The following is a 57,671-nucleotide window of genomic DNA, read 5'->3' as shown; positions in this document are numbered from 1 at the left end:
TAAATTTTCTGAGCCGCAGCTTGCATATCTTCCAGCGTATGAATTTCCATCTCAGCCAGAATCTGCGCCTCATAGCGATTAGGCGTTGCGATCGCAGCAATGGGAATCAACAGATCGCTCATGGTTTTCACGGCATCATTATCAATTAACTGCGCCCCAGTCCGCGAAACCATTACAGGATCGACCACCACATTCCCAAAACCAAAAGCAACTAGCTTTTTTGTCACGGTTTTAATAATCTCTTGATTGAGCAACATTCCCGTTTTGATCGCCCCAATCCGCATATCGATCATCACTGCTTCAAATTGTGCTGCCACAGACTCGGTTGACATCGCATCCACCCTTGTTACGCCCTGCGTATTTTGGGCAGTAATGCAAGTAAGGACATTTGTGCCATGCACCTGATGAAAAGCAAAAGTACGTAAATCAGCTTGTATCCCCGCACCACCTCCACTATCAGAACCAGCGATTGTCATCGCGATCGGTATTTGCGAACTATCAAAACTAGTCATATTCGAGATCAAGCAATAAGTAATAGATATTACAACGCTTTGTGCTCAAATCCGAACCCCAAAAAATTTTGAAAGTGTTGCAAAACAACACTTTCAAAATTTTTTAGATGGTTCGTTTGATCGAAAATTGCTGTAAGTATAAAACCCAGAGATTAGAGTCGGTGCAAAGCACCGACTCTAATCTCTGGGTTTTAAATTGCTATATGATTTATTCAACCTGTAGACTGACTTGTTATGCAAAAAAATCATACGGCTTATACGCAAGAACAGATTTCAGCTTGGTTTCGAGGACTCATGAGCATTGCTCTCGCAGACAATGAGTACAGTGAGCAAGAGCGCATCCTCTTCGATCAAATTAGCCATAGTGAAGAATGGGGCGAAGAAGTAACTATCTCTAACTTTGAACCGATTAGCGCTCAAGACTTGGCTGATGCATTAGGTAGCGATCGCAAGGTAGGCGAAAACTTTTTACGGATGGCTGTGATGATGGCACTTGCCGATGGTAAATATACAGACACAGAAGATTGTATTATCCAAGAATTTTGCAAAGCGCTAAATCAAGAAATTAAGCCAATTAATGATTTGCGGCAAAAACTAGAATCATCATCGCACCATGAAGAACATCACCCAAATCTGTTAGAGCCTGTCAAAGAATGGCTCGATCACATGGATATTCATGATTCCCGCCTTGCTAATTTAATTTGTAAAGTCGTTCCTGCTCAATGTCCCTTTGAGCGCGATGTAGTTTTATTTGGACGCAAAATCATGCATATTCCCGCTATGTGCGAGATTAATCCTCTATACGATCAACTGGTAGGTTTGCGGTTTCGATCGCTAAGTTACCTTGCCGACAAAGGCGAAGATGTATCAAAATATTGTTAATTTGTTACAGAAATTTCCGATCAAACCCAAAACAAGAAATTTTTTGAAAGTGTTGCAAAGCAACACTTTCAAAAAATTTCTTGTGGTTCGGTTAATCGAAAATTTCTGTAGTTAAAGTGGCGCTAAGCGCCACTTTGATTTTCTGGATTTTATGAAAGCGTAAAACGCTATAGTATTTACTGGTTTTACTAGCAGCCCCACTAAAAAAATGCCCAGAGAACTAAAAAACGTCAAAAACGAAGAAGACAACGGTGACGTTTCGCCCAACGTATTGCGGGTTGTTTTAGCATTTCGGCGCTGGGGCTGGACAGCCTTTTGGACGCAAGTAGTTTTGTGCGTAGTTTCATCGGTGGTGCTATTACAACTTTTTTTGTTTCCTAGGGCTGGTCAAATTAGCCCCACAGGATTAGATACTAGCCCTGCCTCACTACCAGGACTTAGCTTTGCTTGGGTTGGCGTAGCGGTGCTAGGCGCAAGCATTTTCTGGAATTTTCGTTATACGCAAATGGCGAAAAAGCTGCGATCGCCCGATCGTCCCACCAAAAGCCAAACCGTATTTCAAATCAAAATCGGATTGATTATTAATCTGATTGGGATGTTTGTTACTTTACTGGGAGCCTTTGCGATTATTGGCGCGTTAACGCTTAGAGCAGGACAAGGACAAGCAATATTACCTGGTGCAGGCAGCTTTAACTCAGTAATTCAGCCCCTCGATTTTCAAATTATTCAAGCTAGTTTCAATATTATTTTTGCCCATTTTGTTGGCTTAGTCTGCTCACTCTTGCTACTCAACCGTGCTACTGACAAACCAAATCGTGAATAAAAAGAAGCCCGCCGAAGGCGGGCTTCTTTTTATTTGAGTACTTATAATGAATATAAAGAAATGTAAATAGTGGCAAAACTGATGGAGTGGAAGCAGATCGAAGAAAATTGGGTGCTGACACCGCCCAAACCCAAAGGCGTAATTCACTTTTTGGGTGGTGCATTTTTTGCGGCTGCTCCTCATGTAGCCTATGGGCGCGTACTAGAACAGCTTGCTAAAAATAATTATGCGATTGTCGCTACCCCTTTTCTGAATAATACTTTCGATCATCGCCAAATCGCTCGTGAAGTCAACACCTCATTTCGGAAAGTACGCAGCAAATTGTTTCTTGATTATTTTCCAGTATTTGGTATGGGGCATAGCATGGGCTGTAAAATCCACCTATTGATCAATAGCCTCTATAAACCCACTCGCGCTGGCAATATTTACATCGCCTATAACAACTACAGCGCCGATCGCTCGATTCCATTTTTTAAGGAGCTAGCAGGCACGATTCCCGAAATGTCATCAATGGAGTTTACGCCCACACCAAAGGAAACTGAGCAACTAGTCACCGCCAATTATCAGACCGCAAATAACTTATTAGTCAAATTTGTAGACGATAGCATTGATGAAATTTCGACCCTTTCCCAGCTACTCACCCAAAAATTCCCTAAAACCGTTAGCTTGCAGACCCTCGAAGGCACTCACCTCACCTCTATGGGTATCGATATGAAATGGCAAGCTGGTTCTAGTTTCTCGGCGATCGATGCGATCGCGCAATGGGTTAAGCAAGAAATGCACAAAAACAACCAGAGCTTAGAACTAGTCTTACTAGCATGGCTGGCTAAGCAGATATCCTAAAAAAAAGTTTAGCCAAAGCTCCACCTCTTTTTTAGGATATGCAGCGCAAAGCGCTGCATTTGTTTTTTATAGCTGTAGCAATGAGTAAAAATACTCTAATGAAATCAACATTGAACGTAACAACAAAGTCCTATCAAATCGATTGATTCTGTATTTATATACAAGTCATTAGAATTTCTAATATTGTTTTAATCCTATTAAGATTACTGACTATTAATATTAGTTTTTGTATCAGTATGCATCGGGCGATCGCAAAATCATATTGATAAATTGCTATTTTTCTTAACATAAACTGCCTCTCTGACTTGCGAACTGATCCTTGTATTTAGAGGGTTTGCGCATATCAGTTTAGAAATATCTCGCAAAAACAAGTACTAGAGGATATATCTAGCTTATTAGAGTCATATCAATCTTTTATATGAATTTGTCGCCAAAAACAGAGGGTTTCAAAAATTTTTTTTCAAAAAAAGTAAATGCAGATACGCACTTTATGTTTAAATTAGAGACATCGCTCAAGGACTTCTCACGAAGAATTCCTGATAGGATTAACTTATATAAAGCAAAAAAGTATTCCACCAAAGAAGCAGATATCAAAAGGCTAATTAGATTTTTAATAGATTTTCAATCTTTCTTTAATTCTCGATTTGACTACTGACTCTGACTCTTTAGTTCTTTTTGCAGCGCAATTTGCAGATTCCCGTTTGCAATCTATTAATTTTCATTCAACCATAGTAAGGAGATATTAATGTCTTACTCAAAAACACAGTCTAAAGCCAAGGCTGGGTACGACGCAGGTGTTCAGGACTATAAACTAAAGTACTATACCCCCGATTACACACCCAGAGATACTGACCTTCTCGCTGCTTTCCGCTTCGTGCCTCAACCAGGCGTACCTCCAGAAGAAGCTGCTGCTGCTGTAGCTGCTGAATCTTCGACAGGTACATGGACAACTGTATGGACAGATTTGTTGACCGACCTCGATCGCTACAAAGGTCGTTGCTATGATGTCGAACCAGTACCCAACGAAGACAATCAATATATTGCATACATTGCATATCCTCTTGACTTGTTTGAAGAAGGTTCTGTAACCAACTTGCTAACCTCATTGGTTGGTAACGTATTCGGTTTCAAAGCTCTTCGCGCACTTCGTCTAGAAGACATTCGTGTGCCTATTGCTTACCTAAAGACATTCCAAGGTCCTCCTCACGGTATTCAAGTTGAGCGCGACAAACTGAACAAGTACGGTCGTCCTCTATTGGGTTGTACCATCAAGCCTAAATTAGGCTTGTCTGCCAAGAACTACGGTCGTGCAGTATATGAATGTTTGCGCGGCGGTTTGGACTTCACCAAAGACGACGAAAACATCAACTCTCAGCCTTTCATGCGTTGGCGCGATCGCTTCCTGTTTGTACAAGAAGCAATCGAAAAAGCTCAAGCTGAAACTGGCGAAATCAAGGGTCACTACTTGAACGTCACCGCTCCAACCTGTGAGCAAATGATGCAGCGTGCAGAATTCGCAAAGGAAATCGGCACACCGATCATCATGCATGACTTCTTGACTGGTGGCTTCACAGCTAACACCACTCTTGCTAAGTATTGCCGCGACAATGGCTTGCTATTGCACATTCACCGCGCAATGCACGCAGTTATTGACCGTCAAAAAACCCACGGTATTCACTTCCGCGTTTTGGCTAAGTGTCTGCGTATGTCTGGTGGCGATCACCTCCACTCTGGAACCGTTGTCGGTAAGCTCGAAGGCGAAAAGGGAATCACCATGGGCTTTGTTGACCTAATGCGTGAAGACCACATCGAACTCGATCGCGAACGTGGTATCTACTTCACTCAAGATTGGGCTTCTATGCCTGGTGTTATGCCCGTTGCTTCGGGTGGTATCCACGTATGGCACATGCCTGCGCTCGTCGAAATCTTCGGCGATGATTCTTGCCTCCAGTTCGGTGGTGGTACTTTGGGACATCCTTGGGGTGCTGCACCTGGTGCAACCGCTAACCGCGTTGCGCTCGAAGCTTGCGTTCAAGCTCGTAACGAAGGTCGCGACATGATGCGTGAAGGTGGCGACATCCTCCGTGAAGCTGGTCGTTGGTCTCCTGAATTGAACGTTGCTCTTGAACTCTGGAAAGAAATCAAGTTTGAATTTGAAGCAATGGATACCGTCTAATCGATTTGCTATTGTGAGAATGGGCTACGCCCATTCTCACAAAAAAATTCTTGGTTAAGTTCAGCCTATGGATATTAAGCGCAGTACTAAGTCCACAGCCAATATGTTGATCAATTTTTTGACCTTCGAGGCTGTCAAGACTATTGGTGAGCAGTTGCAAGAAACCGATAAGTTAAAAGCTCTTTGGTTTAATCAATTCTCGACGCGCGAAAGACTCCAAAACGGCGAGCTTTATATCAAAGACCTATTCGCGGTCAACCAAGAGATGGCTTTTCGGGTAATGACAGTGCGAGAACATCTGGCAAATGAAATTTTAGAATTTTTGCCAGAGATGACTCGAACTGGAATCCAGCAATCAAATATGCAACTTCGCCGTCAACATTTTGAACACATCATGAGTGTTCAGGTTTCTGAAGGATATGCAGAATGCGAGAATCTAGACGCTGTGGTTGATCAGAAAAGCAATCCAGAATCTAGTTTAGAAGTTAGTCTCGATCATCCTTTAGAAGAGCTTTTAGAAGCAGTTGTGGATTCAGATGTTGATAGCGATCGCGCTACCACTCAACAAAATCAATAGAAACATAATTATAATCGCGAGAAAATAATGCAAACTTTGCCAAAAGAGCGTCATTACGAAACTCTTTCCTATCTTCCACCTTTGAGCGATGCTCAAATCACTCGTCAAATCGAGTACACCCTTCAACAAGGTTTCTACCCTGCGATCGAATTTAACGAAGATTCCGATCCCGCAATCCACTACTGGACTCTTTGGAAGTTGCCCTTGTTCAACGCCAGAACTCCTCAAGAAGTTTTGACCGAAGTTCAAGCTTGCCGCTCTAGCTATCCTGGTAGTTTCATCCGCGTTGTTGCATTCGACAACATCAAACAGTGCCAAGTCCAAAGCTTTATCGTACACAAGCCTAACGCTGCTCGTTACTAAGCTTTAACAGACAAAAGAAAGCCCCGCAATGCGGGGCTTTCTTTTGTCTGTTTGATTGTTAACTTAGTACTGAGCATTTATACTAATTACAGAAAAATCTCTTAAACTATGTAAAGATTCCTTAAGTAGAGGTGCTGAGATTTATGAATCTTTTTTTACTGTTTTTGCTAGCTTTAAGCAGTGCGGGGATTATTTACACGCTGGGCGAACTGAATCGATCGCGGAAGGCTTTACGTCAATATGACAGCCTGTCATCTCAGGAAAATTTTATAGAGCAATTGAATTTAGATATTCATAATAGACAAAGAGAACTACTGAACCTCGACCAACAATGTTCTAGTTTAAAGAAGCAGGTTAGTCAACTTAGACAGCAGATTCCTGACTTTGAAGAGGAGTTATACGTCCAATCCTTTGGATTTTATCAAGCAAAGTATAACTTTATTAATTCTGGGGATTATGAAGTTCAGCTTAAGCGAATTAAAGCACAACAAAGGGAGATGATTAAGAATAATGGTGCTGCAATCTGTAATATTTCACTATCTTTAAACGATAGTGAGAAAGAAGGTCAAAAGCTTTCTCAAAATTTTCTAAAATTGATTTTAACAATCTTTAATAGTGAATGTGACACAGTTATCAATAAAGTTAAGACAAGTAACATAGATAAGTCACAAGAAAAAATCGAAAGAAATTTTAATGATTTAAACAAGAAATCCAAGATAATCAACTGTGAGATTACTGAAGCATACTTAAAATTGAAAATATGGGAATTACATTTAAAATATGAATTAGAGTGTAAAAAACAAGAAGAAAAAGAGCAGGAGCAAGAAATACTTATCCAAATGAGGCAAGAAGAGAAAGATCGCCGAAAATTAGAAGAGGAAACTAAAAAAATTAGAGAGGCAGAAGAAAATGAGAGTCAATATCGACAGCAATTGGAAATTGCATTGCGTCAGCAAGAATCTGTTGCAAAACAAGAGCAAAGGCAACTGGAAGTTCAAATTGAGCAATTGAGACAAAATTTGGCTAAAGCTATTAGTGACAAAGAAGCAGCGATATCCCGCTCAGCAATGGTTAAGGCTGGCTACATCTACATCATCTCAAACATTGGTTCTTTGGGACGCGATGTTTATAGGATATGCATGACCAAGAGAAGTACAAATGAAGATGGATACATTAAGGATATGTCTCCTGAAGTTCCATTTCCATTTGACGTTCATTTCAAGTTCATCTCAGAGGATGCATCAGACACGTTACGTAGATTGCATGAGCGTTTTAAAGATCGACGAGTGAATGCAATCAATCTTAGAAGAGAATTTTTTGAAATTTCTATCGATGAAATTGCTCAAGCCGTTGAAGACATAAAAAAAGAAACTGGAGCATTGAAAAACATTCAATATGAGAAAGCACCACAAGCCCTTGAGTACCGAAGAACTATCGCGATTAAGCGAAAGGACGATCATACTGCTGTAAATACACAAAGCGCTTAAATCAGAGAATCTACTCAAAGTTCACGAATTACTCTGAAACTAATATTGTTTGATTTACTATCTGCCTGATCGAAGAATCGGGAGCTAGATCGACATAACTTTGGTTCGTTACGCCACGAACCGCCACGTATAACTCGATCACGACTCTCAGGTTTTTTGAAACAAGCTCGTCCATCTGTTGGAGTTTCATAGTAAGTTTCGTGCCAGTGATCTAAACACCATTCCCACACGTTACCATGCATGTCGAATAACCCAAAAGCATTTGCAAATGGGAAACTGCCAACGTCAATAGCTTTTTTTCGATTTTCTCCTTTCGGTTCTGAGCGATAGGGGAAAGTTCCGTCATAGTTGGCGAGATTTGGGGTAATTGTTTCACCGAAATGAAATGGGGTGGTTGTTCCTGCTCGACAGGCAAATTCCCATTCAGCTTCAGAGGGCAACCGATAAACGTGACCTGTCTTTCGTGATAAGCGATCGCAAAACTCAACTGCTTCATCCCAAGAGATTTCTACGATTGGATGCTTTGCTCCGCCAGATCGAGATGGTTGCAGTTTTAGGGGAATCTTAACTTGTTCTAGTTTTGCAACAGCTTTCCATTGAGATTTTGTAATTGGGTACTTGCTCGTCAGGAAAGGTTTGATCGTCACTGAGTGCAAGGGTAATTCATTAGAAGATGGTCTACGTTCTGAAGATCCCATCACGAAAGTGCCACTAGGAATAACCACCATTTGTAGCGAAGATGTGCCTAATTCTTCTAAGAGATAAATAGACTCCCCATGATGTTGCTTAAGTTTTTGACCATATACATCTACTACTATCACTTCAAATTCAAAAGCCTGTTTACCTTCAATAGCAGGGATTATAAATTGGTGGGATGATTCTCGCAGAGTTATATTTGTCTCTGATTGCAACTCTACACTTCTAATATCGCGATCGCTTTTAGCGGGTGAACGGATATTCTCTTGAAATTGATTTAGTTGCCTTGATTGAGTAACTATCAATGGCAAATCGTACTTAAGCGTCGATTCAACTCCGATTAGAGGGTGTTGCGGAGGCTTACCATTTTCTTGGTTAATTTGCGATACCCTTCGCATCAGATACCTTTCCAGTTCTGCTGTCGTTACGCAAAACTTTAATCCTTCTAGGAATGCATATGTAAATGAGCCTTGTTGAATTGAGGGGATTTCGTAAGATCTTTCTCCACGATTACAGGAGAAGACAACAGTAATTCCTTGCTGCCTTGCTTGGTTTAAAGTTTCCATACTAACTCTCTCATCACCTTTGCTCCAGTCTGGCTGTCTACTCCTACACATATCTAGGACAAGCACGGTGTTTCTAGCTTGACACTCTATCAAACATTGAATCACAAAACTCAAAGGAAGAGCCGTATTCTCTATGTCGCTAGGGGAATGATCAGAAGTCAGTAAATACTCATGTAAATCCTTCCCTAAAGCTCCATGTCCACTGAAAAAAAACAAAAAGTTATCTGCTCTTCTAGCTTGACCAATTAAATTTTTCAGTAAATACCATAAGTTATTCCGAGATGGTCTTGTTTGGGTTTGCCCTAATGTTTTTGAAGTGTCCGTATAGAGTAATACCTCGAATCCTAATTGGGTACTCAAAAAATGACTGACTTTTTCAGCATCATTTACTGCATACTCAAGATGGTCAGAAATATAATCATATTGATTTACACCAATTGAGATCGCCCAGTTACTCTCTGCCATATCACTTTGATTCAGTTCGCTTAAACTTTAGAGTGATTGCACCTTTACCACTTCCTTCGGTGGTACATGCTCCTAGCAAATTAACTTGTCCACGACCGTTGATTTCAACCGCAAGTGTTACTTCATCTAACTGCATCCCAAACTCGCCGCCTGCTTCCCTCTCTGCCTGATGAATTAGTTGTCCCACAAAGCGCATTGTTCGATTCCACTCATGTTGTAGCTTTACAGGATCTATAGGCTTAAGATGCAGGATTGAAGAAGCTTTTTGAGTCCAGTTTTCTTTCCAGCCTTTTCCTCCTCCACTATCTTCGCTATCAGCATCATCGCGTGTCATAATCCAAATTGGTTCATCTGACATAACTTTTTCCTAATTGTATCAATTTAAATTGTATCGCTTTTGCTCGATAGATTAGATTTTGGGCTACAGTTAGTTGGGTTAGCTTTATTAAAAAGATTGAAGTGCGATCATCTTTCTTGCAATGTGCTGAAATGTATCGCGCACTCTATATGAATGTGTAATTGATAAATTAGTGCGTTACATTGATGTTTTTGGATGCGATCATATTTGATGAAGTGCGATCGCTTTTTTGTGGGAAGACGAATTTGCGATCACAGGTTTGATATTTGGTTAGGGGCGATCGCTTTGTGGGGAAATATGAATAGGTGATCGCAGGTTAAAATACTCAGCACATTATTCAAAATTGATTTCTATACCAATGAGCGAATCTGAAATACAAAAACAAGCAAGAAATATTTTAGATGCGATCGCTTTCACTCCCTTTGAAGAATGTCAATCCTTAAATCGCGATTTTAGCAATATTCCCGATCTCCCTGGCATTTATGCAATTAGACACAAATATGAAGATTTGCTTTACATTGGTAAAACTAAAAGTTTAAGAAGTCGTTTTAAGGGTGGTCATAAAGCCTTCCTGTGGGCATGGCTTGATCAATACAAAGATGAAGATGTGCGTATTGCTATACAAATAATCCCATATTCAAGGAATCCTGCGTTACTATTGGAGCTAGAGGCAATAATTCTTCGTGCTACTGAGCCTCCATACAATGTCCAAATCCCAATGGAGTAGTAAATTTATGCAAGTAGAAGTTTTAGAGCGAATCTCGTCCAAAGATGCAGATGTTATTTTAAAGTTTCTGCCTGAGAGAATTCGAGCAGCAATCATAGCTCGTTCCAAAGAAATTGACTATCCAATTGAAGCAACACTTGAAATGGCGATCGCTAGTTTTTTGGATATAGAAGCAATAAGTTTTGCAGACTGTAAACCAAATCGCGGATATTAATCAAGGTAGTAGGTGATCGCAGTTTGTTTGTATTTGATTGGGTGCGATCGCTTTGTTGTGGGGAGATGAATTTGCGATCGCTGTTTGTTGATATTTGGTTGGTGCGATCGCTTTGTTTTATGAGAGGGAATTTGCGATCGCTGTTTTTGATATTTGGTTGGTGGCGATCCATTATAATTCTAAGAATAATGTTAAAAAATTAACCCATGCTATTTGATTGGGACGAAACCAAAGCCAAAAGTAATCTATCTAAACATGGAGTATCCTTTGATGAAGCAACCTCTGTCTTTGACGATCCTTTGTTTTTAACTTTTGCCGATCCGACACATTCCATCCAAGAACAACGTTTTATTATCATAGGAGAATCGGCTAGAGGTAGACTACTAGTCGTATCTTATACAGAAAGACAAAATACAAAACGTCTAATTAGCGTCCGTCCAGCTACTCGTAAAGAACGTAAAGCATATGAATCAGAACTTTGAGATTAACATGGAAGATGATTTACTTCCTGAATATGATTTTACTCAAATGACCGTTGTTGCTCGTGGTCAGGGAAGAAAGAAAAGCACTGTCACCGTCAGTCTAGATCCTGATGTTGCTAAGTTATTCCCAAATTCGGGATCAGTCAATGAAGGACTAAGATTGCTAATGCGATTAATTAACCAAAATTCATCACAATTAGACGACCAGTTGTTAGTGAAATCTGAAAATCCGTAACTCTAGATTATCTAATCAAATACTAATGGCGATCGCTATTTGTTGATTTCTGATTGGTGCGATCGCATGTTGTTGATATTTGATTGGTGCAATCGCTGTTTTTGATATTTGGTTGGGGGGCGATCGCAAGTTAGAATACCTAGCAAAATATTGAAAATTTACTTTCCATGACACCAAACGCATCTGAAATACAACAACAAGCAAGAAATATTTTAGATGCGATCGCCTATGAAACATTTTGAGGAAGTAGGATTTATAGCCTTATTGAGATGAGCCTAATAAGTTTATCTATGCTGATTCAAGCGAATTAGAAAATGCGATCGACGATTATTTGGGTCACAATAGATCTAAGGAAGTTTGGGAGCAAACTCGTATGCGATATTTTCTGTTATGGTTTCTTTCCTTAATGTTTGCGATGATGTCGCTAAGTTTCTCCAAACCTGCGCGATCGCAATCTAATTCCCCATCGCAATTTCCTGATTCCCAGCGATATCCTGATTCCCCTTCAAGAAACCCTTCTAGTGGTGGCTTTAATCCGTTAATAATTTTAAACCTGATCAATTCCTTAAGTCGTTCTGGCAATAACGATCAACAGCAAGTTGATTTGTCCCCTGATATCGCCGAAATTCGTGGACAAATTGGGCGATTGTATTTTCTCTTAGCGCGGCAATATGCTGCTCAGAACCAATTACCTCAGGCTTGTAATGCGCTTGAAAAAGGCTATGGTGCTGAGTTGGAAGCTTATTTACACAAACGAATGAGATCGCTGAACCCTGATAGTGATGACTGCTATGCCTCAGAAGTGCAGCGCATCTCACAACTGACAGGAAGCCCGACTGCCCTGATTTATGTCACTACTTCTAAAGGAGGTTTAGAACTAATTGGCGTACCGCCATCTAGCCCAAATAAACCTGCGGGAATATTTTCACGCACTCGAATTGGCGCAAAGTCTTTACAAGAAAAATTTGGACTACCGATCTCTCAAACCAATCAAAGCAACGGCACTCCGTTTCGGAAGGTTGCCTACAATGTCACCACTGAAGAAGTCGATCGCGTGATCATTGACTTTCGCAATAATTTACGTGATACCAGTTCCAATGACTTTTTACCCCAGTCACAGCAGCTTTATGATTGGGTGGTGCGCCCGATGGAACCTGAGCTAGAAAAGGCACAGGTGAAAACGTTGGTATTCGTGATGAATGGTAATTTGCGCGTAGTACCGCCAGCAGCCTTTCATGATGGCAAGCGTTATCTCGTCGAGAAATATGCCGTTGTGACGATTCCATCATGGCAGTTAACGGAACCCAACCGTCCAGATCGTGCGCTGATTCCGCAAATCTTAGCCATGGGACTGTCTGAGTCTGTCGAAGGCTGGTCGCCATTGCCGGCCACGAAAGTAGAGGTTGAGACGATATCCTCGCAAGTTCTAGTTGGTAAAACTTTTATGAATAGTGCCTTTACCAAGGATAATCTGCGATCGCAAATCAGCAGTCAGAATTTTGGAATAATCCATCTAGCGACCCATGCCAAATTTGTCAAAAATTCACCACAGGAATCTTTCATTCAATTTTGGGGCGATCGCTTACAAATGAATCAAATCTCCAAAATGAATCTTGTAACCGATCTGTTAACTCTCAGTGCTTGCGAAACTGCCGTTGGTCAAAATCTGGGCTTAGCAGGTTTGGCGGTAGATTCGGGTGCTAAGAGTGTTTTGGCTTCTCTATGGACAGTCAGTGATGCAGGCACGGCTCCCTTGATGATTCGTTTTTATCGTGGCTTACCCACAGCACCGAGTAAAGCGATCGCCCTGCAAGAGGCTCAGTTGGCATTTTTGCGCGGGGAAGTAACCATTAAGAATAATCAGATTATTGGTGTGAAAGGATTCCCGAATATTCCCTTTCTCATTGATACAAGAGGCGTTGATCTGAAGCATCCTTTCTTTTGGTCTTCGTTTACTTTAGTTGGCAACTGGCTATAAAACCGAAAAGACAGCACTTTGCGCTGTCTTTTCGGTTTTATAGCAGGATTGTAAATCTACACGAAGCAAATTTTGATGAAAACGAAGGGGATGGCATACTAGCGATCGCTAGTTTATAGAGAAAACCATGCAAAAATCAGATTACGATGAGGGCTTCACTTGGACAGCAGAAGCAAAAATCAAGTACAAAAATATTCCCTACTTTGTGCGATCGCAGGCTCGCCTGAAAATCGAGCAACTAGCTCAAGCCGCAGGTAGTGATACGATCACCGCAGAAATTGTCGAAAAAGCAAGGATTGAGTTCGGCCAGTGAAAAGTGCAGTGAAAAATCATGATCGCGGTTATTTGTTGACCGAGCAAGCGAATCCCCATAGCCAAAATTTAGATCGGTTAAGTGCTTTAGAAATTGTCGAACTGTTTAACCAAGAGGATGCCAAGGCTGTTGCCGCAGTTGGACAAGAAAAAGAAGCGATCGCCGCCGCGATTAACACTATTGCTGAAGCAATAAAACATGGTGGCAGATTGTTTTATGTTGGCGCTGGCACAAGTGGGCGACTTGGTGTCCTTGATGCTGCTGAATGTCCACCCACTTTTTGCAGCGACCCTGAGTTGATTCAAGGGATTTTGGCGGGAGGGATGAATGCGATGGTACGCAGCTCTGAAGCCCTCGAAGATCGCGAAGATGATGGGGCAAATGCGATCGCGGAAAGAAATATTAGCGATCGCGATGTTGTTTTTGGCATTACCGCAGGGGGAACCACACCCTATGTCCATGGAGCGCTCAAGGAAGCTAAGCATCGGGGTGCAAAAACGATCTTTTTTTGCTGTGTACCGCCTGACCAATTTCCGATTCAGTACGATATTGAGATTCGTCCGCTAGTTGGGGCAGAGATCTTGGCGGGATCTACCAGACTTAAAGCAGGGACAGCTACAAAATTAGTTTTAAATACGGTTTCGACAGGGGTAATGGTGCAGCTAGGCAAGGTTTATGGCAATCGGATGATTGATGTCTCTGTCACCAATAGCAAACTCGAAGACCGCGCCATTCGGATTATTAGCGATCTCACATCGCTCAGTCGTGAGGAGTCCGCAAAATTGCTAGAGCGATCGGGCAAACGAGTCAAATTAGCTTTATTAATGCAGTGGAAGAGCGTAGATGTCGCCACCGCCGAGCAATTGTTGCAAAATACTCAAGGTCATCTAGGAAAAGCCATGGTGTAGATGAGGGCGCTAAGCGCCCTCATCTACACCATTAGCCAGTGAAACATGGCACAAATCGCCGTTAAAGTAAGATATGTTAAGCAAAAAATGTAGAAACTATGACAGGCGCAGAACTTCGTCAGGCGATCGCCAATAAATGGGACTACTCTTATGACGTACAATTACGCAAAACCCAAGGCAAAATTTTCTTGCAGGTAATGTGGCGCTATCAAGAGCAACAGTCTTTTTCGATGAGTGAGGCAGAATTTATTCAGCATCTTGATGTGATTGCCTCATATCTGAGCGATTGGGCTGTAGTTGAGCAAGTTCAAAAATTTATCGAAACCACCAAGGAGCGCCCCCGTCTTGGCAAAGCTGTGAGCATTCCCCTCCAAATTGGTGAGCGATCGCTAGAGTGGCTCATAGGAAATTAATACACCAAGAATTGGTGGTGCGGTGGAAAGTACCACCAATTCTTGGTTAAAAAGGGAGTAAATGCTATAAAAGTTAACACAAGCAATAAAAGTATGGTGTGTTGCTGACTTTCTAAGCTAAAGATTGTACGATTGTGTTGTAATACTTTTTATAACCTTGATTTTCATAAAATTTCATTTTATTAAGTTACATCGCTCTAGCTATACCTAAGTCTAAATACCTCAGGTCAAAAATATGAGTCAAGCAGGAGCTAACCCATGGGATCGCCAATTTGTTAACCTTGGGCGAATCATGCAGTTCTTGCGTGATGAAGATAGTATTGACAACCTATTGACGGCAACTCTCGATTATCTTCGAGACAATTTTGATTACAAACTGCTTTGGATTGGGCTTTATGACGCAGAAAACCACCGACTTACAGGTAAAGGTGGTACAACACCTCAGGGTGAAATTAAATTTTTAAAAGAGCGATTTAATCTCAATGCGGGCGATTTGCTCGATCAGGTGATTTTGCAACGCAAGCCTGTGCCGATCGCCGATCTACGTCAAGAGAAACGTAGTGGCGAATGGCAAAAATTAGCCCAAAAATTTGATATCCAAGGCACATTGCTTTGGCCGATCTATCATCGCGATCGCAGTTTTGGTGTAGTCCTCTTAGGCTCCAATCTGTGGAATGTCACCCCGCGCAATGAAGAAAGAGCCAGACTCTCTGTAGTACTTGGTGGTCTTGGGTCTACCCTGAGCCGTCTTGATGACGAGTGGCATCATCACAACACCAAGCGTCCTGATGAACCATTACTGCAAATCCTCTCGAAAATTCGGAATGTACCAGCACTCACTGAACGCCTTGAAGAGATTGTTCAGGAAACCCATAGCTTTGTTATGCCCGATCACACCAATATTTACTGGTTTGAACGCGAGCATCAATATTTTTGGCGACGGATTGCCAATCGTCAGCCTGGCCCAAAAATTAAGCAAGCAGCTGACAATACGGCTGGAGTAACTGTCCAAAATGCCCCTAGTTTGTATCAGGCGCTATCCAAAGATCAGGTGGTGGTGGTAGTTGATGCTAAGTCCATGACCAAAGGCGAAGTTAGTAATCGCGTTATGGAACAATTTGGGGCAGTTTCTATAATTATTGCTCCCATATTTTTCCAATCAGAACTATTAGGCTTTTTGTCAGTAGAAGGTGATGAACCTCGACTCTGGACTGATGACGAGCGCAATTTTGTCCGTGGTGCAGCTCAGCTTGCGGCAATTACCTCGCCTCTAGAAGAGATGGAAGTTACCCTCGATCGCATTGCTTCCGATCAAATTCTCACCGCAGGAATTGCCAGAGCTATATATTCTGATAACGATTGGCAAAAAGCCCTCGATCAAGCGGCGGAACAGCTATGTCAGCGACTAGGGCTAGAACGATTCTGGGTGGCAACCTATGATAAAGACAATGACATGTTTCGGATCGATTTTCAGTATCACCCCAAAAATCGCCGCCCCATTCCATCTGTTTTACCAGGATTAGCTCCCGTTGATGTGCAGATGATGGAGCAATCTAACGATGCTGCAACTGTCGAGAATCTCGACAGCGATTTTAAATTTCTGTCATGGCGAAATTCATTAATCGATCTTGATGTGCGATCGATGATTGTCAGTAGCACTTCGATTGGGAAGTCTCTCGAGGGTATTCTCGCGGTTGCCCATGAAGCCCCACGTACATGGTCTCGCCCAGAAAGAGAAATGGTGCAAGCTGTTGCTCAACAGATTGGGCTAATCGTTCACCAAAATGAGTTGCAGCGCTTATCTGATGAACGCCAAAAGTCTCATCAAGCTGTTCAATTTGGTTTAGTAGCACTCCAACAATGCAATGCTCTTGAGAAGCTACATCACACGGCGACGCAATTGATGGCTCAGGTTACGCAATCTCCTCTGGCTGTATTAGTAGTATGGCTACCAGGTCGGCAAGGTGGACAAATAGCTTCAGTGTTTGCTAGCCGTGATGAGTATCAGCTTACGATCAGCGAAACTCTACTTGCGATCGAAGAAGATCCGCTTGCACAGTGGGCGATCCAAAGTGAGGGAATTTTGCCGCTGAGTATTCATGACTTACCAGAACAGACTAAGGCTTGGCTAAATGCTCCTGCTCTTGGACATTTATTGGTGACTGCATTACGCACAACTCCTGATCACCAGCCAACAGGAATGATTTTGGTTGCCGATCGCGTAGGGCGGCGTTGGGTTGATCGCCAATTACAGGCGTTTAATATGTTGGCAAATCAACTATCTTGGTCTCGTCGCCACCTATTGCTCGTCGATCATCTCAAACATAATCGTCAAGAACTGGAACGCCTTAATTGGTACAAGCATCGTCGTTTGGAAGACATCTATCGTACAGTTAGTTCGGGAGTCCAGCGTTTATTGGATGCTGATGCTCGTGCTAATGGAACTGGAGGTATCAACAATATTACCTTGCAAAGTTCTCTTAAGCAATTACAGGGGTCTCTATCTCCACTCCCACAGATTATCCGCAAAGAGCAATGGCGCTTACGTCCCAACTATGAGACTGCTCCACTAGCGGGTATGCTCAAACGGGCTTTAGAAAGAGTGGATTCGCTTATAAAACAGCGCCAAATCTGGTCGCAGGTGCATAACCAAGCCAATGTAGTCGTTGGTGGTGACATCGCTAAGATGGAGATGATTTTAAATGAGTTGTTGTTATTTGCCTGTGGGCGATCGGATGTTGGTGGCAGAATTGATATTTGGTGTCGTCAGATTGATGAAAAGCTTCTAGAGTTATCAATTACCGATTATGGCGTAGTTGATGCGTCCTTATTGCAGGAGTTACACCAAGGCAGAGCGATCGATCCTCTATCTCCTTCGCTATTAGATCAGCCCCCTGGCTTGCATCTTGCAATCTGTCAGACCCTGATGGTGGAGGCAGGTGGAGAGCTATCTCTCTATCAACTAGAAGATAATCGCATCCTCAGCCGTCTAATTTTGCCCCTTTCTAGCTCATAGTTGTTTGGTGTGCGATCGCTCACTCATTCTATAAATCGCGATCGCACATCCAAAAAATCAATCAAACTGCGATCGCTTAGTCAAGTTCTAGAACATTCTAGCTTTGACGGTTAATTTCTTGTAATAGCCACTCGTCAACGGGTTGACCATCTTTGCGAATGAGTTCTATCTCTATCATTACAGAAGAATTTGCACCAACTGGAGCCATTTTTTGATGGAATCGAATCACATAATCTTTAGGATTATGATTGCGCTCTTTTAGCCAGTCTTGGACTTTGAGTTCCGCAAAGAGTGATTGACCTTGCTCAAACATCCTTGATACTTGCATTCTGATCGTAAAAGGATTTACTTGTGGCATAATTTTTTCCTTACATTGCTTTTTTCTGAAATCCAAACCAATATTTTTATTAAAAGTGTTGCTTTGCAACACTTTTAATAAAAATATTGTGTTTATTTTTTTAATACAAGATAATACAACTCGCCTTCGCCTTTGATTAGCCCAGCCCGTTGCTTAGCCCGATCGCCTGTTCCCATAAAAATATCCACTCGTCCCGCACCACGAATCGCGCCGCCAGTATCTTGATCGAGCGCAAAGCGTTGCACTTGCCGCAATTCGAGCTTACCTGTGGTGGGATTCTCAAACGGAATTTCAGTGCGGATTAGGGCAATGCCGCCAGAGGGAAAGATTTTTTTATCAGTAGCAATCGATCGCTCTGCACTGACTGGCGCACCGAGACTACCCGTCGCAGGTTTACCATTGGTTTCGCGAAAAAAGACAAAACTGGGGTTGCGATTGAGATACTTAATTAAATCTTGGGGATTTTTTTGAAAATATTTGATGAGCGTTTGCAAAGTCACATCTTCAAGACGCATTTTGCCATCTCTGACTAGCTCAGCACCCACCGAACGATAGGGTTGATCGGTTTTACCTGCATAACCAACAGTCAATAAATTGCCATCGGGTAACTCAAACCTTGCTGAGCCTTGGACATGCACTAAGAAAGCTTGGAAGCGATCGCTTAACCATGCAACTTCTAAACCTGCCATTTGCTTACTACCTTCAAGCATGGCGCGGGTAGGATGGGGTGATTGCCATTGAGCAAAGTCTGGTGGCAAGTTATAAAGCGGGTATTTAAATTCGTCAGTACGAGTACGACTGGCTTTGTACAATGCCTCGTAATAGCCCGTAAATTGAACGCCGCCATTACCATCACGCCCTACTGACTGATAAAGATCAAATTCACGATTCACAGCTTGCTGGAGATCTTTGGCAGTTCGGGACACTTGTACGAGCCGACGAAATCGCACCAAACTACGCTCCATCAGATCTTGACTAATTCCAGCGACAGGATAGCGCTTAGCGGCGGATGGGGTGCGGATGTACTGAATACTATGATCGATCGCTTGAAGGAGATTTTGGCGATCGCTCTCTAATAGATCATCCGTGAGGTCAAGGGCGAGAGGATTAACCGCACGCGGTGATATTGGGACAATAGATTGAGCAAGTTTAAGTTCCGCAGCTTCGGCTGGTCTTTGAAAATCGGTTTGCATATAGCAAGGTGGCACAGCGCAGATCAAGCCGACCCAAGTTGCAAATAAGATATCCCCACCACGATATAAGGTCGAAGTCCAAGATTTCTGCTCTAGAAACCCCTTTTTCTTACCGAATAGATCGTATTTACTTTTACCGAACTTATGGGAACCAATCACCCTTAAAAACTCCTCACTAAATAATCTAGCCGGAAGATGAGATTGTGGGCGCAGTCCACAATCTCATCTTCAATCACCATACTTGACGTTAATACTAGCTTTTTGTTCGTACAAATGATTAAGCGATCGAGGGTCAATGTTGAAGTGATAGCAAATTTTTAACAACTGATTGAGCATAGCATGTCGATATATTCCTCTCTGATGAAACCGCCTTGCGGAGGTAACAACCTTGCCTTGAACCAGCAATGGCTTCGAGAATTGGCATAGGCGATCGCTTAACACCGTATCTTCAAAAATATCGAGATCGGGGACATTCCCAATTTCAGCTAATACTTGGCGAACAATAAACGGACAGTGATCTAAATAAACAATCCCTTTTTGCTTTACGCGAATATTGTCAGAGTACCAAGACGTAAAATGCAACAACCAATGTGTAAAGTCAAAGCTATGGGAAAATGCACCCCAATGATTTCCTGAGACTAAAGTCTGCTCAATTAGCTGTAGGGCTATGCCTTCTGGTAAAAGCGTTGCTGGATGATGTAACAAAATTATGTCGCCCGTGCTGGCGGCAATACCATCATTTAGCCTCTGGGCGCGATTTTTGGCGAGCGATCGGATAACTTGAATTTCAGGAGATCGCGCTGCATATTCATCCAAAACTAGATCTGTCCCATCATCACTGGCACTGACTACGGCAATAATTTCTTTTTCACAATTTTGAGGAACTGATTGAGCAATTAGATTCGTGAGAATTCGGTCTAAATACCCATGTCGAATTTCATTAAAACAGGGCAGAATTATAGATAAGCGCATATAGCTATTCCCCAGTGAATAATTAATGGTGCGCAGCTTTGCCACGCACCATTAATTATTCACTGGAAAGGGAGTTCTTACACAAACTATTTTCTTGATCTATGTGAGTAGGGGCAATTCATGAATTGCCCCTACTCACAACTCATTTAGGATTGCTATGACGATGTTATAATAACAACAATAAAAAGATACTTACTATGACTATTCAAAATCTAAATCAACCTGAACAAACTGAAATATCTGAAGATTATCAACACTCTAAAAATGCTTCTATCCTTATAGTTGATGACACCATTTACAATGTTCAACTTTTATCATTACTGTTAATTAAACAAGGCTATGAAGTGCAAAAAGCTACTAGTGGATTAGAAGCATTAGATAAAGTTAATCAACAATTACCTGACATAATTTTACTAGATATTCGGATGCCTGACATTAATGGCTATGAAGTATGTACAAGACTAAAGGCTAATCCAGTGACTAAAGATGTGCCAATTATTTTTATTAGTTCGATAGAAGAGTCATCTGATAAAGTAGAAGCATTTTCTGTGGGCGGAGTAGATTATATTAGCAAACCGTTTCAGTTGATTGAAGTATTAGCTAGAATCGAAACACACTTGCGGTTATGTTCATTACAAAAAAAGCTTCAAGAACAAAATGAACAGTTACAACTATCGGCTGAGGTATTATCGCGATCGCTTAATCAAGAACGCGAACTTAGTCAGATGAAAACAGACTTTATATCAGTCGTATCCCATGAATTTCGTACACCTCTAACGACGATTCAAAGTGCATCAGAACTGCTCGAACATTACGAATGGTCAAAGGAAGAAAAGGTCGAACAATTGCATCAAATCCAATCAGAAGTTAAGCATATGACGGCTCTGATGGAAGATGTATTATTTCTGAGTCGAAGTAATACAAGTAAAGCTAAACTAAATCTTACTAAATTCGATCTTTTAAGCTTTTGTAAACAACTCTTACGGCAAGCGCAAAGAACTTTTGCATCTGACTATACTCTAAATTCATCTATATATATAGATTTAACTAGTACATCCATTGAGAACCCTCATCTTCAAAATGATCTCCCAGCCTTAATCGTAAAAATGGATGAGAAATTATTGCGTCAAATCTTGACCAATCTGCTCACAAATGCAATTAAGTATTCTCCACAAAATAAAACAGTTGATTTTCAAATTACTGTGGATCAAGAACAGGTGAGTTTTGTTATTAGCGATCAGGGTATTGGCATTCCAGAAGAAGATTTAGAAAATCTATTCGGTGCATTCTATCGTGGTAAAAATGTAGGGATATTGCCTGGTACTGGATTGGGACTATCAATTGTCAAAAACTGTATCGATATTCACAATGGCTCGATATCTGTTGAGAGTAAGTTAGAGATCGGCACTAAATTTACTGTGGTTTTGCCAATTTCCGATGAACCACTTCTAGAATCAAACCCCTCTAGCTAGAGGCTCTTGTGATGATGGCTTATAAATGGCGATCATTTTTGCGATCGCAATATTTTCTGTGTATTATGTCTTAGATTTACTAACAATCTCTGTCAGTATAATGTTGCATAAAGATACTCATCAGCTAGCATGAAAAAAATTCTCCTCATCGAAGATAATCCAAACGTCCTGCTAAATACCACCAGAATGCTGCAAGCCGAAGGGTATATGGTGATCGGTGCTGATAATGGACGTGTTGGTTTAGAGATGGCGCAGCAGCATATTCCTAGCTTGATCATCTGCGATATTATGATGCCTGAAATCGATGGCTATGGAGTTATTACAGCTCTTCGGAATAACCCTTCGACAACGACAATCCCTTTTATATTTCTTAGTGCCAAGTCTGACAAAAATGACTTTCGACAAGGTATGGAATTGGGATCAGATGATTATTTAACTAAACCTTTTACTAGAGATGAGCTATTGGGAGCAATCAATGCTCAGTTTAAGAAACAAGAAGTAATTAATAGTTATTACAAGCAAGAGTTAGCTAACTTGCGTGGCAATATATCTAAGTCACTGCCTCACCAGTTGCTATTTCCTGCGATCGAAGTCATGGGTTTGGCGGATATTTTGGTCAAAAATTATCATGCGATGCAAGCGCATGAAGTACCAGATATTGGCAAGCGCATTCGCAAAGCGGGGCGAGATATGCATGAAATGGTGAAAAAATTTCTACTATATGCTGAGTTAGAGTCAACAGAGAGCAATACAGAATGGATTAACCAAATCCGTACTAGTAGGGCAACTTTTGTTGATATTGAGATTGCAAGTTGCGCCAAAAAAATCGCTGAAAACTATAATCGAGTTTCTGATTTGCATGTTGATATTAATGATGCCAGTATTCAAATCTCAGACTCATACTTAAATGTAATTGTTAAGGAACTTGTTGATAATGGGTTCAAATTCTCTTCAGAAGGAACTGAGGTAGATGTTGTCGGTAGTTGTGATGAGAATTACTATTGTCTGAGTATTACTGATCGTGGTCAGGGGATTGAACCAGAGCAGATTGCTAATTTTGGTGCATATATGAAGTTTGAGAAAAAGCTTTATATTCAGCAGGGTACTGGGTTGGGGTTGGCGATCGCCAAGCGATTGCTCGAACTGCATGGCGGTAGGTTAGAAATCGAGAGCATTCCCTATGAGTTAACTGCGATCAGAGCTTTTTTACCATTGAGTAGTCGTAAGTAATTGTTATCCGATTTATAGCGCTTTGCGCTCAAACCCGAACCAATAAATTTTTAAAAAGTGTTGCTTTGCAACACTTTTTAAAAATTTATTGTCCCAAAGCGTTAGTAAAAACTATGCACTTTTAGTGCAAGGCTTTAGCTGACAACCTCTAAAGTAGTTGCTATGATTTCTTTGCAGAACTTTAGCATGAGTAAAATCTGTATTATCATCACAGTTACATTACCAAAACAGGAAAACTAAATAGAGTTTGGACGAAACTACAGATTTAGGACTTTCAGTCCTAGTCGAACCTATGCACTTCCAGTGCATAGTGGTTCAGTGTGGTTCGTTTGCTCGGAAATTGCTGTAATAAAGAACCAGTTTTTTGTGGCGCGGCTTCGCCGCGCCACAAAAAACTGGTTCGGGTTTGAGCGCTTTGCGCTGTAAGTTTGTGATTTCAATCACGCCCATAAAGTTCTGTGGTCACGCTTGAGTATCTGACCTATCACAGTAAGCTCAGCTAGTCATCACAGACTTCTCAAGCTAATTAGTCAAACATAGGAGATGTGAAGAGCGTCATATGTTAGCTAGTTATGATTATTTTATCTTTGTCTGAAATTCAAACGACTAATTTCTCAACTCCATGGGGAAGCGAGAAAGGAATTTGTTATTTAGGAAAGACCTTTTTACCGATCAATATTCATGCAAATCAACAAGAAGCGATCGCAGCTTGTCGGCAAGACTTAGAGTTGGGAATGCTCTCGATCATTGTCGATGAGGGCGATCGCCTTTCTCAGTGGTGGTATTTTTCGGAGTCATTTAATTAAATAAATTGATCTTGCCCCGCAAGAAGGTCATAGCTTCACCTTTCAGTAAAACCCTAGCTCCGCGATCGCTAACTATAAGTTCGCCAGTCCGCGATGATAACTGTTTGGCTCTGAGATTGCTCTTACCGAGACGCTTTGCCCAATAGGGAGTCAAACTACAATGGGCTGAGCCAGTCACAGGATCTTCAAGAATTCCTGCTTTTGGTGCGAAAAATCGCGACACAAAATCATAGGGTTGATCGGGATCTGCGATCGCGGTGATGATAAAGCCAAAACCATCTAGTTCGGCAATGCGCTCATGTTGCGGTTGAAAATTTTGGACGGCGGACTCAGACTCTAATAAAACTGTTAAATAATCTTCAGCCTGACCCAGAATTTCATAAGGGCGATCGCCAAACATCTCTGCTAATAATTGCTGCGATCGCTCTGAGCAAGTTCGATAAAAAGTAGCAGGAAAATCCATCACGATTAGCTGCTCTTCAAAGCTAATGGTTAAATCTCCACTCAACGTAGAGAAAACGAGTGGCAATTTGGTATCAATTACGTCTAGTTGGCGCAAATAATGTGCGATCGCGAGGGTGGCATGACCGCAGAGAGGCACTTCCTGCTTCAGCGTAAACCATCGCAATTGGAAATGGTTCTGAGAGGAATTTTTATCTAAAGGTTTAACAAAGGCAGTTTCTGAAAGATTCATCTCAGCAGCAATTTGCTGCATTTTCGCCTCTTCGGGAAATTGGTCAACTAATATCGTTGCCGCAGGATTACCACGAAATGTTTGATTGGTGAATGCATCAATAATGGCGATCGCAAGTTGCATATATAGCAATCCTAAATGGTTTGTGAGTAGGGGGAATTCATGAATTCCCCCTACTCACAAACCATTTAATCTTATATAGCGTTTCTCAGTCTAGTGAAGCACAGGTTTGTTTCCCCGCCGCAGGCGGGGAAACAAACCTGTGTACGTCGCTTGCTTGAAAAGCGCTATATGAGTGGCGCGGCTTTGCCGCGCTACCAAAAAATTAGATCGAAAGATTAAGGAATAGCCAAATCGGCATTTACAACTTGGTTGTTAGATATTTTAAAGAAGTAATCTTTTAGTTCTGCAAACTTTGGTTCGAGCGCTCCATAAGTTAAAATCATAAACTTGTTATTACGACGCTGTAATTTGCTATTGGCTTGAAATTTAGTTTTCTTGTTTCCCACAGCCACAGTTGATGTCCATTCAATCACAATATTTCCTGTTGCCTCAGTTACAGGAGCCTTCATCTCAAAATCTGTTTGGTTGCTGTACATCTCTTTAACAATTACTGCGAAAACACCACTTAATCGATTGTCAGGAATTTCGCTTGGAGGTACAAAAATATTTACGGAAATAGTCGCTCTTCCTGCCTGTTCATTCCAAGTCAACAGTAATTCGCCCGTTTGACTCTTATCAATTAATTTCCAGCCCTTCGGTACATCTATTTCCAGAAGCCCCGAACGATGTTTGTAAGGTTCAAGCGCTTTTATTTCTAGTTCAGGCAAATTAATGGGAGAGATTGTGGGTTTCGGGCTAGGCGAACTAGTTGGTGAGGGGCTTGGAGTTGCAGTCGGCGTGGGGATTGGTGTAGGAGAAACCTTTGTAGTATCGTTTGCGGGCATAGAAAAATTATTATTACCAGCACCAGAACTACCACAGGCTGTAAATAAGCCTGTCGCGATCGCTGTTAGGAATAAAATCGATAGCCTTCGAGAGAGAAACATAATGTTGAGTGATGTTACGTTCTAATCAAACCCAGATAATTTAAAAGCCTTGCTTTGCAAGGCTTTTAAATTTGCTCATTCATGATTATCCATTGTGTCGCGAATCTAGCCAAACTGCAATGCTTGACCGCGCACATCAGGATTGACCTTACCATTGGCATACACGACTTGACCACCGACAATCGTTGTCTCCGCCCAGCCCGTGAGTTCCCATCCAGCAAAGGAACTCCAGCCACATTTAGTCAACAAATCTTCGTTTTTTACAGGTTTATAGTTATGGAGATCGACTAATACTAAGTCAGCATTCCAACCAATCCGAATTTCGCCTTTATTGGCGATTTTATACCCAATAGCAACATTTTTGCTCATCCATTCACTGACCTGATGCACAGTACAACGTCCTTTCATTGCTTCCGTCAGCATTAACGGCAACGAGGTTTCCACCCCTGGCATTCCCGATGGCACGTTGGCTGGTTCCAGCAATACGGTATCTTTGGAAGATTTTTCGGATTGGTTAGGTTGCATATCTTCACTGGCGGCTAGTCCTTTCTCCGCTAAGGTATGCGGCGCATGATCCGTCGCAATAAAGTCAATCACGCCATCTAATAGAGCCTGCCACAATATTTCTTGATCGCGAGGCGATCGCAAAGGTGGATTCATTTGCGCTAAAGAGCCAATTTTCTCGTAAGCTCCAATATTCATCAGCAAATGCTGCGGGGTCACCTCAGCTGTAACCCATGCAGGTTTTTCTTGGCGCAAAAATTCTGCCTCTTCACCCGTGGACATATGCAATATATGCAATCGTCTCTGATATTTCTTAGAAAGCTTAACCGCGAGTTTAGTCGCATTGAGCGCTGCTTGATTGTCCTGAATTAGTGAATGCTTAGCAGGATCTTTGCTATCAGCAAATTCGATGCGGCGTTGGGCAATTCTTGCTTGATCCTCAGCATGAACTGCAATTAGGCGATCGCCTTCCGAAAAAATCCGATCCAAAACTTCCTCTTGATCGACCAGCAAGGCTCCATGCATCGATCCCATAAATATCTTGATGCCACAGGTGGGATTAGCAGTGAGCAAGTCTGGCAAAACTTCGCCAGTTGCCCCAATAAAGAAACCGTAATTAACGACACATTTGCTAGCCGCCCGACTAAGTTTGTCATCCAGCGCCGCTTGCGTAATTGTAAGTGGGCGAGTATTTGGCATTTCTAAAAAGCTAGTCACCCCGCCCTTGGCGCAAGCATGACTAGCCGATCGCAAATCCTCTTTATGCTCTAGCCCCGGCTCCCGAAAATGTACTTGAGGATCAATCACTCCCGCCATTAATGTCAAACCTTTGGCTTCGATAATTTCTAAAGGTTGATCGTCAGCGCTTAGATCATTGGAATCAAGGGTCGGTGCGATCGCGGCAATTTTGCCATCCCTCAGATAAACATCACCTAGTAACGTTTGGCGATCGGGCAAAATAATCGTGCTTTGTCTAATTAATATACTCAAAATAAAATTCCTTTAAATGTAGGATGAGTTAGTGCAACGTAACGTATCAATATAGTCAGTAATGATGGGTTACGCGATCGCTAACCCATCCTACGTTCAATTCCAACAACTTACTTAGTTGAACTTGTAATTATGCCTACCTACTTAGTTAAAAATTAAGATATTCCTTAATAATCTCAATCTGCTTTTCTTCTATCAGCTTTTGATTTGGATATTTAGGTAGTTTTGTGTTTTTCATGGCTGATTCAAGCGCGATCTCAAGATTGCTTACCTCAGCAATTAGGGTCTCATATGGGATTTCTCCATTGCGGATTTGGCGGATGAATTGGGCATCACCAGTTATTTCCCGATTAGGAATAACACCATCACCATTCAAAATCTCAATACCAGATTTAAGTAAGCGATAGCAATGACCAGAATGCTTGCTGTCATATCCCACCTTCTCCTCGATTTCGGCGCGTTTTGAATTGCGATTTTTGCGCCATGATTGAAAAGCATCATATTCTTGCAATGCTTGCCGATAGGTTTGAGTGTTGTGCAGCAAGGTCACAAATTCATTGGTTGACCTCGTATAGTATTGCACTGCGGGTAGAATATCTTCAGCTAAGGGATATTGCTTGAGTAGCCCTTTGAAATCAACATGAGATAACAATTCGGTAGCTACTTCGCTATATTGGCTGGCATCTTTAATTAAAATATAGAGAAATTCAAGAAAAGCATTTAACTGTTCTTTCCGTAATGGATTTTCCTCTAGTCCATAGTCCTTGGGGTTTGGCGGCAAAGAGAAAAAATCTGGATCTTCCTTATATCGCAACAACCATTTTCTATGCGTCTGCACCTTTTTGATTTGAGCATGAGCATATCCAGAATAGCTATAAAAAACTTTTTGACTTAAAAAAGCATCGCGAATTTCAATCAAAGATTCGCCAAAACGGGTTAGCACAAGATATTCACTTCTATCTATCCATAGCAGTTCCAAAATGTTTGGATTGTTGAGTGTTGCCAAATGACAAAACTTTTTGATGTTGTAGATATTACTATCGGTATCAGTCAAAGATGGATACAGACAGTTTGGGTCAGAAAAACTATCTAGTTGCTCAAAATTTTGGGAGCCAATAAAATAAGGTAGCGTGGGAATGCAGATTCCTTTGTAGTCATAGTCGCTATTCTCATTGTGGACTCTATATAGTCTAGATCCCGTTAAAGCCAGCAAAATTGTTCTCGTTTCAACTTCCAGTCTTTTCATAGTTTATTTAAGGAATAAGTACGCTCAAACTCTATAAGAACTGCCTCTTTCATTAGCTCTTTGCAAAGGCTTATTCTTAGCACTGCTTTCAATTACTTCCCAATCAGCATTTTCTAGCACAGCATCCAACACATCCGATAGATTGCAACGCTGCTCATAAGCAATGCGTCTTAGAATATCGTGATGTTCTGGCAAAATATATACAGGCTTCCTCTGTGTTTGCGCCATCTTTAACTTAGCAATTAATTAATCTCACTAATATACCATAGCTAAGTATATAATTTGACAATTGGCTAATTAGCTTGTTTAATATACGTATGAAAAAGACATTTATAGATTTGTTCTCTGGTGCAGGTGGAATGTCTTGTGGGTTGGAAATGGCTGGCTGGGCTTGCTTGCTAGGAATTGACCACGATCGCGCCGCCATTGAAACTTTTCAGCATAATCATCCACAAGTGCCTGCGATCGCTGGCGATATTCGGGAGATATCTAACCAACAAATTCAAGCAATAATCGAGCATCAAAAAGTTGACTTGATCTGCGGTGGACCGCCTTGTCAAGGCTTTTCGACAATTGGACAAAACGATCACCAAGACGAACGGAACTTTCTATTTCTTGAATTTCTAAGAATTGTGGAAGCATTAGCGCCTGATTACATCATTGTCGAAAATGTAACAGGACTTTTATCAAAAAAAAATGAAAATGTCTTAAAAGCAATAATCAAAAGTTTTACCGATTTAGGCTACACGATAGATGTCAAGGTACTATCAGCTCAACATTATGGAGTTCCAGAGAAGAGAAGACGCACAATATTTTTAGGCAATCGCTTTGGCGTAAAAAATATTTATCCAGATAAAATGTTCAAGGATTCTGAGAAAGATCATCAAGATTTACCTTTGCCGAGAAATGTAGAATGGGCTTTTGATAACTTATTAGAATCAGATGGTAAAATTCTTAATCACGATATCAAGCGATCGCAAATAGCTAATGATTTAGAAAGAGAAAGAATTAGCCATGTACCCGAAGGCAAAAGTGTCAGATATGAAAAAGATCAGTTAGCATATTTGCCTAAAAATCTATGGTTTGATGTCGATTGGCAAAGTATTCATGAAGAACGATTTCGAGAAGCCAAATTAAATCGACTCGATCGCTACGATTGTGCAAATACAATTAATACCAGTCGCACAACTTATTATCATCCAGTTGAAAATCGCTATTTAACGGCTAGGGAAGCAGCAGCAATTCAATCTTTTCCAGCTAATTATTTTTTCTGTGGCACTGTAACCCAACAATGGAGACAAATTGGCAATGCTGTCCCACCACTTCTTGCAAAAGCGATCGGTGAATCTATACTTTGCCTAGATTTCTTAAAAAATGATATGGAAATAACGAACTCAATTGAAGATATTCAATCAATTAGAGCCAAAGCATTTTCTTATAAAGAAAATGCTTTTAATAAATTCAAAAAACTTGATAAATCGAAATCTACTCAGCTTGTATTATTTTGAATTACAAAACACATCAGAACTAGATGATTGGTGGAAATTCACGCCCATATTTTTGTTCAAGATCATAACAAGATTTTTTGGGCTTTTCCTTTTTATCTACTTTCAGAACTGCATAGAATCCATACTTATAGACTGGAATACTATGGATGGTTTTAGCTCTCAATCTCAACTTCATTCTACAATCAAATTGCGGGGTTCCTAATGAGAGAATATCTTGTTTAAGATGATAAAAACCGTATCCTCCAATCTGGATATAGTAGCAATCTTTACCACTATAAAAATTGTACAAACTATTAATATCGATTTCCACTTTGTCTTCAAAAGCTTTTTGATCTTGATTTTTATGTTGAGCGGTGATTTCATCTCTGGCGATGGAGTATCGATTAGGAATGAAGTTTTTAGCATTGACAATATCTAAAACTCCAACAGATGTATAAAACGAAGTTACAGCATCATCAACACACCAACTCCAAATGCCATCATTCCAGCGCAACATTTTTTGTCCGTAATCAGCCTCAAGATCGAGTTTAACCTCTAGATTATATTCTTGAAAATCATGCAGAAATTTTATATCCGTTGTATTTCCTGCCCCACCTCTAGTTGAGCCAATGGCAATTAATCCCTTTGCAGTCAATAAATCAAAAATATTTTGCTCATAATTATCGCCTTTGTTATATCCCATGATTTTTCTCGCAATAAATTATGGCAAGATTACATGAGCGTGAGGGTATGAATATCAAATGCTACTAAATCAGCTTAGTTAAATCGTCGATTTCAAAATATTGATGAAATTTTGTAGTCACATGTAAAACTGACGATCGCCCTCCTTCTGCTTGCCTTTTCTTTCTCACAAATCCTTGCTCGACTAATTCCTGTACATGTTGATAGGCTCCAGCGCCGCGTAACTCGATTAGCTCTGACTGTACAATATTTTTTTTCAGCGCGATCGCAGCCAATGTTCGCAAAACACCGCGCCCCAAATCGACTGGAATCAGTTTATGCACCAAATCCTCAAACTCCGATCGCAACCTGAGCGAAAAGCCCACATCGGTTTCCATAATTTCTAAAGCACTGTCTCGATGGGCATATTCAGTAATTAAGTCGATCAGTCCCATTTCTGCATCTTCGACCTCGCAACCCAAAGCCTCGGCGATCGCAGCCAAATTCATCGGTTGCCCCTTCAGATACAACACTGCCTCTACTTTTTGCTTGAGAGAATTGGCGATCGGTAATTCTGGCTGCTCAAAACCATCCATTGATAAAGACAATGGTTCTAATAGCTCAACATGATCAACTGGATCTTCAAGCTCGACAGATTCTTCGAGCACTAGCTCAACACGATCAACTGGATCTTCAAGCTCGACAGATTCTTCGAGCACTAGCTCAACACGATCAACTGGCTCTTTAGGCTCGACAGACTCTTCAAGCACTAGCTCAATTGGCTCTACAGTTTGGTCTAAAGGCAATTCATTCGTCATGCTAAGATTTTAACCGAGGGAAGGCGTTGCAATACAATGCTTTTATTCTTAAATTAAACAAAAAATTGTATTAGCTGAGAAACCATATGCCAAGCAGCATGATGTACTACGAAGACACTTATGTGGTGCTGCCTCCAGATATGCAAGAGCAATTTGTCACTCAGCCAGAACTAGAACAAATTTTGCACGATCTGCTAATCGATATCCAAGATGCGCTGCCCTACGATTTACAAAATCTTGCAATTAGCGAACAAGTCCAACGCCTGATTAAAACTGCTTGCGATCTAGATTGTGGCGATCGCGGCACATGGCAATGGTACGTCGTCCGCCTCGACAAATAAGTAATAAATGCGAGAATTTCATGGCTTACAGTAACTTCACTCTAAGGCAGGTCGAAAAAGATTTTCATTTACAAATCGAAGAACAAATTGATCTATTTGCTCATATCAATGCGATCGCACCTAGTGACGAAATCAAAAAATTATTAGCCGAGAACATTCCCCTTGCACTTGCGATTAATACCGAAAAAGCGCGATCGGAGTTTCTGATTGCGCCGATGTTACTGGAGCTAAGAAGGAGATCGCCAGTTCCCATCAGCCTATTTTCTGGCACAGAATTTAATGTCAGTCCCGAACAAGGTTTAACAGGCTATTGTGATTATTTAATCAGCCTATCGAAGCAACAACTAAGGATTAGCGCTCCTGCGATCGCCATTGTCGAAGCAAAAAATGAAGATATCAAGTCAGGATTAGGGCAATGTATTGCGGAAATGGTTGCTGCTCAGTTATTTAACGAAATAGAAAACAATGTGATTACCTCAATTTACGGCATTGTCACTACAGGAGAAATCTGGAAGTTTCTCAAAATAACTAAGCAAACAGTTGCGATCGATCTTACTGACTACTACATCACTGACATTGGCAAAATTCTTGGTGTTCTTTTAGATTTCGTGACTATATAGTTGTCGCCAAGTCTATCAGGACTTAAAACCCAAAAGAGAATTGCGGCGCGAAGCGCCGCAACTCTCTTTTGGGTTTTGATACAGCGATAAAAACAATTTAGGATCGACGTGAAAAAATTTACCAAGCGCTTGAGCCTGATTTTCGCTGATTTGACGCTTGCCGTTTACCACTTCCGAGACAATACCACTTGAGCCAATCACATTCACTAGATCGGCTTGTTTCAAATCATTTGCTTCCATTAAATGCAAGAGAACATCAAGAGGTGAAGCATCATCCATTGGATAATGTTCATCTTCATATTTTTCAATCAATGTCAGCAGCAGTTGCAAAATCCTCTCTTCTTCAGCAGTTGGCTGAGGAAGTGCTAGCAATCTTTCCATATTTTGCAACGCAATTTCATTTTCAGCATCATTAGTAATCACATGAGGCTGAATCTCGGCTAGCAAATCGCCATAAGCCTTTCGATTAATAGTAAGGGTCATTTTTCCACCTACCTAAGTCATATTTCATTAAACCCAAAAAAGGTAAGGGGGGCGCTACGCGCCCCCCTTACCTTTTTTGGGTTTTAGTTAAACTTTACGATAACATCGGGCTGTAATTAAATGAGGCTGAAATACCTCAAGAAAATTAGCTTGTAAGGTGCTGAAGAAAGTATCTACTGTTTCTGGATCGTCTAAATGAATGGGATGCTCATTTTCAAAACCCTTAAAGAAATACCAATTAACAATAATTTTTCCTTGAGATGAAAGCATCTTGTGAAACTGCATCAACTGACCACTAGGATCGGGTAAATGCTCCAGCACGTCAAAACACAAGACCGTATCAAAATATCCTTCCAAAGCTTCTTCTAATGGAATTTCGGAACGAAAAGATATTTTGTGGCTTAGTCCTAACTGCGCTACTCGATGCTCGACAAAGCCGCGATTAATCGGATTAATATCGCAATAGATCACCGAATCGACATTTGGACACATCGCAGTTGCGATCGCATGAGTACCAATGCCGCCACCAAAATCAAGCACCCGCCCCTTAGCTTGATCGGCAATTAGTTTGAGAGTACCGCCAATATAGTCTTGACTCTCAAGATGCCAAGTACCTAGTTTAAATAGATACATCTCACCAACTTTGTCCTTGTAAAAAGCTGTGGCTTCTTCCCAGTCAAAGTCGGTATTTCCTAAATTTTCTAAATCGTAACGACAATTTTGCAGTTTCTCGGTAATCGTTTCTGCATCTAGCTTTAAGAAATCTTGCAAGTGCTGCTCTAATCTAAAGCCGTCTTGCCAATATCCTTCCAAGAAAGTCGGCGTAGGAGATGAAATCACCATGTTTGATTGCAATATAGCGCTGTGCGCCTAAAAAAGTGTAATAACAGATGCTTGTTACGCAGAGCGCAAGCTTCACCTGTCATTACAGCATAAATGTACGCAAATCCACACTGTATAATCCCTTCCCAGTGAAGAATTAGTGGTGCGCAGCTTCGCCGCGCACCACTAATTCTTCATTTTACAACGTCTATTCTTTCGGTGGGGAGGGAGTATACAGTTTGCCATACAGGAAAATCGTGGGGTAACATTCGCCGATGGGAGCTTTTTTACACCTTTTTCATTGCCAAAAACTTCTCAAGCACTCTCTAAATACAGTAATTCTCATTATGAAACCGATTTTTATAATGAGAATTGCTGCTCAAAATAAGCGATCGCTTTAGAGCAGTTTCTGGTCAGTTATAATTTCAGGTAAAGTGCAATCGCGGAGAAAATGAAATATCTCTATTTACATGGCTTTGCGTCTAGTCCCAACTCTTACAAGGCGCAGTACATGAGACAAAGGTTTACTGACATCGGGCTAACGTTGCATATTCCAGACTTAAATCTCACAGATTTCTCAACCACGACCCTCTCAGATCAATTAGCGTATCTCGATCGCACTTATCTCCATAACAGCGAACCACTTGTGGTGATTGGTTCTAGCCTTGGTGGATTTTTAGCTGTGCAACTTGCCGCCAAAAAAACACAAGTCCAAAAACTAGTTTTGTTTGCCCCTGCTTTTGGATTTAGTCAGAGAATTGCCAAAGCCTTAGGTGAAGAGAATGTTACTAAATGGCAACAAGATGATATTCGCGAGTTTTATCATTACGGGCTGAAGCGTAATGTAAATTTACAATTTCAATTTTTTGTTGATGCCAAGAATTATTCAGAAGAAAAGCTTACGCGATCGCTACCTATTCTTATCTTTCATGGCATTCATGATGATGTTGTGCCAGCATCTCTCAGTGAAGAGTTTGCTAAAAGGCGATCGCAAGTTACTTTAAAACTACTAGACGATGACCATGCTCTTGGAAAAGATTTAGAAAGCATTTGGCAAAACATCAAGCATTATTGTGGTTTTTGAACTATAACGCTTTGCGCTTAAACTCGAAGCGTACAATTCCTTGAGAGTGTTGCAAAGCAGCTCTTTCAAGGAATTGTGCGCTTCGTTTGATCTAAGCTAATTAGAAAATAAAGGAGTTACTTCACAATACTTCAACAAATACTCACTCCAAAGGGTAGTTACTTTTGATACAAAGCATCCGTTAGGATCTTAAAATCAGCAGTAGCATTTAAAAAAGGGTTTTAAAACCGTTGAAAAATATTATCAAAACACTGCGAGCTGACTTCGCAATCATTTTTGAACGCGATCCTGCTGCGCGTAACTGGCTAGAAGTGCTGTTATGCTACCCAGGACTCCATGCGATCGTCTTATATCGCTTTGCTCATTGGCTGCACACTCTTAAGTTACCCGTGATTCCCCGTATGATCTCGCAATTTGCTAGATTCCTAACGGGCATCGAGATTCACCCAGGCGCGAGAATTGGCATGGGTGCATTTATCGATCACGGTATGGGCGTGGTAATTGGTGAAACTGCGATCGTTGGTGAATATGTATTGATTTATCAAGGTGTCACCCTTGGTGGTACTGGCAAACAATCGGGCAAGCGTCACCCTACCCTTGGCGATAACGTTGTCATCGGCGCTGGCGCAAAGGTCTTAGGCAATATTGAAATTGGTAGCAATTCGCGGATTGGTGCTGGCTCCGTCGTTTTGAAATGCGTTCCTCCCGATTGCACTGTGGTTGGTATTCCTGGGCGGATTGTGCATCGTCATGGCGTAAAGGTTTCCGCTCTCGATCACTTTCAGGTTCCCGATCCTGAAGGCGATGTCATCCGATCGCTTATTGGTCGCGTTGAGCAGTTGGAGAGACATGCTGAGGCTAATACCTTACATCCCATTAACAACTACATTATTGATTCAGAGTTGCTCAAGAATGTCCGCCCTCGCCACCTTACGCCATGCGATCGTACTGATCGTTTTGAACATCCTCCAGAATATGAAGGTTTTTCTGAAGGCGGTGGTATTTAATAAAAAAGGCTCGCAACGCGAGCCTTTTTTATGGAATTTTTGACAAGCCGCTATAATTCATTCAAAAAAGCAGTCTAACGGCTTAATTGAGCGGCAAGAAAACCCTTGCTCTCAACTAAAATATCACGCTTTTGTCCGCTCCAATGATGTGTTATGCCCCGATCTCTTATCAACTATTTGTCTTTGAGATCGCCAATAACTTCTCGGAACTCATCAACGAAGCAAATCATTTTTGAGTGCTTAATTTCGGAGAGAAATAGATAACCTCAACGGGCGTTTCGGTTTGGTATACCAAAAAATGTTTTTCCGATAATTCATCCGATTATTTGAGAAACTGAGAAATGATGAAAGCAATATTTTCTAGCATATCTCCATTACAACTTATTCTAATGGATATTCAAACTTTTCAGAATAGCCATCTAATACAATTCCAATTTTCAGAAGTCTGAAGTCTGAATACCGTTTACCAATTACCTGAACACCGATAGGTAATGAATCTTTACTGAGTGAAATTGGCATACTCAAAACAGGATTTTCTGTTAATGTAAACGGCGTAGTATACGCTTGTGTTGCCATATAATAATGAATTAGCTCATTATTTACTTCTATCGAATTATTGTAAATATTAAAATCACCTAACTTTTTAGTTGGTTTATGATGTGGGAATGCATTTACAGAGCTTGCTGGACAAATAAATACATCAAAATCGTCTAAGAAATTCTCCATCTGAGTAATTAACGATTCCTGTATGTTTAATGCTTCCATATATTTTTTCACCGACGTTGGTTTTACAACGTTCTGATGCATTGGCACATTTTTTAATACTCCTTTTATAAATGGAAGCCCTATCCATTTTAGAAAATTTGGAGTACTGTAACCACCCTGCATACCTACAAAACTTCCCCATGTTTTCCATGCCAAGTGAAAGTCAATTGGTGGAGCGATTTCAACAACAGTAGCACCTGATTTCTCTAACTTTACAATGTAATTCTGAATCGCCTTTTTGATTTCATTATCAACGGGAACATTACCAAACTCATCAGTCCATCCAATTTTTAAATTCTTTATATCAACAGTGTCCTTACATCTGTTTATTGGTATTAGTTTTTTATCGGTATCGGTAGTCTGAGCGATTACATCCATCGCTAACTGCAAATCTTCAATAGTTCTCGCTAGTGGTCCTGCAACCGCCAATGACTTGAGACCATTAACAAGTTCTTTAGGGTCAGTTTGAATACCATTAACTGACACAACTCCAAATGTTGGTTTAAAGCCATATACTCCGCAATATGCTGACGGAATTCTAATAGACCCTGCCAAATCGTTCCCGAATGATAAAGGAATCATACCTGTTGCAAGTGCTACCGCACAACCACCACTACTCCCTCCACTGGTTCTATTAATATCCCAAGCATTATTCGTTTTTCCGAAAATAGCATTATCAGTCTGCATATCCATAGCTAAAACCGATAAATTAGTTTTACCTATAGTAATGGCACCTTCTGACTTGAGAAGTTTTACAAGTTCAGCATCTTTTGTCGGGATATGGTTTCTCAACGGTTCATATCCCGATGTAGTTGTCAGTCCCTGTGTCAAATAATTATCCTTAATCGTAATAGGGACACCATGCAATTTACCCCAATTATTAGCACTTTTAATTGCTTCATCCGCTAATTTTGCTTGGCGTAAGGCATTTTCCTTGTCAATTAATACCACTGCATTAAAGATGCCGTTTTGTTCTTCTATTTGCTGTAGATAAGTTGACACAACTTCATATGAAGTAACTTCCTTGTTCCTGATTTTATTTGCTATTTCAGTGGCAGACAGAAATAAAATATTGTCTTGTGTCATAAATTTAATAGCATTGAATTAAAAGCTAATGATTTGATAATAATAATCTCTTTCTGTTCGAGTTTCTTATATTATAAATTTATTCCTTATTATTACCAATTGTATCTAGATGTGTATGTTTAAAACAGGTATCTAACTTTAATCTGTAACGAAGTATACGGTCCATTATTTAAGTGCTTGGATGCAGATTTTTTTTAGTCGATGTAGTCAGTCAACTTTACTCCTTGAGCTAAAGAAATTGAATGACTTTATGAAATCGAAGCAAGGAGAAGGTTGAGCAGAAATCTAGCAATCTTGGGACGTTTTCAGGCTCCGCTCATGCTAAGAATTTAGCCGCATAACTATGTATTAGACGGAAATTTTCTGTCTAGTACGACTATAAGCGATATAGCCTGAATGTCAAGTTTCGGGCTAATCACCCTATACGGGGTGTTAGGGACTTGCAAGAAATAAATAAATCCAAAAGCACTTTATGGGATACTAAACATATTTAACATAAAGTGATAAAACTTACAGACTCGCTCAAGACACTATTTCAAGAAACAGCAAAACAGCTAAAAGGTAGTGAGCATCGACGATACATCGCCCAAACCGTAAAAGAACTAGGTAAAGGAGGGCAGAGACTAGCAGAAAGAGAGTTAGGTTGGGATCGAAATCTCATCCGCAAAGGCAAGCGAGAGGTAGAGAGTGGAATTATCTGTGTGGATGCTTTTAATCTACGAGGAAGAAAATCGACAGAAGAACGATTACCCAACTTGCTAACCGACATCAAGAGTTTGGTAGATGGTCAAAGCCAAACAGATCCGAAATTCCAAACTAACCGACTGTATACTCGCCTGAGTGCAGCCGAAGTTCGGCGACAATTGATTGCTCAAAAAGGCTACAGTACCGAAGAATTACCCAGTGCAGAAACGATTCGTACTCGGTTGAATCGGCTAGGGTATTTCCCAAGTAAAGTTGGTAAAACAAAACCTCAAAAAAAATTGCCATGACCGATGCTATTTTTGACCAACTTGCGATTGAGAATGAAAAAGCAGAAGCAGACCCGACAATTTTAAGACTGTCATTAGACGCAAAAGCAGTGGTTAAGGTCGGGAACTTCTCGCGTGATGGCAAAAATCGCGTTGATACTCAAGCTTGTGACCACGACTTCAAGCCCAGTTCAGGGGTAACTCCTTATGGGATCTTTCTACCAGAATTAGATGAATTATTTCTGTATTTTACAACCTCTAAAGTAACCAGTGATTTTATTGTGGATATGTTGGCGGCTTGGTGGTCAGAGAATCGCCATCGGTTTTCATTAGTCAAAACGCTACTACTCAACCAAGATAACGGACCCGAAAATCATTCCCGCCGTACTCAGTTTATGAAGCGAGTTGTGGATTTTGCCCAAACTCATCAATTGAATTTGAGATTAGCTTACTATCCGCCTTATCACAGTAAGTATAATCCCATCGAACGCACTTGGGGAATTTTAGAAAACCACTGGAATGGCAGCATCTTAGATGAAATTAACACCGTTGTGAAGTTTGCCCAAACTATGACATGGAAAGGTGTGCATCCTGTAGTCAAACTTGTAACCGAAACCTACAAAACAGGGGTTAAGTTAACAAAACAGGCGATGGCTGAAGTAGAAAATCAGATTCAAAGAATGACATATCTAGAGGTTAATGGTAAACAATTAGACCTTGGCAAATGGTTTGTCGATATTTTGTACGTACCAACATTAAAACTGGAATGATTTTTTATCTGGAAGTCCCTTAGGCAGAAAAATTCTGGCTATTTGCCCTGTACGGGATGTTAGACAGAAAAATTCTGGCTAATCGCCCAAATAGCGTGTTAGTCCGACAATAAAATGTATTATTCAGATTATTTACTTTATAATTTCATTATACAAACTGAGCCGCCACCTCGGAAATTGCTGGATCGAGTGAGAGATCGCTAACAATTTCAACAATCACGCGATCGCAATATTCTCAGTCTTTTTATTTGGATTTTTGGACAAGCCGCTATAATGCATTCAAAAAAGCATCTAAAAAACATTCATGCATTATCAAAAGCGATCGCCTAATCAAGGTCTCTGGCACTTCTGGAAAAAGTTTCTGAATAGGCTAATTCATAGCGCATTCTGGCAAAAGGCGATCGCTTTGTTATTAGCAGGTTTATGTCTCTTCGCGCTAGCTGCCTGTGAGCCAATCCCAGAGCCAAATCAAGCCACAGTTGGCAGTACCAATCGTCTCAAAAATGTACTTAGTCGCGGCAAACTAGTTTGCGGTGTCAGTGGCGAGCTACCAGGATTTAGCTTTGTAAACAAAGAGGGCAAATATTCGGGGCTGGATGTCGATATTTGTCGGGCGATCGCATCGGCGATATTTGACAATCCTGAAGCTGTTCAGTTTCGCAACCTTAATGCTAAGGAGCGTTTTACAGCTTTACAGTCTGGCGAAATCGATGTACTTAGTCGTAATACGACATGGACATTAAGCCGAGATACAGCCTCTCGTCTTGCCTTTATGCCCGTAGTTTTTTATGACGGTCAGGGCGTAATGGTGAGAAAGGACAGCAATATTAAGGCGATCGCAGATCTTAAGGATGCCGATATTTGCGCCCAAACTGGGACAACGACAGAGCAAAATCTCGCTGATCAAATGCGTAAGCGTAATCTTGCCTATAAGCCTGTAGTTTATGAAGATGTGAATGCTACTTTTGCAGCTTACCAATCGGGTCGTTGTGCGGCGATTACCGCCGATCGCTCTGCGCTGGTAGTACGTCGTACCCGACTTGCTGATCCTGAAAATCATGTAGTTTTAGATTTTGTGATTTCAAAGGAGCCGCTAGCCCCTGCGGTTGGTGATGGAGACTCGAAGTGGTCAGATATTGTCAAGTGGATAATATTTTCTGCGATCGAGGCGGAAGATTTAGATATTTCTTCGACGAATCTCACGACTCAATTACAAAGTAAAAATGCAGAAATTCGTAGATTTCTAGGAGTTGATGGCAGTTTGGGTAAAGATATGGGCATCGCCAATGACTTCACAGCGCGAGTGGTTAAGCATGTTGGGAATTATGCCGAAATTTACGATCGCAATCTTGGCAAAGATAGTCCATTCAAATTGCCACGCGGACAAAATGAACTCTGGAAAAATGGCGGATTAATGTACGCACCACCATTTCGATAAAAAAAGAGCGCTTCGCGCTCCTTTTTTTAACAAAGAGAATCGCTTAGCGATTCTCTTTGTTATTCTTACCAGCCAAAAATAGAAGTGATCGCAGGTTGAGCCACAGGACTAATCTCTTCTGATATCTCAGTACTATTAGATTCTTCAATCAGTTCTTCAGTGCAGAAAGTCGCCTGAGTAAATCCACCAAATTGCTTGACTGAGCTTGCCCTCATCCGCACATTAGGAGCTGGGAACCAAAACCGCTCATAGGAACTCATAGAAGGATAATCAGTGATTAATACCAGCGCTTCTTCGTCATCGATTTCATAGCGACCAATCACGGGCATAATTTCTGCATAGCCACGTTCGCGTAGAAGCTTACCTTTACGACCTGTTTCATCATCTGGCACAAGTGCAAATACAGTTTCGCCTGAATGATTCTCATCATCTTCTTTATCCCATGCCATCGTTCCATCCCACTTGACATAGGCTCCGCCGATCGCAGTGGTTGGTTCGACTTCATGCATTTGACAGATTTCGATTACCTTTGGATCATCAGCACTCAGTGGATTCACAATAATTTCCGAGCCACCTTTTTCGGCTCTGCGAAAAGCGAGATGATGAGTAGTTCGTTGCGATTTCCATTTGCCCGCACTTTTTTGAAAAAATTCTAAAGCATTCATATTTTGTTTTTTATACTTGCCGATTCAGATATCTATGCCTAAGTTTACTATTGAAAACATTCCAAACCTCAATTTTTAGTATAAAAACCTTTTCCCCATGCCGATCGCCTTTGAACGCTTGGATGTTTTCTGGACTGTAATTCCAGTTATTGCCAAACCATATTCATTGATATGATCAGCAATTCCAGGAAGTAGGAACTTCGCATTTTTGACGTAGTTTTTAGCCCATAGCTTTGATAGTTGATCTCTTGCTTCTTCATTGACGTAGATGTTTTTATCTTTATCAATCATGGTCATTGCCACATCGCCATCTCTTGAAGTGATCACAAAGGCAAAATCTCCACTCTCAGAGATTAATTCTTCGTGCCATTCATCTATATTTTTTGCTAGTTTGTCTTGATAAAGCACTAGAGACATACTTTCTCCGTGCAGCAAGGCTTTTCGCAATGAACTTGATATTTCTCTGGTTCCCATCGATTTATTAAGACTATCAGTACCTGTTACGTTAAATGCTAGTCGCAGCAACCTTTAGAGTCAACCTTACAGAATTTGATGATCGCTGAAATTCGCGTGTAATTGTCCTCAATAATAGACGTAGTTCACAAATATTTAAAATCTCGACACAGATCTTGTCGGGATAATAAGTTAAAGCAGAATAGCAGGATTGGGGTTGAGGCTGGTCGATGCAAAAGTATCGCTGTTCCTCGACGCTCGATCAACATTGAGAAACTATTAAAAGATTTATGACAAAGCCTAAGCGTATTGGTATTTTGACAAGTGGTGGTGACTGTGGTGGACTAAATGCAGTGATTCGGGCAGTAGTGCGCCGCGCCCGTGACTACGACATAGAGATTTATGGCATTAAAGGTGCAACCCAAGGATTGATGAATCGTCCAGTGGAAGCGGAATTGCTGGACATGAAAAAGGTTTCAGGAATTCTTCGCTACGGCGGCACAATTTTAGGAACTGTGAATAAAGGCAATCCCTTTGCTTACCCCATGCCCGATGGCTCAATTCTCGATCGCTCTGAGGAAGTGATTGAGGGATATCACAAACTCGGACTGGATGGACTGATTGGTATTGGTGGTGACGGTAGCTTGGCGATCTTGCGCCGCCTTGCCCAGCAGGGAAAGATGAATCTCGTAGCAGTGCCGAAAACCATTGACAATGATTTAGGTGTGACGGAAAACTCGATTGGATTTAACACGGCGGTGAGTGTGGCGGTGGAAGCACTCGATCGCTTGACCTATACTGCCATCAGTCACAGTCGCGTGATGATTTTAGAAGTAATGGGACGGGATGCAGGACATATCGCCGTCAGCGCAGGAATTGCAGGTGGAGCGCATATTATCTTGATCCCAGAGATTCCCTATGACCTCGATGAAATATGCGATCGCTTGATGAATCGCGCTTTACGTGGTTTTAATTTCAGTACAGTGGTGGTCGCTGAAGCGGTAAAAACCCCTACAGGTGAGCCTGTCACATATACGAATAGTCTTGGTCAGACTCTCTATGGTGGCATCGGTCAATATCTGGGAGATCAGATAAGTACGCGCACGGGTATGGAGAGCCGCGTCAGCGTTTTGGGACATGTTCAGAGAGGTAGTACGCCATCACCACTCGATCGCATCCTTGGTGCAGCATTTGGTGTGGCTGCGGTGGATTTAGTCGCACAGGACAAATATGACCGCATGGTAGCTTGGTCAAATCGAGAAGTGATCGATGTGCCAATTGCCGATGCGATCGCTAAATATAGCGCTGTTGATGTGCATGGCACATTGGTTCACACTGCGATCGGATTAGGGACTTACGTTGGGGAAATCGATCAACTATCTTCCTAAGCCTAAAAAACAAAACCCAATATTTTTGTTGAGAGTGTTGCTTGGCAACACTCTCAACAAAAATATAAGAGCATTGCAAAGCAATGCTCTTATATTTTTTGAGTTTGCCTAGAGCGCAAAGCGCTATAGTAAAAAAACTCGTCTAGTAAAGCTTCAACCTATGTCTAGCCGCCTCAAAGCCCTGTTTTATTACATTACGGCACGGTTGTTACTTGCACCGATCATGTTGTGGGCGATCGCTACCGTCGTATTTCTGTTAATGCGGGCTACCCCTGGCGATCCGATCGATGCGATTTTAGGCCCTCGCGCTCCTGAAGAAGTTAAGGTGGCTCTGCGCGAACAAGTGGGGTTGACGGGTTCTCTATTTTCTCAGTACTGGGAATATATACAGGATTTGTCCCGTTTTAATCTCGGTAAATCGATTAGTACCCGCGAACAAACCGTTTGGCAGATCATTAAAAACTTTTTCCCAGCCACTGCTGAACTGGCGATGTATGCCCTGATTGTGGCTTTGGTGGTTGGGCTAACTGTAGGCATCGTGGCGGCTCTACGTCCCAACACTAAATGGGATGTGGGCGGTAGATTATTTGGGATTATTACCTACTCATTGCCACTGTTTTGGGTGGGAATGATATTGCAATTAGTATTTTCGGTGCAGTTGGGATGGCTACCAATAGGAACGCGCTTTCCTGCTGGTGCAGAGCCGCCTATACAGGTTTTTGGACTATATACGATTGATGCCTTGATTAAGGGTAATTGGCAAAGTCTTTGGACTAGTATTCAATATTTGATTTTACCTGCGGCAAGTTTAGGGATTGTGATTAGTGGCATTTTTGAGCGAATCGTGCGGGTAAATTTGCGCCAAACTTTGCTGTCGGACTATGTGGAAGCTGCTAAAGCGAGAGGAATTAATCCTAGATCGATCTTGTTTAATCATGCGCTGAAAAATGCGATGATCCCCGTAATTACAATTTTGGGCTTAACATTGGCTTCGTTGTTGGGCGGCGCGGTACTGACTGAAGTGACTTTTTCTTGGCCAGGGCTGGCGAATCGATTGTTTGAGGCAATCTCAGGGCGCGATTATCCAGTGGTGCAGGGGATTGTCGTGTTTTTTGCGATCATCGTCACGATCGCAAGTATTCTCGTAGACATTGTTAATGCTTGGATCGATCCAAGGATTCGTTATTAAACGTTATTAAATAAGAATAATAAACGATGCAAAGTGTCGTTTATTATTCTTATTTAATCTTCTTTTTTGGTGCTAGTGGTATGAAGATAAAACCTATTTTTGTTGGGATTGCGGTAGTTGGAATTTTGCTACTTGTGCTGAGCTTGAGCGCGGTGGGCAAGATTTTTGGAGTAAATCCCCGTGATGTTTTGGCGGGAGTCAAAACTCAGCCACTAGCTGTGAAGTTTTTACCGCAGCGATCGCCATTGTTCTTATCATTTTTGATAAATCCAGAAAAATTAGAATTATTCACCCAGTTGGCGGCAAAACCAAGCGATCGCGGCGATGTGCGTCAGGAATTGGCTAACCTCAAACAGCAATTGCGCCAAAACTGGCTACTGGACTACGATCGCGATATTCTGCCATGGCTCGATCAAGAAATCACCTTAGCTGTGACCGATATCGATCTTGATCGGCAACCTGCTAATGGTTTGCAAACAGGCTATCTATTAGCATTTGCGGCTAAAGATGCTGACCTTGCCAAAGCAAGTATTGATGATTTTTGGCAGAGATTGGCGGTAAATGGCTCAGATTTAGGGTTTGAGCAATATCAGGGGATCTCGATTTTAAATACTAGTTTTGCTGAAGATAAACCTGCGATCGCGGGGACAACTTTAGATAATTTTGTACTGTTTGCCAACGATACGCGGGTATTACGCAAAGCCATAGATGCGCTACAAAAACCTGACTTGGCGCTGACGAATCTGGCAAACTATCGCGATCGTCTAGAACAATTTAATGAGGGCAAAAATGTAGGCAAAGTTGGTGTAGCTTATGTAAATCTTGCCGAGTTAGGTGAGGAACTACCCAAAGAAAGCCTGTTAATGAGCCTCAGTTTTGACAAGTCAGGAATTAGAGCCAAAACAGCATTGACCCTGCCAAGTAACGGAGAAAAGAGCGAAGCTGCTATTGATCCCCAATTCTCAAAGACCAAAGCTGCTAAAAAAACCTCTGTCAATATTGCTAATACGATCCCTTCAGGAAGCTCCGTCATCGTTGGCACTGATCTCGGTCAAACCTTAGCAGAATTGAAAGATTCGCTGATTCCTGAATGGCAACAAGCACTTGAGAAGGCGATCGCACCAATTACCTTGGATAGCAATACTTTGGCATGGGCGCAGCATGACTACGCGATCGCCTTACTTCCTAAATCCAATCACGATCTCTATTGGTTGTTAGTGGCAAAAGTGGAAGATGCTAATGTTACGAAAGAAGCGATCGCCGATCTAGATCGTCTCGTAAGAAATAAGCTTACAGTCGGCGAAATCTCACTGAAGGCTCAACCAGTGACCATCTGGACAAATCTCTCGGCAAACGATAATTCTGGAGTATCGGGAAATGTGGTGGCGGCGCATACCCAAACCAAAGATTACGTGTATTTATCAAATTCACTAGCAGTTTTAGAATCCAGTTTAACGCTAAAGAATAGTGAATCGATCGCTGCATCGAGGAGCTTCAAAACTATTTCAGCGAAGTTGCCTAGCGATCGCTTAACCTATGGATATATTGACAAAAATCTCGATCTGTCTTGGCTACAGGCAAGTCTATTAAATCTCAAGGGGGCAAGTGAAATCCCTCAAAACATCAGTAATTCTCCCCTAGCACAAGCTCTTAAACATATGGAAGTAAGTGGTTTTGCGATTACTAGTAGCGATAAAAGTGTGCAGAATGGTGAATTTTTCTTAATTCTGAAGTAATTATAGGTAAGCTTAAAGCATGTGCTTTCATTTGCATTTGCTAGTCCTTAATCCATGACTATTAGTTTATCTACGCCACATTTTCTATTTCATAGCATCCCTTTGCAATTGGCGATGATGTTGCCGTTTGTGGTACAAGCTATGGTTATTATGGGGCTGACGGATTATCTGTCCCATAGTCATTGGTCGATCTGGGCTTATGGATGGACACTTATGCTATCCATCGGGTTTGGTACAATCGTAGCGAATTGGATTAGTCAGCGATATCAATCCTTAGCTCAAGTCGAAGTTTCCCTTAAAGAGTCACAGGAAAAATATAAAGTTCTATTCCAAACCCTTCCCATTGGAATTTCAATTACGGACAAAGAGTCTCGCATTATCGAAAGCAATGCGATCGCTGAATTTTGGTTGGGAATACCTGATTTAGCAGATATTAGCTGTCCGCCACAGTATGAAATTAATCCTAGGATGATTCGTGCTGATGGTTCACCAATGTTAGTCGAAGAATATCCCTGTGTTAAGGCTTTGCAAACCAATCAAGCTGTTTACGATGTGGAAATGGGTGTTATTTGTTCTGATGAAATTTTGCGATGGTTTAGTGTGAGTGCCAGTCCGATTCCTTTAGAGAATTATGGGGTGGTGCTAGTTCATGTAAATATTAGCGATCGCAAATTTGCTGAACAAGCAATGCGACTGAGTGAATCAAGATTACAAGCTTTCATAAATAATGCTCCGACACCGATCTCAATCAAAGATTTAGAAGGAACGTATTTATCAATCAACAGTGAATTTGCCTATTGGATGCAAGTTCCTGCTGAAGATATTTTAGGAAAGCGGGACTACGAACTTTTCCCCGCTGAAAATGTTAAAATCTCCCGTACTCACGAACTGCAAGTAATTTTTGAAGGTATTCCCGTTACCTTTGAAGATACTGTCCCCCTTCCCGATGGTCTCCATACTTTTATCATCACTAAGTTTCCACTTATGGATGACCGAGACAGCCCCTTCGCGATCGCAGGAATTTATCTCGATATTAGCGATCGCAAACAATCAGAAATAGCTCTTATAGAAGTAGAATCCAATCTTAGGAGAGCGAATCAAGAACTCCAAAAATTAGTTAATCTTGATAGCTTAACTCAAATCGCTAATCGTCGTTGTTTTGATGAAAGAGTTATTTATGAATGGCAAAGGCTCTATCGTGACCGCCAACCCTTGTCTTTGCTAATGTTTGATGTTGATTATTTCAAACGCTATAACGATTATTATGGTCATCAATTAGGCGATCAGGCTCTTCTACTAATTGCGCAGGCAGTCGATCAATTAGTATGTCGTCCTGCGGATCTAGTTGCTCGTTATGGGGGCGAAGAATTTATTGTGATTTTGCCAAATACTAATTTAGAAGGTGCGATCGCAGTTGCTAAAAATCTGCATAAAGCTATCGCTGATTTACAAATTCCTCACCAAGATTCAGATGTGAGTGATGTCGTCACAGTCAGCATGGGCATAGCTTCTGACATTCCCAAACTTGATCGATCGCCCTATGTGTTAATCAATCAAGTCGATCAAGCACTCTATTATGCGAAGCAACAAGGACGTAATCGGTCGGTGATATTTGCGGATTAGCCATATCTCCCAAATAATGCCAAAATAGGAATGGTTTCCAACTACCTCAATGATTATTGACCGTAACCACTTTCGTTCACGTAGTATCCCACTGCAATGGCTGATATTATTGGCGTTCGTGGTACAAATTTTTGGCGCGGTTGGGATGGTTGCTTATTTATCTTATAGAAGTGGGCAGGAGTCGGCTAATAAGCTAGCAATTCGACTCAAGACAGAAATAAGTACCCGCGTTACAGAAAAGACCACAACCTATCTACAAGCCCTTGACCAAGTTAACAAAAACAACATCAGCGATCTCCGTCGAAGCCTGTGGAGTTTTGATGACTTCTCTAGTCAAGAGCGACAGGCTTGGCAACAGATGCAGCTTAATTCCTTGTCGCCAATTACAATTATTGGGTTTGGAACTCCTACGGGAGGACATCGAGCGGTCGAGCTACTGAAGGATGGCACATTTAGTATTCGGGCAGCACCCAATGGCGGTGGCAAGTATAGAACCTTTACGACTAATCCTGATGGCTCACCAGATCAAGTTACGGAAACATCAGTTAGCTTTGATTCGCGTCAGCGTCCTTGGTTTAAAGCTGCCGTGCAGTCTGAGAAAGCAGCTTGGACAAATGTATATCCCCATATCTATACAGGAGAATTATTAGTTGCTCTAGCTGAGCCAGTCTATGCCCCCAAGAATGGAAATTTTTTGGGTGTGACCTATGGAATTCGCAGCCTTGAAGAAATAAGTCGGTTTCTACGAACCATTGATATTAAGACAGGGACAGTCTTTATCATGGAGCGCGATCAGACATTGGTGGCAACTTCATCAATGATCCAGAAGCCATACCAGCTTTTGCAAAATGCGAAGGATCAGAAATTATTAAAGGCTATTGACAGCCAAAATCTTCAAATTAGTGGTGCGGCGAAATACTTACGCGATCGCAATGGTAACTTAGCAAATATTCGTCAGTCAGAGCAATTTGAATTTGAGATTAATGGCGATCGCCAGAGCGTTCAAGTAACTCCGATCAGCGATCGCAATGGGCTGGATTGGGCAATTGTGGTTGTCATCCCTGAGTCAGACTTTATGGCAGATATCCAAGCCAATAAAGTCTGGACGATTCTGTTGTGTGGAATAACTTTACTTGTCGCAACAGGGCTTAGCATCATCACAACCCGATGGATTACCAAGCCGATTTTGCGAATTAGTCAGGCAAGCAAAGCGATCGCCAGTGGAGAATGGAAAGAGCCGTTAGCAGAGAACAATGGTATCGCCGAGATTAGCATATTGGCTACGTCCTTTAACCAAATGACAAAACAGGTGCCGCTATCCTTTGATCGCGTAGAAGTTGCCCTCAAAGAATCACAGGAAAAGTATAAAGTTCTCTTCCAAACAGCACCAATTGGCATTTCCATGACCGATAAAAATGGTTGCATAGTTGAGAGCAATATCATCACTGAAGGTTGGTTTGGAAAGCCGAAACTATTGCAAGAAGAGTGTGAAGAGCGTGAACCTACGCTCCATGTGATCAGTCCTGACGGCTCAATGATGCCAGTCGAAGAATATGCTTGTGTCAGAGCTTTGAGAACTAAAGCACCTGTTTATGATGTGGAAACGGGGATTGTATGTGCGGATGGAATTTTGCGTTGGTTTAATGTAAGTGCTGCGCCTATTTCTTCAGAGCAACATGGAGTGGTGTTAATCCATGTCGATATCAGCGATCGCAAGCAAGTAGAAATTGCCCTAAAGCAAAGCGAGCGGACAAATCGGGCTATTCTCGGTGCCATTCCAGACTTACTATTAAGAGTTAAGCGGGATGGCTCATGCTTGGACTTTATCCCGCCTTTGATCGATCAAGCTGGTACATTTGTACCAGTGACAAAACACCTTTCGGAAGTCCTGCCGCCAGACTTGCTAAAGTTGCAGTTGCAAAGGATCGCCCAAGCTTTAGCAACAGGGGAATTGCAGGTATGGGAGCATCAAATCATCAAAAACGATCAGATCTGTCATGAAGAAATACGGGTTTTTCCCTGTGGTATAGATGAATGCTTGGTAATTGTAAGAGATGTTTCTGCTCGCAAACAAACAGAACTTGCCTTGATCGAAGCCAAGGCAAATGCCGAAGCCGCAACTAAAGCTAAAGGTGAATTTCTCGCAAGTATGAGTCATGAGATCCGCACACCAATGAACGGAGTAATTGGCATGACTCAGATCTTAGAAATGACAGAACTTACAACCGATCAAAAAGAATTTGTCAAAACAATCAAAGATAGTGGTCAAGATCTGTTGACAATTATCAATGACATTCTAGATTTCTCGAAAATTGAATCGGGAATGCTCGAAATAGAAGCAAGAGATTTTGACCTAGAGGAAGTGATCAGAGGAGTTTGCAAGCTACTAGAAAATCAAGCGATCGCCAAACAAATTGATCTTAAATATACGATCGCGCCTAACATTCCTAAGACTGTAATCGGCGATCTTGCCCGTCTCCGTCAAATCCTGCTAAATCTAGTCGGTAATGCCGTTAAATTCACTCAAAATGGTCATGTTTCGATTTCAGTTAGTGGAAAAGGATTAGAGGGAAAATATGAGCTAACATTTGCGATCGCAGACACAGGTATTGGTATTGCCAGCGATCGCCTTGACCTCTTATTTCAAGCCTTCACCCAAGCCGACAACTCCATCAGCCGTGAATACGGAGGTACTGGACTGGGTTTGGCAATCAGCAAACGCCTCGTGAACTTGATGGGCGGCACAATTTGGGTAGAGAGTCTCGGTCAAATCGGCGGCAGCCCTCCCATAGCATGGAAACCACAACCTCTTACTCCATCAACACCTCAAGGCTCAACCTTCTATTTTACGATCACTCTATTAATTAACCAGACGCTTAATCAACCACAAACAGTCTTAGCAAAAGAGTTTGTGGTTGACAAAAAATTTGCCGAGAAATTCCCCTTACGAATTCTGCTAGTGGAAGACAATCAAGTTAATCAAATGGTGGCAAAATTAATGCTCCAACGTCTAGGCTATCAAATTAATGCGATCGCTAATAATGGATTAGAAGCTGTGCAAGCAGTACAAAACGATAGCTACGATTTGGTCTTGATGGATGTCCAAATGCCAAAAATGGACGGTTTGACTGCCACAAAGATGATTCGCACAAGTTTAAAAAGTCATGTACGGATTGTGGCGATGACCGCCGATGCCATGCCCGAAGATCGTCAAGCTTGCTTAGATGCAGGTATGGATGATTTCATTAGTAAACCGATTAGTATCCAATCACTAATGTTCATAGTCTCATCAACTAAGTAATACCAATTCTCGAAAGTGTGACTATTTTGAGAATTCGTATCAAGGATTGGACTTTCGCACTCCCGTATTTTTTTGTAAAAAATTATGATCGTTTTGCTAATTCGCGGAAACATATTAGGGCTGATTATGTTTGTCGCAGTCAGTCCCATTGCCTTAATTGGTAGCTTTCTCCTCAAACTAGCCGATCCAATTACTATGTCTTGTGTCGGGGTCGCTTTGGTTGCCATAGATTTACTAGTGCGATTACGCTCTCGCCCGTCAAATGGCTGGCTTACCCAAAGAGAATTTGGAGGCACACTTTTCTTCCTGCCTGTCTGGGCTTTTGGAATAGTTGTTGTTGTCATCAACGTTGCAAATGCATTGCTCAAGTAGTTGGCGACAGAGGGGAGATTAGGGGGCGATCGCAAACAACCTACATAAGTATTGTTTGGAGTTATGACTATAATCTAATATTTTAAAAATGAATATCGAGTAGAAACGAAGTAAACAAGAAAGAAATAATATAACAAAGAAAAAGATGTCAAACCATATTTTCTGATAATTTTCTGATAATTTTTTAAATTCTCATTCTTAGAAATTTAAATGATAAGTATAATTACTCAGCAACTAAGATTTAAAATTGAAGTATAAAGAAAAGTTTAAGCGATCCCCAAATTGGCAAAATTTCTAGCACAATATAATTGTTCAAACGGAGCCAGCTTATATATAGGTTCTGAATTTAAATAACAAATTAATAAAATACGAAAAACAAGTGATCTTACATGTTAACTGGTAAATTCTACCTAGTCATGTTAGGTCACTTGTTTTTTCAATTCTTTATAATTTTATTTTGTTGTTACAGTCAACGAAATCATTACAAAGCTTATTCTATATATAGAGTAAGTGATTTTGTATCTTACTTTTTTGTTGAAATCTTGACTAGCAACGAATCAGTAATCACGTATTTTGACTCAGATAATATTACTAGTTCGGATTATAAAGAAAATGTTAAGCGATCCCAGTTTTTGCTCTCTGTCTTGGAAAATAGATTCATTAAAACGGAATCAGCTTATTTACAGATTCTGAATCTCAATATCAATTTAAGAATAATTTATATAAATAAATGGTTTGCTTCAATCAGGTAAATTTACCTAGCAGAAGCAAGCCATTTATTTTGTCCGAGACTTTTTGGATCATATTCTCGCATAAACGAAACAACTAATGCGTGACTAAATTTTCGTTTAATTGTCTGTTTAAAGCCTTTTAAACTATTTAAATCCGCATATAGCAATCCTAAATGAGTTGTGAGTAGGGGCAATTCATGAATTGCCCCTACTCACATAGATCAAGAAAGCATTTTCTTACATACAATATTTTTTATTCGGGATTGAATGCAACATGTTGTAAAGGATTGCAGAAATTCTCAGTATGAAGATTGATTTGGATGAAAGTCCGATGTCGGCGGACTTTCATCCAAATCAATTTTAGGGTGTGCAGCGATGTAGGAGCTGCACACCCTAAAATTGGTTTCATAATGAGAATTAATAAAGGGGTTTTATCCTGAGAGATTGTGAAATAAATTAAGTTACAGTTGGTTAGGTACCTACCTAAAAACAAGTAGGGTTAATTTGCACATAATTAATTTACTTTTCTGCTCTAGAGTTAACTTAAGCTCAAACCAACATCACTAAATTAACTACTACTTGCGAGTTGGAAATCTATTCGTGGAAAGATTTAATATCCGCAGCGTGATTGAGGGATATACCCAAGGGTATTTTTTGATGTCAGAGGGTGATGGAGAGCCGATTGAGTGGTATTACACCAATAGTCGCACCTTGATCCCGCTCGATTATCGCTTTCGATACCCTAAATCTTTGCAACGAGTAATTAATCAAAATCGCTTTGAAGCCAAGATCGATACTGCCTTTGAAGAAGTAGTTGCAGGCTGCGCCGATCGCGAAACTACATGGATCTCTAAAGAACTGCGATCGCTTTATAGCAATTTGCATCAAGCTGGCTGGGCACACAGTTTTGAGACATGGCAAGGGGATCAATTGGCAGGAGGAATTTTGGGGATTGCGATTCGCGGCGTATTTATTGGTGAATCAATGTTTTTTAAAATTCCTGAAGGCTCTAAGGTCGCGATGGTAAAATTGGTGGATCATTTGAGAACACAAGATTACAGTTTATTTGATGCTCAGTTGATGAATCCGCATCTTGAAAGATTTGGGGCATTTGAGATTGATGATGATAGTTATCAAGCCTTGCTAAAGCAAGCATTAACCAAATCTTGTAACTTCATACCAATTTCCGAAAGTGTATCTACACTTTCGGAAATTAAAAAACAAACCCAGTAAGGTTTTTGAATTTTCAAAATGGCAGCGCCATTTTAGGTAGTGCTAAATAGGTAAGGATGGCGGCGCTTCGCGCCGCCATCCTTACCTATTTAAAGCCTTTTCTTTTTAGGACTACCCCATTTTGAAAATTGGTATTACGATGTGAAATACGAGGTGAAATAAGTTTGTGACCGAACTACATCAAGCTGGCGAAATTGTGCAGTCTCGCTACCGTATTACGAGCGTTTTAGGACAAGGCGGTATTGGAATTACCTATGCGGCTCTAGATACCCAAACAGGCGATCGCGTTGCTCTCAAAGCTCTATCATTTCGACGGATAAATGAGTGGAAGGTGCTGGAACTATTCGAGCGGGAAGCTAAAGTACTCGCACAACTCGATCATCCTGCCATTCCACGTTACTTGGACTACTTTCAAATCGATCGCGATCGCGATCGTGATTTTTATATCGTGCAGCAATTAGTAGAGGGAAAATCTCTCGCCCAAGCGATCGCCGATGGTTGGCATGGCAGTGAAGAAGACGTTAAACAGATTGCTGAGCAAGTTCTGGATGTACTGATCTATCTCCATGGACTCAAACCACCCGTGATCCATCGTGATATCAAGCCGCAAAATATTATCCTTCAGCCCGATCTCAAAATTGCGCTGGTAGACTTTGGCGCAGTTCAAGACACCTACCGCAGTACCCAAGTGGGTGGCAGTACGGTCGTAGGGACATACGGCTATATGCCACCCGAGCAATTTCGGGGCAAAGCAGTCCCAGCCACCGATCTGTATGCACTTGGGGCAACTATTTTGTTTTTACTGACAGGGCGGTCGCCTGCGGAGTTACCTGAGATCAAGCTCAAGCTTAGTTTTAGAGGCTCAGTTAACATTTCTTCCCATTTTGCTGATTGGCTGGACAAAATGATTGAACCTGCGATCGAAGATCGTTTCAGCAGTGCCAAGCAATCGCTTAATGCTTTGCAAAATCCAATCTTACCATCGCTAGAAAGTCGGATTAGCGATCTAGAAATTAGTCGTTTACTTAGCCAAAATAGCGATCGCCCCAACACTAAATATCAATACCCCAAACCGCTGGGAAGTCGTATTGAACTTAAAAAGACTGATAGTAGTTTGAAAATTGAGATCCCGCCTGCGGGTCTGCGTGGAGAAGGAGTGAGCATCCTATCATTTGCAGTTTTTTGGAATGGCTTTCTGATCGTATGGACATCGATGGCGCTTAGGGCAGGATTTTTTGCGCTTTTCTCAATTCCGTTTTGGATTGTTGGCATTGGTATAGCCTATGCTGGCTTATCAATTGCGTTTGGCAAAGTATGCTTAGTAATTAGCGATCGCACATTTAGTATTGATTGGGACATTTTAGGCATCAAGCGACATGTCCAAGGCAAAACCCAAGATTTACGACAGATTGAGCTAAAGAGTTCCTACGAGGTAAATAATCAGCCAGTGATGGAGTTGCGCTTAAATCAAGGCATTTATGCCCATAAATTTGGCTTAGGGCTAAGTCGTCCTGAGAAGGAATGGTTACTACAGCAAATTAATGATTTTTTAGAAACATGGCGATCTCATCATTAATGATTAATTAGCGATCGCTTCTAAAACAAAATTAGAATTAGATTTTGACTTCTCTATTTCTGGCAAATCTATTTCTGGCAAAGAATTTTCAGAGAATTTACTTGAGAAACATCTACATGCTTCCCATTTACCTTGTACAGCCACAGATAATAGATTGCAGTATCCACCGTGTCTACCCGTGGAATCATAATTTTTACAAAATCGGCAATTCATAATAGCTCCATACACCCGTAGTAACCATATCAACTTTCTCCGTTATTGTGATGCTACTGTGTGATTAATCAGCGCATTTATTGTGATTATGATCACTAAGTAGCTAGGCGCAATTAAATATAAAACCCCAAAATCTATACCGCCAGCATAGCGGGCGGTATAGATTTTGGTTCTGGTTTTTTAGTTATGCCGAGGTACTTATTGAGGTTTAATGACGTGCCTTAAGCCAAAAGCGTATCACCAAATCTTAACTAAGCAAATAATACTAAAACGAATATGTCAGATTCTTCCAGTAAACCGTTAACAACTCTTGAACGTTATCTTATTTTTGTCGATCGCATAATTATTAATATCGAAAATGGCAAACTGCTATCAAAAGAACATGTCTATCGAATTCTCAGCGAGAGTTTAGAATCGGGAACAGGGGAAATATTTGAACGGGCTTTAGAAGAACAAGCTAATCAACTTCAAGCAAATTTAGCGGCTCAAACTGATGAAGTAAAACAGGCGAAAGCGAATCAGAAACTCCGTGCCATGAAGATTCTCAAAGATGCTTGGGAACAGTGGCAAAACAACTATCAAGTTCAAGATACCTGTACTAGAGGTTTACAAATAATCCTTGCTGCCGAGCCTCAAGAGCGCCTATTGACATTAATCCAAGTTCTCGATCCAAATCATACGCCAGTTTTCGAGCGTCAACATATTCAACTGCTCGCGCAATTGCTACAGAAGTCAGCCGAAACTTTACCCAATGATTCCGAGGCATTTACATTACGTCAGTTTGCGATCGGACTGACTCGTGGCTTAGCTGACTTTGATCTATTGGAAGGCTCACTCGTGAGTTGGTTGTACGAACCACAAAGACAGGTGGGATTTGAACGATCTAAAGTGGCTGGACCTTGGCATAGTTGGGCGCAACAGATTACTAGTCCTTTACCCCGCGATCTATTTGCGGCTCAGGCAAGTAACCAATCGGCAGCAGCGATCGCCCAAGCACAACGGAGCATTGATATCAGCGCTTGGGTGGAGCTATCGATCTTGTTGCGATATTTGCAAAATGGCTTGGTGCGTTGGTTCGATCGGCAGCCCTATGATGCCAAAGCAGGATTGCATATGACTGGGGTTACTTTCGTTGCCTTTGCAATGATCTGGGGTGAACTGAGTAGTGGTTTTCAAAATGCACAGCAACTATCGGAACGAGATCGCCAATCTCTAGCCAAAATCTGTTTCCGCCTGAGTTTACAGACCTTGAGAACATTTGCTCAACGTGAAAACTTCCCGCTCTATGGTGGTGTATTTGCCTCCTTCTCTGGAGAAAGTTTTCGAGAAACAATTAGCTATCTCGATCAACCGCTCAAAGAAGCAGAAAACACACAGGAGAAGGCGCGAATTCTCACCGTTTTAGGCTATTCAAAAGCATGGATGGGGTATCACAGAGATGCGATCGCGCTCCATCAAGAAGCGGTAAATCTTGCCCGTGAAGTCGGCGATCAACGCTGCGAAATTGCTAATCTCAATCACCTCAGTCGCATTAGTCTCATTCAAAAAGATTTCAGCACTAGTGAATCTCAAGCCCAGAGAGCGGTGATCTTGGCGCGACAAAATGGCGATCGCCAAGGTGAAGCGAATGCTCTCGCTAATTTAGGCTATAGCGAAGTGATGATTGCGCGGCAACAGGAATCAATTACGCCAGAGGAACTAGAAACTGCGATCAATCATTTGGAGCGCGGACAAAAACTATCAGAGAAGATGAATGATTTACAAAATCAGGCGCTTTGTTGGGTGGGATTGGGGACTGCATATATTGCGATCGAGCAGCCAAGTCAAGCGCAACTTGCCTTAGAGAAAGGCTTAACTCTAACCCAACAAATTGGCGATCGCGATTTGCAAGCACTCAGTCAGTCTTATCTTGGTGAGACTTTCTATCAACTTAATCAACTAGAACTTGCCGTCTATCACGCTTGTTTGGGAATGTATCTGCTAGAGCAGCGCCACAGTAAAGCTTGGCAACAGTCGGCGGCTTTGGTGGTGATTTTGCAAGGCAAGTTAGGAGCAGAGAGTTTCTCTAATCTATTGCAACAGCAGCGATCGCATTTTATTACTCTAATTGGTGTAGATGGATTTGACCATTTACCAAGTTTAATAGATCGCTATAGACAAGGAGATGCTTAGATTCTTAGAAACCATTTAAGAACAGTCTAGATCCCCCCCAGCCCCCTTGAGAAAGGCTACCGTGTACACACAAGTCATAAAACCCAGTCAAGTCAACA

At 41.3% G+C, this 57,671-nt stretch carries 56 protein-coding genes (1 of these 56 running past the window's edge); 36 read left to right on the top strand and 20 right to left on the bottom strand.

The annotated features are described in order from the left end of the window. Positions 1–512: the 5' portion of a bifunctional hydroxymethylpyrimidine kinase/phosphomethylpyrimidine kinase gene (gene thiD, locus APA_RS22085; protein WP_236579973.1), read on the bottom strand. The gene continues 307 nt to the left of window position 1, outside the view; 512 of the gene's 819 nt are visible here — the first part of the coding sequence; the start codon lies at positions 510–512; its stop codon lies beyond the left edge, outside the window. 234 nt (positions 513–746) lie between these two features. Between thiD and APA_RS22080 the strand changes: the two genes are divergently transcribed. From APA_RS22080 to APA_RS22050, 7 genes are all read left to right on the top strand, one after another. Further along, positions 747–1,394, top strand: a complete 648-nt coding sequence (locus APA_RS22080; protein ID WP_201324379.1) for a Mo-dependent nitrogenase C-terminal domain-containing protein — start codon at positions 747–749, stop codon at positions 1,392–1,394. 208 nt (positions 1,395–1,602) lie between these two features. Then, positions 1,603–2,217 carry a DUF3611 family protein gene (locus APA_RS22075; protein WP_201324378.1) on the top strand — a complete coding sequence of 205 codons (615 nt, stop codon included), beginning with the start codon at positions 1,603–1,605 and terminating at the stop codon, positions 2,215–2,217. 81 nt (positions 2,218–2,298) lie between these two features. Then, positions 2,299–3,060 (top strand): DUF1350 family protein, encoded by a 762-nt coding sequence (locus tag APA_RS22070; protein ID WP_201324377.1) that lies wholly within the window; start codon positions 2,299–2,301, stop codon positions 3,058–3,060. Between the two features lie 745 nt (positions 3,061–3,805). Next, the gene (locus APA_RS22065; protein WP_201324376.1) at positions 3,806–5,236 is read left to right on the top strand and encodes a form I ribulose bisphosphate carboxylase large subunit; all 1,431 of its coding nucleotides are present in this window, start codon (positions 3,806–3,808) and stop codon (positions 5,234–5,236) included. Positions 5,237–5,303: 67 nt separating this feature from the next. Beyond that, positions 5,304–5,813 carry a chaperonin family protein RbcX gene (locus APA_RS22060; RefSeq protein ID WP_201324375.1) on the top strand — a complete coding sequence of 170 codons (510 nt, stop codon included), beginning with the start codon at positions 5,304–5,306 and terminating at the stop codon, positions 5,811–5,813. 27 nt (positions 5,814–5,840) lie between these two features. Next, positions 5,841–6,176, top strand: a complete 336-nt coding sequence (locus APA_RS22055) for a ribulose bisphosphate carboxylase small subunit (RefSeq protein WP_201324374.1) — start codon at positions 5,841–5,843, stop codon at positions 6,174–6,176. A 143-nt stretch (positions 6,177–6,319) separates the two neighbouring features. Next, positions 6,320–7,663 carry a DUF4041 domain-containing protein gene (locus APA_RS22050; protein ID WP_201324373.1) on the top strand — a complete coding sequence of 448 codons (1,344 nt, stop codon included), beginning with the start codon at positions 6,320–6,322 and terminating at the stop codon, positions 7,661–7,663. Between the two features lie 14 nt (positions 7,664–7,677). Here the strand turns inward: APA_RS22050 and APA_RS25345 are convergent, their stop codons facing one another. Beyond that, positions 7,678–9,390: an SUMF1/EgtB/PvdO family nonheme iron enzyme gene (locus tag APA_RS25345; protein ID WP_236579970.1), complete on the bottom strand. Its 1,713-nt coding sequence runs from the start codon at positions 9,388–9,390 to the stop codon at positions 7,678–7,680. Position 9,391: 1 nt separating this feature from the next. After that, positions 9,392–9,748, bottom strand: coding sequence for a hypothetical protein (locus APA_RS22040; protein WP_201324372.1), 357 nt, complete (start codon positions 9,746–9,748; stop codon positions 9,392–9,394). A 358-nt stretch (positions 9,749–10,106) separates the two neighbouring features. On the opposite strand from APA_RS22040, the gene APA_RS22035 reads away from it, so the two are divergent. The 5 genes from APA_RS22035 to APA_RS22015 are packed head-to-tail and all read left to right on the top strand — an operon-like array spanning position 10,107 to position 11,406. Next, complete coding sequence (locus APA_RS22035; RefSeq protein ID WP_236579969.1) at positions 10,107–10,475, top strand: GIY-YIG nuclease family protein; 369 nt, start codon at positions 10,107–10,109, stop codon at positions 10,473–10,475. A gap of 7 nt (positions 10,476–10,482) precedes the next feature. Next, positions 10,483–10,689, top strand: a complete 207-nt coding sequence (locus tag APA_RS22030; RefSeq protein WP_201324371.1) for a hypothetical protein — start codon at positions 10,483–10,485, stop codon at positions 10,687–10,689. Between the two features lie 23 nt (positions 10,690–10,712). Next, positions 10,713–10,892: a hypothetical protein gene (locus APA_RS22025; RefSeq protein WP_201324370.1), complete on the top strand. Its 180-nt coding sequence runs from the start codon at positions 10,713–10,715 to the stop codon at positions 10,890–10,892. 3 nt (positions 10,893–10,895) lie between these two features. Next, complete coding sequence (locus APA_RS22020) at positions 10,896–11,171, top strand: BrnT family toxin (RefSeq protein WP_201324369.1); 276 nt, start codon at positions 10,896–10,898, stop codon at positions 11,169–11,171. Then, positions 11,155–11,406 (top strand): hypothetical protein, encoded by a 252-nt coding sequence (locus tag APA_RS22015; protein ID WP_201324368.1) that lies wholly within the window; start codon positions 11,155–11,157, stop codon positions 11,404–11,406. Before APA_RS22020 ends, APA_RS22015 begins: the two co-directional genes overlap by 17 nt. Before the next feature lie 15 nt (positions 11,407–11,421). On the opposite strand, the gene APA_RS22010 is transcribed toward APA_RS22015, so the two are convergent. Next, positions 11,422–11,580 carry a hypothetical protein gene (locus APA_RS22010; RefSeq protein WP_201324367.1) on the bottom strand — a complete coding sequence of 53 codons (159 nt, stop codon included), beginning with the start codon at positions 11,578–11,580 and terminating at the stop codon, positions 11,422–11,424. 199 nt (positions 11,581–11,779) lie between these two features. Between APA_RS22010 and APA_RS22005 the strand changes: the two genes are divergently transcribed. From APA_RS22005 to APA_RS21985, 5 genes are all read left to right on the top strand, one after another. Then, entirely contained in the window at positions 11,780–13,384 is a 1,605-nt protein-coding gene (locus tag APA_RS22005) for a CHAT domain-containing protein (protein ID WP_201324366.1), read from the top strand. Between the two features lie 127 nt (positions 13,385–13,511). After that, positions 13,512–13,697 carry a PCP reductase family protein gene (locus APA_RS22000; RefSeq protein WP_201324365.1) on the top strand — a complete coding sequence of 62 codons (186 nt, stop codon included), beginning with the start codon at positions 13,512–13,514 and terminating at the stop codon, positions 13,695–13,697. A gap of 8 nt (positions 13,698–13,705) precedes the next feature. Then, positions 13,706–14,605 (top strand): N-acetylmuramic acid 6-phosphate etherase, encoded by a 900-nt coding sequence (gene murQ / locus APA_RS21995; protein WP_201324406.1) that lies wholly within the window; start codon positions 13,706–13,708, stop codon positions 14,603–14,605. Positions 14,606–14,703: 98 nt separating this feature from the next. After that, the gene (locus APA_RS21990) at positions 14,704–15,018 is read left to right on the top strand and encodes a DUF3067 family protein (RefSeq protein ID WP_201324364.1); all 315 of its coding nucleotides are present in this window, start codon (positions 14,704–14,706) and stop codon (positions 15,016–15,018) included. A 235-nt stretch (positions 15,019–15,253) separates the two neighbouring features. Next, the gene (locus APA_RS21985) at positions 15,254–18,034 is read left to right on the top strand and encodes a GAF domain-containing protein (RefSeq protein ID WP_201324363.1); all 2,781 of its coding nucleotides are present in this window, start codon (positions 15,254–15,256) and stop codon (positions 18,032–18,034) included. Between the two features lie 97 nt (positions 18,035–18,131). On the opposite strand, the gene APA_RS21980 is transcribed toward APA_RS21985, so the two are convergent. The 3 genes from APA_RS21980 to APA_RS21970 all read right to left on the bottom strand — a co-directional run bounded on the left by APA_RS21980 (position 18,132) and on the right by APA_RS21970 (position 20,557). Further along, positions 18,132–18,392, bottom strand: a complete 261-nt coding sequence (locus APA_RS21980; RefSeq protein ID WP_201324362.1) for a hypothetical protein — start codon at positions 18,390–18,392, stop codon at positions 18,132–18,134. 92 nt (positions 18,393–18,484) lie between these two features. Beyond that, positions 18,485–19,585, bottom strand: a complete 1,101-nt coding sequence (locus tag APA_RS21975) for a murein transglycosylase A (RefSeq protein WP_374101381.1) — start codon at positions 19,583–19,585, stop codon at positions 18,485–18,487. Between the two features lie 228 nt (positions 19,586–19,813). Further along, positions 19,814–20,557, bottom strand: coding sequence for a glycosyltransferase (locus APA_RS21970; RefSeq protein WP_201324361.1), 744 nt, complete (start codon positions 20,555–20,557; stop codon positions 19,814–19,816). Between the two features lie 197 nt (positions 20,558–20,754). On the opposite strand from APA_RS21970, the gene APA_RS21965 reads away from it, so the two are divergent. The 3 genes from APA_RS21965 to APA_RS21955 all read left to right on the top strand — a co-directional run bounded on the left by APA_RS21965 (position 20,755) and on the right by APA_RS21955 (position 24,065). Next, positions 20,755–22,029, top strand: a complete 1,275-nt coding sequence (locus tag APA_RS21965) for a hybrid sensor histidine kinase/response regulator (RefSeq protein ID WP_201324360.1) — start codon at positions 20,755–20,757, stop codon at positions 22,027–22,029. Between the two features lie 129 nt (positions 22,030–22,158). Continuing rightward, positions 22,159–23,259: a response regulator gene (locus APA_RS21960; protein WP_201324359.1), complete on the top strand. Its 1,101-nt coding sequence runs from the start codon at positions 22,159–22,161 to the stop codon at positions 23,257–23,259. A gap of 572 nt (positions 23,260–23,831) precedes the next feature. Beyond that, complete coding sequence (locus tag APA_RS21955) at positions 23,832–24,065, top strand: hypothetical protein (protein WP_201324358.1); 234 nt, start codon at positions 23,832–23,834, stop codon at positions 24,063–24,065. On the opposite strand, the gene APA_RS21950 is transcribed toward APA_RS21955, so the two are convergent. The 5 genes from APA_RS21950 to APA_RS21930 all read right to left on the bottom strand — a co-directional run bounded on the left by APA_RS21950 (position 24,058) and on the right by APA_RS21930 (position 28,776). Then, entirely contained in the window at positions 24,058–24,882 is an 825-nt protein-coding gene (locus tag APA_RS21950) for a PhzF family phenazine biosynthesis protein (RefSeq protein ID WP_201324357.1), read from the bottom strand. The genes APA_RS21955 and APA_RS21950 overlap by 8 nt on opposite strands. Positions 24,883–25,097: 215 nt before the next feature. Beyond that, positions 25,098–25,808 carry a hypothetical protein gene (locus APA_RS21945; RefSeq protein ID WP_201324356.1) on the bottom strand — a complete coding sequence of 237 codons (711 nt, stop codon included), beginning with the start codon at positions 25,806–25,808 and terminating at the stop codon, positions 25,098–25,100. A 105-nt stretch (positions 25,809–25,913) separates the two neighbouring features. Then, positions 25,914–27,302, bottom strand: a complete 1,389-nt coding sequence (locus APA_RS21940) for a dihydroorotase (RefSeq protein WP_201324355.1) — start codon at positions 27,300–27,302, stop codon at positions 25,914–25,916. Between the two features lie 148 nt (positions 27,303–27,450). Continuing rightward, positions 27,451–28,548, bottom strand: a complete 1,098-nt coding sequence (locus tag APA_RS21935; protein WP_201324354.1) for a DNA polymerase beta superfamily protein — start codon at positions 28,546–28,548, stop codon at positions 27,451–27,453. 24 nt (positions 28,549–28,572) lie between these two features. Further along, on the bottom strand, positions 28,573–28,776 hold the full coding sequence (locus tag APA_RS21930; RefSeq protein WP_201324353.1) for a hypothetical protein: 204 nt from the start codon (positions 28,774–28,776) through the stop codon (positions 28,573–28,575). Positions 28,777–28,865: 89 nt separating this feature from the next. Between APA_RS21930 and APA_RS21925 the strand changes: the two genes are divergently transcribed. Continuing rightward, entirely contained in the window at positions 28,866–30,056 is a 1,191-nt protein-coding gene (locus APA_RS21925) for a DNA cytosine methyltransferase (RefSeq protein ID WP_201324352.1), read from the top strand. A 19-nt stretch (positions 30,057–30,075) separates the two neighbouring features. On the opposite strand, the gene APA_RS21920 is transcribed toward APA_RS21925, so the two are convergent. Beyond that, positions 30,076–30,738: a hypothetical protein gene (locus tag APA_RS21920; protein WP_201324351.1), complete on the bottom strand. Its 663-nt coding sequence runs from the start codon at positions 30,736–30,738 to the stop codon at positions 30,076–30,078. Positions 30,739–30,802: 64 nt separating this feature from the next. Continuing rightward, positions 30,803–31,534: an SMC-Scp complex subunit ScpB gene (scpB, locus tag APA_RS21915; protein ID WP_201324350.1), complete on the bottom strand. Its 732-nt coding sequence runs from the start codon at positions 31,532–31,534 to the stop codon at positions 30,803–30,805. Positions 31,535–31,620: 86 nt separating this feature from the next. Here scpB and APA_RS21910 point away from each other — a divergent pair, with 86 nt between their 5' ends. After that, complete coding sequence (locus tag APA_RS21910; protein ID WP_181016201.1) at positions 31,621–31,875, top strand: chlororespiratory reduction protein 7; 255 nt, start codon at positions 31,621–31,623, stop codon at positions 31,873–31,875. Positions 31,876–31,895: 20 nt separating this feature from the next. Further along, complete coding sequence (locus APA_RS21905; protein ID WP_201324405.1) at positions 31,896–32,495, top strand: hypothetical protein; 600 nt, start codon at positions 31,896–31,898, stop codon at positions 32,493–32,495. A 15-nt stretch (positions 32,496–32,510) separates the two neighbouring features. On the opposite strand, the gene APA_RS21900 is transcribed toward APA_RS21905, so the two are convergent. Together APA_RS21900 and APA_RS21895 are read right to left on the bottom strand one after the other, a co-directional pair. Further along, on the bottom strand, positions 32,511–32,978 hold the full coding sequence (locus APA_RS21900; RefSeq protein WP_201324349.1) for a type II toxin-antitoxin system HigA family antitoxin: 468 nt from the start codon (positions 32,976–32,978) through the stop codon (positions 32,511–32,513). 87 nt (positions 32,979–33,065) lie between these two features. Next, positions 33,066–33,818 carry a class I SAM-dependent methyltransferase gene (locus tag APA_RS21895; protein WP_374101380.1) on the bottom strand — a complete coding sequence of 251 codons (753 nt, stop codon included), beginning with the start codon at positions 33,816–33,818 and terminating at the stop codon, positions 33,066–33,068. A 433-nt stretch (positions 33,819–34,251) separates the two neighbouring features. Between APA_RS21895 and APA_RS21890 the strand changes: the two genes are divergently transcribed. Further along, positions 34,252–34,884 carry a YqiA/YcfP family alpha/beta fold hydrolase gene (locus APA_RS21890; protein WP_201324347.1) on the top strand — a complete coding sequence of 211 codons (633 nt, stop codon included), beginning with the start codon at positions 34,252–34,254 and terminating at the stop codon, positions 34,882–34,884. 239 nt (positions 34,885–35,123) lie between these two features. After that, positions 35,124–35,891 (top strand): serine O-acetyltransferase, encoded by a 768-nt coding sequence (gene cysE / locus APA_RS21885; RefSeq protein WP_236579977.1) that lies wholly within the window; start codon positions 35,124–35,126, stop codon positions 35,889–35,891. Between the two features lie 381 nt (positions 35,892–36,272). Here the strand turns inward: cysE and APA_RS21880 are convergent, their stop codons facing one another. After that, complete coding sequence (locus APA_RS21880; RefSeq protein ID WP_201324345.1) at positions 36,273–37,742, bottom strand: amidase; 1,470 nt, start codon at positions 37,740–37,742, stop codon at positions 36,273–36,275. 503 nt (positions 37,743–38,245) lie between these two features. Between APA_RS21880 and APA_RS21875 the strand changes: the two genes are divergently transcribed. Then, positions 38,246–39,483 (top strand): ISAzo13 family transposase gene (locus tag APA_RS21875; RefSeq protein ID WP_201324404.1). Its coding sequence is split into 2 segments (ribosomal slippage): positions 38,246–38,732 and positions 38,732–39,483, totalling 1,239 coding nucleotides; the frame shifts between segments, so codons are not numbered across the junction. A 304-nt stretch (positions 39,484–39,787) separates the two neighbouring features. Beyond that, positions 39,788–40,921 (top strand): amino acid ABC transporter substrate-binding protein, encoded by a 1,134-nt coding sequence (locus APA_RS21870; RefSeq protein ID WP_236579965.1) that lies wholly within the window; start codon positions 39,788–39,790, stop codon positions 40,919–40,921. A gap of 65 nt (positions 40,922–40,986) precedes the next feature. Here the strand turns inward: APA_RS21870 and APA_RS21865 are convergent, their stop codons facing one another. Further along, positions 40,987–41,586 carry a phycobiliprotein lyase gene (locus tag APA_RS21865; protein ID WP_201324344.1) on the bottom strand — a complete coding sequence of 200 codons (600 nt, stop codon included), beginning with the start codon at positions 41,584–41,586 and terminating at the stop codon, positions 40,987–40,989. Positions 41,587–41,661: 75 nt separating this feature from the next. After that, positions 41,662–42,111 carry a hypothetical protein gene (locus APA_RS21860; protein WP_201324343.1) on the bottom strand — a complete coding sequence of 150 codons (450 nt, stop codon included), beginning with the start codon at positions 42,109–42,111 and terminating at the stop codon, positions 41,662–41,664. A 218-nt stretch (positions 42,112–42,329) separates the two neighbouring features. Here APA_RS21860 and APA_RS21855 point away from each other — a divergent pair, with 218 nt between their 5' ends. The 8 genes from APA_RS21855 (at position 42,330) to APA_RS21820 (ending at position 55,188) form a co-directional block, all read left to right on the top strand. After that, entirely contained in the window at positions 42,330–43,427 is a 1,098-nt protein-coding gene (locus APA_RS21855) for an ATP-dependent 6-phosphofructokinase (RefSeq protein ID WP_201324342.1), read from the top strand. 160 nt (positions 43,428–43,587) lie between these two features. After that, positions 43,588–44,616, top strand: coding sequence for an ABC transporter permease (locus APA_RS21850; protein ID WP_201324341.1), 1,029 nt, complete (start codon positions 43,588–43,590; stop codon positions 44,614–44,616). Between the two features lie 80 nt (positions 44,617–44,696). After that, on the top strand, positions 44,697–46,352 hold the full coding sequence (locus tag APA_RS21845; protein WP_201324340.1) for a DUF3352 domain-containing protein: 1,656 nt from the start codon (positions 44,697–44,699) through the stop codon (positions 46,350–46,352). A gap of 54 nt (positions 46,353–46,406) precedes the next feature. Further along, complete coding sequence (locus tag APA_RS21840; RefSeq protein ID WP_201324339.1) at positions 46,407–47,975, top strand: diguanylate cyclase domain-containing protein; 1,569 nt, start codon at positions 46,407–46,409, stop codon at positions 47,973–47,975. Between the two features lie 145 nt (positions 47,976–48,120). After that, positions 48,121–51,276 (top strand): response regulator, encoded by a 3,156-nt coding sequence (locus tag APA_RS21835; RefSeq protein ID WP_201324338.1) that lies wholly within the window; start codon positions 48,121–48,123, stop codon positions 51,274–51,276. Between the two features lie 84 nt (positions 51,277–51,360). Then, positions 51,361–51,648, top strand: a complete 288-nt coding sequence (locus APA_RS21830; protein WP_201324337.1) for a hypothetical protein — start codon at positions 51,361–51,363, stop codon at positions 51,646–51,648. Between the two features lie 1,331 nt (positions 51,649–52,979). Then, a complete protein-coding gene (aat, locus tag APA_RS21825; RefSeq protein WP_201324336.1) occupies positions 52,980–53,612 on the top strand; it encodes a leucyl/phenylalanyl-tRNA--protein transferase in 633 nt (210 codons plus the stop codon). Positions 53,613–53,778: 166 nt separating this feature from the next. Next, entirely contained in the window at positions 53,779–55,188 is a 1,410-nt protein-coding gene (locus APA_RS21820) for a serine/threonine-protein kinase (protein WP_201324335.1), read from the top strand. A 3-nt stretch (positions 55,189–55,191) separates the two neighbouring features. Here APA_RS21820 and APA_RS21815 read toward each other — a convergent pair whose 3' ends face one another. Next, on the bottom strand, positions 55,192–55,401 hold the full coding sequence (locus APA_RS21815) for a hypothetical protein (protein WP_201324334.1): 210 nt from the start codon (positions 55,399–55,401) through the stop codon (positions 55,192–55,194). 276 nt (positions 55,402–55,677) lie between these two features. Between APA_RS21815 and APA_RS21810 the strand changes: the two genes are divergently transcribed. Further along, positions 55,678–57,573, top strand: a complete 1,896-nt coding sequence (locus APA_RS21810; RefSeq protein WP_201324333.1) for a tetratricopeptide repeat protein — start codon at positions 55,678–55,680, stop codon at positions 57,571–57,573. The last annotated feature ends 98 nt before the right edge of the window (positions 57,574–57,671 follow it).

It is taken from the genome of Pseudanabaena sp. lw0831 (genome assembly GCF_016584665.1).
Classification (GTDB): domain Bacteria; phylum Cyanobacteriota; class Cyanobacteriia; order Pseudanabaenales; family Pseudanabaenaceae; genus Pseudanabaena.
The sequence above is the reverse complement of the archived record's forward strand: the minus strand, read 5'-3'. Positions and strand labels throughout refer to the sequence as shown.

What these genes read in the sequence shown, in the direction of transcription:
- APA_RS22055 (WP_201324374.1), top strand. Translation starts at nt 5,841, where the DNA reads ATGCAAACTTTGCCAAAAGAGCGTCATTACGAAACTCTTTCCTATCTT.
- APA_RS22015 (WP_201324368.1), top strand. Translation starts at nt 11,155, where the DNA reads ATGAATCAGAACTTTGAGATTAACATGGAAGATGATTTACTTCCTGAA.
- APA_RS21845 (WP_201324340.1), top strand. Translation starts at nt 44,697, where the DNA reads ATGAAGATAAAACCTATTTTTGTTGGGATTGCGGTAGTTGGAATTTTG.
- APA_RS21865 (WP_201324344.1), bottom strand. Translation starts at nt 41,586, where the DNA reads ATGAATGCTTTAGAATTTTTTCAAAAAAGTGCGGGCAAATGGAAATCG.
- APA_RS22065 (WP_201324376.1), top strand. Translation starts at nt 3,806, where the DNA reads ATGTCTTACTCAAAAACACAGTCTAAAGCCAAGGCTGGGTACGACGCA.
- APA_RS21850 (WP_201324341.1), top strand. Translation starts at nt 43,588, where the DNA reads ATGTCTAGCCGCCTCAAAGCCCTGTTTTATTACATTACGGCACGGTTG.
- APA_RS22080 (WP_201324379.1), top strand. Translation starts at nt 747, where the DNA reads ATGCAAAAAAATCATACGGCTTATACGCAAGAACAGATTTCAGCTTGG.
- APA_RS21990 (WP_201324364.1), top strand. Translation starts at nt 14,704, where the DNA reads ATGACAGGCGCAGAACTTCGTCAGGCGATCGCCAATAAATGGGACTAC.
- APA_RS21900 (WP_201324349.1), bottom strand. Translation starts at nt 32,978, where the DNA reads ATGACCCTTACTATTAATCGAAAGGCTTATGGCGATTTGCTAGCCGAG.
- APA_RS21985 (WP_201324363.1), top strand. Translation starts at nt 15,254, where the DNA reads ATGAGTCAAGCAGGAGCTAACCCATGGGATCGCCAATTTGTTAACCTT.
- APA_RS21960 (WP_201324359.1), top strand. Translation starts at nt 22,159, where the DNA reads ATGAAAAAAATTCTCCTCATCGAAGATAATCCAAACGTCCTGCTAAAT.
- APA_RS21880 (WP_201324345.1), bottom strand. Translation starts at nt 37,742, where the DNA reads ATGACACAAGACAATATTTTATTTCTGTCTGCCACTGAAATAGCAAAT.
- APA_RS22075 (WP_201324378.1), top strand. Translation starts at nt 1,603, where the DNA reads ATGCCCAGAGAACTAAAAAACGTCAAAAACGAAGAAGACAACGGTGAC.
- APA_RS21840 (WP_201324339.1), top strand. Translation starts at nt 46,407, where the DNA reads ATGACTATTAGTTTATCTACGCCACATTTTCTATTTCATAGCATCCCT.
- scpB (WP_201324350.1), bottom strand. Translation starts at nt 31,534, where the DNA reads ATGACGAATGAATTGCCTTTAGACCAAACTGTAGAGCCAATTGAGCTA.
- APA_RS21810 (WP_201324333.1), top strand. Translation starts at nt 55,678, where the DNA reads ATGTCAGATTCTTCCAGTAAACCGTTAACAACTCTTGAACGTTATCTT.
- APA_RS21920 (WP_201324351.1), bottom strand. Translation starts at nt 30,738, where the DNA reads ATGGGATATAACAAAGGCGATAATTATGAGCAAAATATTTTTGATTTA.
- APA_RS21835 (WP_201324338.1), top strand. Translation starts at nt 48,121, where the DNA reads ATGGTTGCTTATTTATCTTATAGAAGTGGGCAGGAGTCGGCTAATAAG.
- APA_RS22035 (WP_236579969.1), top strand. Translation starts at nt 10,107, where the DNA reads ATGAGCGAATCTGAAATACAAAAACAAGCAAGAAATATTTTAGATGCG.
- APA_RS21935 (WP_201324354.1), bottom strand. Translation starts at nt 28,548, where the DNA reads ATGAAAAGACTGGAAGTTGAAACGAGAACAATTTTGCTGGCTTTAACG.
- APA_RS22030 (WP_201324371.1), top strand. Translation starts at nt 10,483, where the DNA reads ATGCAAGTAGAAGTTTTAGAGCGAATCTCGTCCAAAGATGCAGATGTT.
- APA_RS21955 (WP_201324358.1), top strand. Translation starts at nt 23,832, where the DNA reads ATGATTATTTTATCTTTGTCTGAAATTCAAACGACTAATTTCTCAACT.
- APA_RS21980 (WP_201324362.1), bottom strand. Translation starts at nt 18,392, where the DNA reads ATGCCACAAGTAAATCCTTTTACGATCAGAATGCAAGTATCAAGGATG.
- APA_RS22000 (WP_201324365.1), top strand. Translation starts at nt 13,512, where the DNA reads ATGCAAAAATCAGATTACGATGAGGGCTTCACTTGGACAGCAGAAGCA.
- APA_RS22060 (WP_201324375.1), top strand. Translation starts at nt 5,304, where the DNA reads ATGGATATTAAGCGCAGTACTAAGTCCACAGCCAATATGTTGATCAAT.
- APA_RS21890 (WP_201324347.1), top strand. Translation starts at nt 34,252, where the DNA reads ATGAAATATCTCTATTTACATGGCTTTGCGTCTAGTCCCAACTCTTAC.
- APA_RS21925 (WP_201324352.1), top strand. Translation starts at nt 28,866, where the DNA reads ATGAAAAAGACATTTATAGATTTGTTCTCTGGTGCAGGTGGAATGTCT.
- APA_RS22020 (WP_201324369.1), top strand. Translation starts at nt 10,896, where the DNA reads ATGCTATTTGATTGGGACGAAACCAAAGCCAAAAGTAATCTATCTAAA.
- APA_RS21930 (WP_201324353.1), bottom strand. Translation starts at nt 28,776, where the DNA reads ATGGCGCAAACACAGAGGAAGCCTGTATATATTTTGCCAGAACATCAC.
- APA_RS22050 (WP_201324373.1), top strand. Translation starts at nt 6,320, where the DNA reads ATGAATCTTTTTTTACTGTTTTTGCTAGCTTTAAGCAGTGCGGGGATT.
- APA_RS21970 (WP_201324361.1), bottom strand. Translation starts at nt 20,557, where the DNA reads ATGCGCTTATCTATAATTCTGCCCTGTTTTAATGAAATTCGACATGGG.
- APA_RS25345 (WP_236579970.1), bottom strand. Translation starts at nt 9,390, where the DNA reads ATGGCAGAGAGTAACTGGGCGATCTCAATTGGTGTAAATCAATATGAT.
- APA_RS22040 (WP_201324372.1), bottom strand. Translation starts at nt 9,748, where the DNA reads ATGTCAGATGAACCAATTTGGATTATGACACGCGATGATGCTGATAGC.
- APA_RS21965 (WP_201324360.1), top strand. Translation starts at nt 20,755, where the DNA reads ATGACTATTCAAAATCTAAATCAACCTGAACAAACTGAAATATCTGAA.
- APA_RS21870 (WP_236579965.1), top strand. Translation starts at nt 39,788, where the DNA reads ATGCATTATCAAAAGCGATCGCCTAATCAAGGTCTCTGGCACTTCTGG.
- APA_RS21945 (WP_201324356.1), bottom strand. Translation starts at nt 25,808, where the DNA reads ATGTTTCTCTCTCGAAGGCTATCGATTTTATTCCTAACAGCGATCGCG.
- APA_RS21910 (WP_181016201.1), top strand. Translation starts at nt 31,621, where the DNA reads ATGCCAAGCAGCATGATGTACTACGAAGACACTTATGTGGTGCTGCCT.
- APA_RS21950 (WP_201324357.1), bottom strand. Translation starts at nt 24,882, where the DNA reads ATGCAACTTGCGATCGCCATTATTGATGCATTCACCAATCAAACATTT.
- APA_RS21975 (WP_374101381.1), bottom strand. Translation starts at nt 19,585, where the DNA reads ATGCAAACCGATTTTCAAAGACCAGCCGAAGCTGCGGAACTTAAACTT.
- APA_RS22070 (WP_201324377.1), top strand. Translation starts at nt 2,299, where the DNA reads ATGGAGTGGAAGCAGATCGAAGAAAATTGGGTGCTGACACCGCCCAAA.
- APA_RS21815 (WP_201324334.1), bottom strand. Translation starts at nt 55,401, where the DNA reads ATGAATTGCCGATTTTGTAAAAATTATGATTCCACGGGTAGACACGGT.
- APA_RS22005 (WP_201324366.1), top strand. Translation starts at nt 11,780, where the DNA reads ATGCGATATTTTCTGTTATGGTTTCTTTCCTTAATGTTTGCGATGATG.
- APA_RS21905 (WP_201324405.1), top strand. Translation starts at nt 31,896, where the DNA reads ATGGCTTACAGTAACTTCACTCTAAGGCAGGTCGAAAAAGATTTTCAT.
- APA_RS21830 (WP_201324337.1), top strand. Translation starts at nt 51,361, where the DNA reads ATGATCGTTTTGCTAATTCGCGGAAACATATTAGGGCTGATTATGTTT.
- APA_RS21855 (WP_201324342.1), top strand. Translation starts at nt 42,330, where the DNA reads ATGACAAAGCCTAAGCGTATTGGTATTTTGACAAGTGGTGGTGACTGT.